Origin of the sequence: Brucella daejeonensis (genome assembly GCF_014199265.1) — a bacterium.
In the GTDB taxonomy this organism is placed as follows: domain Bacteria; phylum Pseudomonadota; class Alphaproteobacteria; order Rhizobiales; family Rhizobiaceae; genus Brucella; species Brucella daejeonensis.
Genome location: NZ_JACIJG010000019.1, coordinates 1 through 55597, shown reverse-complemented (window position 1 = coordinate 55597; position 55597 = coordinate 1). Strand labels below are relative to the sequence as shown.

Here is a 55597-nt window from a genome sequence, read left to right as displayed (position 1 = left end):
CCAGAATCGAAGCCGGATAGGGTTTCAACGCATAGGGACCGAACTCCGTCACCGTTTCGCCATCGGTCTTCAAAAGCGCGACATCGATATTTCCGTCCAGAACGGTTCCCGTCATCAAACCGACGGCCCAAATTGGCTGCATATCTTTCCTGCCTTCGAATGAACACCTGCTCCCGAAGGATACGATGCCCGCGCATAGTCTCGCTCTGGCATAAAGGAAATCGCGGTCCGAGATCAACCACGATTCACGTAATGAATCATCGAGCCAGTAGTGAAAAAACAACCGACGAGGTTTTTTGGGCATGGACCGAAGACAAGTCTTTCGTGCTGGCTTCGTCGTGATATATCTGCCCGCGAACCTACAGGTGCCGGAGTATCGCCGGTACAAGCTCATAAAGGCATACGTCATGACTTCGATGTCCTCTCCCCCGAAAATTGGAAACGAAGAACGGTTGCAGCGACTGGCGCTGCTACAGGACAAGCTGCGCGATCGGGGTATCGGCGGCCTGTTGATCGGCCCGACCGAAAGCCTTCGTTATTTCACGGGACTCGTCTGGCACATCAGCGAACGCTTTCTGGGCACGCTCGTCACACCGTCCAAAGTCATTTATATCGTTCCCGGCTTTGAACAGAGCCGCGTTGAAAGCCTGCCGCATCTGCCGGGAGAGATTTGCGCCTGGCAGGAAGAAGAAGACAGCGCATCTCTCGTCGCCTCGCTGCTTCCGGCGGGTGCCACGCTTGCCGTTGACGATGCCGTACCCCTGTTTGTCTATAACGCGCTTAAACAGGAAATCGCGCCGGAGCGCTTGCTCGACGGTGGGGCGCTGATCCGCGAACAGCGCATCCGCAAGTCCGTCAGCGAGATCGCCATCATTCAGTACGCCATGGATCTTACCCTGGAGGTGCATCGTCGCACCCATGCGATGATCAAGCCGGGCATTGCTGCAAGCGAGGTCGTGCACTTCATCGATGAACAGCATCGCGCCCTTGGCGCAGCGGGCGGTTCTAGCTTCTGCATCGTGTCTTTTGGAACCGCTACGTCACTCCCGCACGGTGCGGATGGAGAACAGTTCTATCAATCCGGCGACGTCATCCTCGTGGACACCGGTTGCCGCATCGACGGTTACCACTCCGATTTGACACGCACCTATATGCTGGACGAACCAACCGCCGAATTTTCCCGCATCTGGCAGATCGAACGCGAAGCGCAACAATCGGTCTTCGATGCCGCGAAAATCGGCGCGGCCTGTTCGACGCTGGACGATGCCGCCCGCGCGACGCTCGTCAGGCACGGTCTTGGGCCCGACTACGCCTTGCCGGGCCTTCCGCATCGCGCAGGCCACGGTCTGGGTCTCGAAATTCACGAAGCGCCCTACATCGTTCGCGGCAACTCGCTGCCGCTGACCGAAGGCATGTGCTTTTCCAACGAGCCAATGATCGTGGTTCCGGGTCAGTTCGGCATCCGTCTGGAAGACCATATCCATATGACCGCCGACGGGCCGAAGTGGTTCACGCAACCGGCAAAGAGTCCAACCGAGCCTTTTGCCTTAACATACGGTTAGCTTCAGCCGGTTCTGGCAATCCCCGCCCAACTTTCGGACTGCCTTGTGCCGATACCGATCAGGTCGATGGCTCTCGCTGCGATCTGACCGGCGACATCTTCGACCGTTTGCGGATTGAAATAAAATGCGGGAACGGGCGGCATCACGATGGCGCCCATTTCGGTCACGGTGCACATATTGCGCAAATGAACCAGATGGAGCGGCGTCTCGCGGGCAATCAGCACGAGCTTGCGCCGCTCTTTCAAATGAACGTCGGCTGCACGGGTCAGCAGATTGTCGCTGTAGCCGCTCGCAATCGCCGCAAGCGTACGCATCGAACATGGCGCAACGATCATGCCCGTTGTGGCAACCGATCCGCTGGCAATTGCTGCACCGATATCGCCCGCCGAATAATTGCATCGCGCGAAGCTGTGCAAAAGCGAGTAGCCGTCCGGCCCCAATTCATGGCGCAATGTCTGTTGCGCGGCATTGGATATGACGAGGTGGGTTTCGACCCCGTCCATGGAGGCAAGAAGCTCCAGCAATTTTAGTGAAATCAATGCGCCAGACGCGCCTGAAATGCCGACGACGACCCGCTTCATTACATTTTCTCCCGATCAAGCCCGAGTTCGTTCCAGATTGCGTCCACGCGCGCGACCACTTCATCGTTCATCTTCAAAACGGAGCCCCATTCCCGTTCGGTTTCGGCGTCGATCTTGTTGGTCGCATCGAGACCGAGTTTTCCACCCAGGCCGGAGCGTGGAGACGCGAAATCGAGATAATCCACCGGCGTGTCGGAAAGGACGACAATATCCCGGCTGGCATCGAAACGGGTCGAAAGCGCCCACAGGACATCGTCCCAGTTGCGTATGTTTATGTCGGGATCGACCGTGATAATGAGTTTGGTATAGCTGAACTGAGACAGGAAAGACCAAAGCCCCATCATCAGCCGCCGTGCCTGACCGGGATAGCGCTTGTCGATCGAAACCACCATTGCGCGATAGGAACATGCTGCTGGCGGCAGCCACAGATCGACGATTTCGGGAAACTGCTTGCGGACCACGGGCACGAACAGGTCGTTCATCACCTCACCCAGCCGGGACGGCTCGTCCGGCGGACGTCCTGTATAGGTCGAAAGATAAAGCGGTTTCCTGCGCATCGTGATCGCGGTCACATGCATGACCGGAAATTCCTCGACGCTGTTATAATAGCCGGTGTGGTCGCCATAGGGACCTTCGGGAGCCGTCTCCGAGACAGAAACATAGCCTTCAAGAACGATCTCCGCATTTGCAGGCACCGGCAAGGGCACCGTGCGTCCTGACGCAATGGACGGCCTGCGACCGGCAAGCAGGCCCGAAAAAGCCAGTTCGCTCATTCCTTCAGGCAACGGCATGACCGCAGCAAGAATTGTTGCCGGGTCGGCACCAATCGCAATCGCGACAGGCATATGCTCCCCTCGCTGCTGCCACATGCGGTGATGGCGTGCACCGCCGCGATGCGCCAGCCAGCGCATGATCAGCTTGTTACGTCCGAGCTTCTGCATTCGATAGATGCCGACATTGATATCCGACGGATCGTCCGGCGCCTGCGTGATGGCCAACGGCCAGGTGACAAGCGGCGCTGGCTCGCCCGGCCAACACCATTGAATCGGCAGGATATCGAGGTCGACTGCATCGCCTTCCAGAACGTTTTCATGCACCGAAGCCCGCCTGGTGCGGCGCAGGCGCATGTTCAACGCAGCCCTGGCCAGCGGCAGCTTGCTCCATATTTCCCCCGCCGACCGCGGAGGGTTTGGCGAGCGCAATTCCGCCAGCATTTCCGCCAAGTCCGCAATGCCTTCGGGTTCGCACCCCAAACCCCATGCGATCCGTCGCTTTGAGCCGAAGAGGTTGGCAAGAAGCGGAATGGAATGCACCCGACCGTTAGCATCGACAGGCCGCTTGAACAGCAGGGCCGGGCCGTCCTTCTCCAATACGCGTTTGTGAATTTCGGTTATCTCGTGAACAAGCGATACCGGACGCTCGATCCGAACGAGATCGTTGCGCCGTTCAAGCTCCGACGCAAAACTTTGCAGACAATCGTAATTCGCGAATAAAGAAGAGCCTGTTTTCATGCTCGACTTTTGGACGCTGAATTCTCTCGCCGTCTTTGATCTGAATCAAACTCTTCCTGCTATGAATCGCATAAATGTCCGGCACAACTTCTATAGCTCACCGGAGCTGAGTCATGATGAAAATACCTGGGGCTGTTGTTACGCCAGCCCGGCTCGTGCCGCCATTTCTGCTGGCCCCTTTCGTCTCGCGCATCTTCTTTCAGGTGATGCGCAGCCATCCGGGCCTTTTCGAGCGATTGGGCGATCATGCAAGGAAGCGCTTCCGGTTCCATCCTTCCGATCTTCCTTTCGCTTTTGTGGTTGAGCCCGACAAGCCGCGTATCAGGATCATGCGTGAGAGCGAAAACGCAGATGTCGATGCGGGAATCGAGGGACCTCTGGTCATGCTTCTCGCACTCCTTGAAGGCAGGCTTGATGGAGATGCGCTGTTCTTTTCCCGCGATATAACCGTAACCGGCGACATGGAGGCCATGCTCGCTTTGCGCAACGCGCTTGACGACTGCAATATCGATCTTCCGTCAGATCTCGGCGCCAGCGCAGGGCCGTTTTCCCCGATGGTTCGCGGCTTCGCAAGTTTCGTGCGCGAAAAGGCCATTGGCAAGGAGGCTGAAAGGTGGAACTGATCTGTCCTGCAGGTACGCCCTCGGCATTGCACGAAGCGGTAGCTGCGGGCGCGGACGCCGTCTATTGCGGGTTCCGCGACGAAACCAACGCACGCAATTTTCCTGGCCTCAATTTCAGCCGACAGGAATTGCGCGATGCGATCCAGTTTGCCCACGCACGCAAGACGCAGGTCTTCGTCGCCATCAATACCTTCATGCGCGCTGGCGATGAACAAATCTGGTATCAGGCCGTCGACGATGCCGCAGCCCTCGGCGCGGATGCCGTCATCCTGGCTGATTTCGGACTGATGGCCTATACGGCCGAGAAACATCCGGCACAACGGCTTCACGTGTCGGTTCAGGCGTCCGCATCCAATGCAGATGCGATCGGATTTCTTGTCGATGCATTCAATGCGAAGCGGGTCGTACTGCCCCGCGTCCTGACCATTCCCGATATTGCACGGCTTGGCCGCAAGATCGACTGCGAGATGGAAGTGTTCGTCTTCGGCGGATTATGCGTGATGGCGGAAGGCCGCTGTTCGCTGTCATCTTATGCCACAGGCCGTTCTCCCAATATGAACGGCGTCTGTTCCCCGGCAAGCCATGTCCGCTACAGGCAGGACGGCAGCGAACTGGTCTCCGAGCTTGGCGACTACACGATCAATCGCTTCCCCCATGGTGAGCCGGCGGGTTACCCTACCCTCTGCAAGGGCCGGTTCAATATTGGCAACGAGCAGGGATATGCTTTCGAGGACCCCATTTCACTCGATGTCATGGACCATATGGACGAGTTGCGAGCCGCCGGCGTTTCCGCGCTCAAGATCGAAGGTCGGCAACGCGGCAAGGCCTATGTCGGTGAAGTCGTTTCCACATTGCGCCAGACGCTGGCCGCCAGCCCCGAGAAGCGGGCCGCCCTGCTCTCCCGTCTCCGTTTGCTGAGCGAAGGCCAGCAGACGACTTCGGGTGCCTATGAAAAACGCTGGAGATAGATATGTCTGCTGCAAGCCTCAGCCTCGGTCCCCTTCTGTTTCTGTGGAATGGACCGAAATGGAGGGACTTTTATTTCCGTATCGCCGATGAAGCGCCGATCAGCCATGTGACCGTGGGCGAGATCGTCTGCTCCAAACGCTTCCATTTCATGGCGCCTTATATGGATGCGGTCATTGAGCGGCTCCAGCGCGCCGGAAAAGAGGTCAGCCTCGGTTCTTTGGCGCTTGTGATGCTGGAGCGGGAAGCAAAGCAGATTCGCCAGATGATCGAAAAGGCCACACTGCCGGTGGAAGCCAACGACCTGTCGGCGCTCGGGCTTTTGTCGGGTGTGCCGCATTCCGTTGGCCCGCTGGTCAATGTCTATAATGCAGCGACTGCCAAGGTTTTGTCTGCGCGAGGCGCGCACTCGATCTGCCTGCCGCCCGAACTTCCCGTCAGTTCGATCCATGAGATCGTCAAGGGGGCACCCGGCATCGCGTTCGAGGTCTTCACTTTCGGGCGTGTACCTCTGGCCATATCGGCGCGCTGCGCGCACGCACGCTCCAAGGGGCACATAAAGGATAACTGCCAGTTCGTTTGCGGTGAGGAACCAGATGGCCTGCCTGTCAGAACGCTGGACAGCCAGCCCTTTCTCGCATTGAACGGCGTGCAGACGCTGTCGCATACCTGCCAGTCACTGATAGAGGATATGCCGGACTTGCTACAGGCAGGGGTCAGGCGCTTCAGGCTCTCGCCGCAGGATTGCGATATGGTCGCGGTTGCCGGCGTTCATAAAGAGGTTCTGGACAACAAGATCGGTCCGGAAGAAGGTGCGGCCCGCTTACGCGAGCTTTATCCGAATGTGCCGCTTTCAAACGGCTTCCTACACGGAAATATCGGCGCGGCCTGGATCAGCAGGCAACGTTCCGCAACCGCGCATTGATATGATAAAGGCGACTTAACTCTCATCTTCGGCGATGATTTTCAGACGCCGGAGATCGCGTACAAGCAAGGTTTGCCTTCCGCCTTCCACCCAGCCTTTGCTCTGCCACTGGCTGACGATGCGCGATACCGTGTGGAGCGTCGTTCCGGTCAATTCCGCAATATCCTGTCTGGAGACGGGAAAGTCGATCCGCATCCCGCCGACATCCTCGACACCTGCTTCCCTGACCAGCCGCAAAACAGCGTGAGCGACACGCTGCTCGACCTCCTGGGTCGATATCTCGCGAATACGGCTGTGCGCGGCATCCAGGCGGCGTCCGATCATCTGCATGGCATTGACGGCAAAAGCCGGATTATGCGCCATGAACTCCGTCATCATCGACATCGGCCAGGCAAGAATCGCACTGTCTACGGCGGCAACCGGAGTCGCCGGATAGTCCCTGCGCCCCAAGGCCAGCGCAAACCCGAACAAATCACCCGGATTGACTACCCGCACGATGATTTGCTGGCCATCGGCGGTTACCTGCATGACCTTCAAACGCCCCTTGAGCAGCAGAAAAAAATGGTGCGCCTCTTCGCCCTGTTTGAAAACAGCGGAACCTTTCGGTACGGCACGATGGATCGCCTGTCCGAAAAGCTGGTCGAAGGCCGCTTCGTCCATCCCTGCAAACACCGGCAACAACCGGAGCTTTGTTTTATCGACGGCTGTACTCATCTTATCCTCGTCGCCACACCGCTTTTGCCAAGGCGTGATGGCTACGAGGTACCAGACTGAACCCGGAATTAAAACAGGAACGTGTTTCACGAAAGCCATCTTGCCGGGATAGAACCCGCAGCCGATTATCCGTTCTGCACCAACCTGAACCGTCCGGGGCTCTGGCCGATCCATTTCTGGAATGCACGATAAAAGGCGCTCGGCTCGCTGTAGCCCAGTTCCGCAGCCACTTCCGCGATGCTGTGTTTTTTATCCTGCAAGAGCCGCTGCGCGATGACAAAACGCAATTCGTCCCGGATCGCACCAAAACTCTGCCCTTCGGCCTTCAGCCTGCGGCGCAGGGTCGGCGCGGACATGCCGAGCCTTGCCGCCATATCCTCGAAGGACGGCCATTCCTGTGCGGACATCGCGCCCAGATGCGCGCGCACACGGGCGGAAATATCGTTGTCGTGGCGATAGCGGATCAGGATATTGGCGGGCGCTTCACGCAGAAAACTTTCCAGCGCCGCATCGGAGCGAATGATGGGCAGCGTCAGATAAGACGAGGCAAAAACCAGCTGCGTCTCCGGTTGGTCAAAATGAACCGGAGCGCCGAAGAATTGGCGATAATCCTGCCGGTGCACTGGCGCGGGACAGGCAAAATCGAGTGTGCGCAGCGGAATGCGCCGCCCCACAAGCCAGCAGGCGATCCCCATCAGGATCAGCCAATAGGCGCGATAGGCGAAGGCCGGACGCGGTGGTCCGGCGTCGCGGAGAACGACATGCGCCATGCCGTCACGAATGCGCAATTCGCCGCGCGGATCGTCCAATACGACATTGAGAAACTGCAAGGCGCGTCGCAGGGCGCGCTCAAGCGTGCCCGCATGTAGAACCGCATGGCACAGCAGATTGAAACTGCCGGGGCGCATGGGGCGCGCCGCAAGGCCGAAGAATTCATCCTCGATCGTCTCGGCAATCAGCCACCACAGATGACCATACTCAACATTGGTAACGGGTTCTGTGACCGTTTCCGGCAATCCGATAGCAGCCATCAGCGAAGCCGTGTCCATACCGCGCTGACGCACGCAATCCAATGCATCCTCTACGAAGCCAGGTGTGATATTATGGCGTTCCATGCGACCAACATATTGCAAAAACGATCACCGATTAATGCATCAAATGTCATTGTTTGCAATGATCGGGTGAATAACCTTATCCGAGCAGCCCTCAAGAGGAGCCGTCTGGTGTGGGGACTGCAATGGAAGCTCTGGGAGGAATGCCGGAATGACTGGAACAGCAGTTTCAGCGCTGCGTGTGCGCTATGATGACGCCGTGGCGCAGTTTCAAATCGAAAATGCCATTGCACTGCTTCAGGGAAATCCCGATACGGGCATCAACGCCTGCGTCGAATGCTGCGACCGTTATGTGGGCGAAAACCGTATTGCGCTGCGCACTATTTCCGCCAGCGGAAATTTGAGCGAATTCACCTTCGAGGACCTGCGCGACCTGTCCGCCCACGTCGGCAACGTCCTGAAGGACGCCGGTGTCGGCACGGGCGACGTGGTGGCTGGCCTTTTGCCGCGCACGGTGGATCTGATCGCCACCATTCTGGGCGCATGGCGTATCGGCGCTATCTACCAGCCGCTCTTCACCGCCTTTGGCCCCAAAGCCATCGAACAGCGCTTCGGCACCAGCGGCGCGAAGCTGGTCGTCACCAATATGACTAACCGCGCCAAGCTGACGGAAGTGGAAAACTGCCCCCGCGTTGCAACCATTCTCGCCCCCGGCGAGATATTGCCGGAAGGCGATATTGATTTCCGCGCAGCCATGGCGACGGCATCGACCGAGTGCGAACCTGTCCTGCGCAAGGGTGACGACCTCTTCATGATGATGTCCACCTCAGGCACCGCCGGTTTACCCAAAGGCGTTCCGGTGCCGTTGCGGGCGCTGATGGCCTTCGGGGCCTATATGCGTGAGGCGGTTGGCCTGCGCAGCAACGACATTTTCTGGAATATCGCCGATCCGGGCTGGGCCTATGGTCTTTACTACGCCGTGACGGGTCCGCTCCTTCTGGGTGCGGCGACCATTCTGAACGAGGGCGGTTTCACCGCTGAAAACACCTATGACATTATCGAACGCCTCGGCGTAACGAGCCTTGCCGGATCGCCAACCGCGTTCCGCCTGCTGATGGCGGCCGGACCGGAAGCTGCCGCCCGCGTCAAGGGCCGCCTGCGCGTGGTTTCCAGTGCCGGAGAACCGCTCAACCCGGAAGTGATCCGCTGGTTCGATGCCCATCTCTGCACGCCGATCCACGATCATTACGGCCAGACGGAACTGGGCATGGTCGTCAACAACCACCACGGCCTTGAACATCCGGTGCGGCAGGGTTCGGCAGGTTACGCCATGCCGGGCTACAGGGTTGCTGTTCTGGACGAAGCCGGAAACGAAGTCGGCCCCAACGAACCGGGCGTTCTGGCGGTCGATATCGACAATTCGCCGCTGCTGTGGTTCACCGGCTATTACAAGAAGGACACGCCCTCCATCGCCGGCGGCTATTATCGCACCGGCGATACGGTGGAATTCGAGCCGGACGGCTCGATCAGCTTCATCGGTCGTGCCGATGATGTCATCACCTCGTCGGGCTATCGCATCGGGCCATTTGACGTGGAAAGCGCACTTCTGGAACATCCCGCCGTCAACGAGGCTGCGGTGGTCGGCGTTCCCGACCCACAGCGCACCGAGATTGTGAAGGCATTCGTCATTCTCGCACCCAACTTCGAGGGTTCGGAGGAACTGGCTGAAGAACTGGCGCTTCACGTCAAGAAGCAGCTTTCCGCCCATGCCTATCCGCGCGAAATCGATTTCGTGGCAGAGCTTCCCAAGACGCCGAGCGGAAAAATACAGCGCTTCCTCCTGCGCAAGGCGGAAGTCGAAAAGCAACAGCAACAGAATTAGGATCCAAGGCAAATGCAGATAGAAAATCGCGTATTTCTGGTCACTGGCGCGGGCTCCGGTCTGGGCAATGCTGTTGCCGAAATGGTTGTTGGTGCAGGCGGCAAGGTTGTTCTCCTCGATGTGAACGCGCAGGCAGGCGAAGAAGCGGCAAAGAAATTTGGAACATCGGCTCTGTTCCAACGCACCGACGTCACCAGCGAGGACGACGGCAAAGCGGCGATTGCAGCCGCACTCAACGCCTTCGGGCGCATCGACGCTCTGGTCAACTGCGCCGGTATCGCGCCGGGCGAAAAAGTGCTGGGCCGTGATGGCGCGCACAAGCTCGACAGTTTCACCCGCGCCATTTCGATCAACCTGATCGGCACGTTCAACATGCTGCGACTGGCTGCCGAGGCCATTGCGAAGAACGAGCCGGGTGAAAGCGGCGAGCGCGGCGTTATCGTCAACACCGCATCGGTCGCCGCCTTCGACGGCCAGATCGGTCAGGCCGCCTATTCCGCTTCCAAGGGCGGCGTTGCGGCCATGACCCTGCCGGTCGCGCGTGAAATGGCGCGTCATGGCATTCGCGTCATCACGATCGCACCGGGAATTTTCGCGACGCCCATGATGGCGGGCATGCCGCAGGAAGTACAAGACGCGCTTGGCGCATCGGTGCCCTTCCCGTCGCGTCTCGGAAAGCCAGCGGAATATGCCGCGCTTGTGCGCCATATTGCTGAAAACCAGATGCTGAATGGTGAAGTCATTCGTCTCGATGGCGCTCTGCGCATGGCTGCTAAATAAAGTATGTCTCCCAAAAGTGGAAACCGGTTTTGGGATAAAGACATGCGTAAAGAAAATTAAGGAAGACAATGATGTCTAAAAGCGATCCTATTGTCATCGTCGGCGCATCGCGCACTCCCATGGGCGCATTTCAGGGCGACCTGACCGGCATTGCCTCCCCCGATCTGGGCGCTGCGGCCATCACCGGCGCATTGGCGGGTGCGGGTCTTGCGCCCGAAGCCGTTGAAGAAGTTATCATGGGCTGCGTGTTGCCTGCCGGTCTCGGACAGGCTCCGGCGCGTCAATCCGCGATCAAGGCCGGACTGCCGCTTGGCACTGGTGCCACCACCGTCAACAAGATGTGCGGCTCCGGCATGAAAGCTACCATGCTGGCGCACGATCTTCTGCTGGCCGGTTCTGCCGATGTGATCGTTTCGGGCGGCATGGAAAGCATGACCAATGCCCCTTACCTGCTGCCCAAGGCACGCGGCGGTTATCGCATGGGCCATGGCCAGGTCATCGACCATATGTTCCTCGACGGTCTGGAAGATGCTTATGACAAGGGCCGTCTGATGGGCACTTTTGCCGAGGATTGCGCGGAAGCCTATCAGTTCACGCGCGAGGCGCAGGACGCATTTGCCATTGCCTCGCTGACGCGCGCGCAAAAAGCCATCAAAGACGGTCTGTTCGCCGCCGAAATCACCCCCGTCACCGCCAAGGCCGGTCGCACGGAAGTGCAGGTTTCAATTGATGAACAGCCGGGCAAGGCCAAGCTCGACAAGATCCCGACGCTGCGCGCCGCCTTCCGCGACGGCGGCACGGTGACAGCAGCCAATTCCTCGTCCATCTCGGACGGTGCGGCAGCGCTCGTTCTCATGCGCGCATCGGAAGCCGAAAAGCGCGGCCTGCCCCCGCGTGCCGTGCTGGTCGGACATTCGACCCATGCCGACAAGCCGAACCTTTTCGCCACTGCGCCCATCGGCGCTCTGCGCAAACTGTCGGACAAGACCGGCTGGGATCTGAAAGACGTCGATCTTTTCGAGATCAACGAAGCTTTTGCCGTGGTGACCATGGCCGCCATGCGCGATCTCGACCTGCCACATGACAAGGTAAATATCCATGGCGGCGCTTGCGCGCTCGGTCATCCGATTGGTGCTTCCGGCGCGCGCATTCTGGTGACGCTGCTGGCCGCACTCGAAACCCACGGACTGAAACGCGGCATGGCGGGCATCTGCATCGGCGGCGGCGAAGCCACCGCAGTTGCCATCGAAAGGATCGTGTGATGCTCCTGACCGACACGCAGGAACAGATCCGCGACGCTGTCCGCGAATTCGCGCAGGAGCGCCTTGCGCCCGGCGCGGCGGAACGCGACCGCGAACATGCCTTTCCCCGTAGCGAGCTTTCCGAAATGGGCGAGCTTGGCTTCCTCGGCATGCTGGTGCCGGAAGAATGGGGCGGCTCGGATCTCGGCATGGTCGCCTATGCGTTGGCGCTGGAAGAAATCGCCGCTGGCGACGGTGCCTGCTCGACCATCGTTTCCGTGCATTCGTCGGTCGGTTGCGCGCCGATCCTGCGTTTCGGCACAGAGGAGCAAAAACGCCGCTTTCTGCCCAAAATGGCATCCGGCGAATGGATCGGCGGCTTTGCGCTGACCGAACCGCAGGCCGGTTCCGACGCGTCCGCGCTCAAAACGCGGGCGCGGCTGGACGGCGATCATTATGTGATCGACGGTTCCAAGCAGTTCATCACATCGGGCAAGAACGGCAATGTGGTGATCGTTTTTGCCGTTACCGATCCGGCAGCGGGCAAGAAGGGCATTTCGGCCTTCATCGTGCCGACCGATACGCCGGGCTATGAGGTCATGTCGGTCGAGCACAAGCTTGGTCAGCATTCCTCCGACACCTGCGCGCTTGCCTTCACCAATATGCGCGTGCCGGTGGAAAACCGGCTCGGCGCGGAAGGCGAAGGTTATAAGATCGCGCTCGCCAATCTTGAAGGCGGACGCATTGGTATTGCTTCACAAGCCGTCGGCATGGCACGCGCTGCTTTTGAAGCTGCACGCGATTATGCCCACGAACGCATCACCTTCGGCAAGCCGATTGCGGAACATCAGGCGGTAGCTTTCCGTCTGGCCGACATGGCAACGAAAATCGAAACGGCGCGCCAGATGGTGCTCCATGCCGCAGCGCTTCGCGAAGCGGGCAAGCCCTGCCTGACGGAAGCTTCCATGGCCAAGCTCGTGGCATCCGAAATGGCCGAACAGGTGGCCTCCGCCGCGATCCAGATCCATGGCGGCTATGGTTATCTCACCGATTATCCGGTCGAGCGCATCTATCGCGATGTGCGCGTCTGCCAGATCTATGAAGGCACCAGCGAAGTGCAGCGTCTCGTCATCGCGCGAGGGCTGTAACAATCGGTCGGAAACAATTGCATAACAGTGCAAATGGGGCCAAAGGTCATACGACCATATGACAGAAGAGGCCCCATGACCGTCCGTGAGATTGTCCGCTATCCCGATCCCAGACTGCGCGCTGTCGCCGAGCAGGTCAACCGGTTCGACGACGATCTCCAGAAGCTCGCCACCGATCTTCTGGAGACCATGCGCGCAGCGCCCGGCATAGGCATCACTGCCCCGCATATCGGCATTATGAAACGGGTAGTCGTTCTCGAACTATCGGCGGACGAAGGCCCGAAGACCTATGTGAATCCGGAGCTCGTCTGGGCATCCGAGGAAAAAACCCGCCATCAGGAAGGCAGTGTTTCGATGCCGGGCGTCGTGGACGAGGTCGAGCGTCCTGCGCGTGTCCGCATCCGTTATCAGGATTTGAGCGGTGGCGAGCAGATCGAAGAAGCAGACGGGCTGCTTGCCATATGCCATCAGCACGAAATCGATCAGCTCGATGGCATTTTCTGGATCCAGCGCCTTTCACGGCTGCGCAGGGAGCGCCTGATCAAACGTTTCGAGAAGCTGCAGCGCCAGAGATAAGTGGCGCCACAGCCCCTGTTATCAGTACAGCAGACGGGCGCGGATGGTGCCCGGAATTTCGCGGATCGCTTCCAGAACGGTTTCGCTTGCCTCGCCGACCCCATCCGCTTCCATCACCAGATAGCCGACCTCGCCATCGGTCTGGAGAAACTGACTTGCGATATTGATATTATATGTCGAGAAGACATTGACCAGGCTGTTGAGAATGCCGGGGCGGTTTTCATGCACATGCATGAAACGGGTGCCGGTCGGACGCGGCGGCAATTGCACCTGAGGAAAGTTGACGGCGCCAAGCGTCGAACCGACATCGGAATATTCAACCAGCTTTCGCGTCACTTCCGTGCCGATGCGTTCCTGCGCCTCTTCCGTGGAACCGCCGATATGCGGCGTTAGAATGACGTTTTCCAGTCCCTGAATCGGCGAAACGAACCTGTCGTTATTGGACGCCGGTTCAACCGGGAACACATCAATAGCAGCACCAGCAAGATGCCCCTCTTGCAGCACCTTGGCCAGCGCATCGAGATCGACGACGGAACCGCGCGCATTATTGATGAGGAAGGCGCCCTTCTTCATCTTGCGAAGCTTTGCTTCGGTAATCAGTTTGGACGTCGACTTGTTGGAAGGCACGTGCAGGCTGATGACGTCCGAGGTCTTAAGCAGTTCGTCGAGACTCGAAGCCGGTTTCACATTGCCATATTGCAGTTTGTCCGACGTATCGAAGTAACGCACGGTCATGCCGAGACTCTCAGCGAGATTACCCACCTGCGAACCGATATTGCCATAGCCGACGATACCGAGCGTCTTGCCGCGCACTTCGCGGCTTCCGATAGCTGTCTTGTCCCATCCACCGGCATGTGCTGAAACGGAGCGCGGGAAAATCTGGCGCATCAGCATGATGATTTCGCCGATCACCAGTTCCGCCACCGAACGCGTGTTGGAAAACGGCGCATTAAAAACCGGGATGCCGCGCTTGCGGGCGGCCTTGAGATCGACCTGGTTGGTTCCCACCGAAAAGCAGCCCACGGCAATCAGACGATTTGCAGCGGTAAAAATCTCTTCGGTCAATTGGCTGCGCGAGCGGATGCCAATGATGTGGGCCGACGAAATCGCTTTCATCAGATCGGCTTTATCAAGAGCCTTTGGGAGATGCGTGATATTGGTGTAACCGGCAGACTTGAAGTATTCGACAGCAGTCTGGCTGATGCCTTCAAGAAGAAGGACGTTGATACGATCACGAGCGAAGGAGAGGCGTTCAGTCATTTCGAAGAATTCCAGGCTGGAGCAGCAGATAGTCGGTTTACGACATGAATGAACCCAATGCCGTCGTCAATACGATATTCGGCACAAAACGGCCCTACCCGGCAAAAGAAGCGGAGTTTTTGGTCTGCGAGACAGGCGGACGCCGTCCAAGGCTCGGAAATCGCCCGAGTCTGCCTGATATTTCACCTGTACCCGGTGAAACAATCTACGTTATCTTTCCGTGAGGCGGCGTTCAGCGAATGCAACGCCTCATGTGTCTTGCAATTTGGCCCCTAACGATCGTGCGAACGGCAGGTAAAATGGTAAAAATCATAGGCATTTCCGGAAGTCTGCGTGCAGGCTCCTTCAACACAAATCTGCTGCGGCTTGCAGCGGAACTGATGCCGGATGGCTCGCAGATGATGGTGGAGACGCTGCATGGCATTCCTCTCTACGATGCAGACCTTGAAGCAAGTGAAGGCATTCCTGCACGCGTAACCCAACTGAAGGAAGCGGTGGCCGATGCCGACGGCCTGCTTCTTGCAACGCCGGAATATAACAATTCAATTCCGGGCGTTTTCAAAAACGGGATCGACTGGCTCTCCCGCCCGGCATCAGACATCGCGCATGTTTTCGGCGGCAAGCCGGTTGCCATCATCGGCGCGTCGCCCGGCGGTTTTGGCACGATCCTGAGCCAGAACGCCTGGTTGCCGGTGCTGCGCACCCTGCGCACCGAGCCGTGGTTTGCCGGAAGACTGCTGGTTTCTCACGCAGGTAACCTGTTCAACACCGAAGGAAAACTGACCGACGAAACCGTCACAGGACAGATTCAGTCCTTCGTTGCGGGTTTTGTGGCCTTTACCGAATCGATGCGAGAAAAAGCGGACTGATCAGGCCGTAGGGTCCTCTCCGGGCGGTACCGTCATCACGTCCGCCCATTCCGGGTGCCTGCGATATTGCGCCCGGACGTAGGGGCAAAGCGGTATGATCTTCACGCCGTTTTGCCGCACATCCTCGATCATGAAGCTTACGAGCGCCGCTGCCGAGCCGGTGCCTTTCATGCTATCTGGAGCACCGGTATGATCGGCGCTGATCAGATTGGCACCACGTCTGGTGAAAGTGATCTCGGTTTCGCCCTCGATACCGTCGATGCGGGCCACATACCGCCCTGTGCGGACACCTGTGTCTTCCTTGCCCATTCTCATGTCAACCATCCGAGCCGTCTCCGATTTTGAAGCATCACCCGACCGGTGCGAAACAAGAACCGACAGGATTATGCTCAGGATACAAGAAAGTAGAACGTCGAAGCGCCCTGCTCTTTCGTATAAATTATACGTGAAAACATCGTTCTGGCCACCACCTCCTCAAGGTCGGGAGTTTCGCCGCGTTTCGATCTGACTGAATGATATCAGCGCTCTAACCTATTCTATTTTAAGTATAATCTCATCAATCTTCGTTTCACCCCGGTCGGATCATGCTCTAACGGCAAAACACTGTTGCCCTCAAACATATGGACGGTCGGGGTGCGTGTCGTTAGCTTGACTTTATGTTGTTGCCGGAGACTGGACTGCGATGATCAAGGGTATAGCGCTGCTGTTATTGTTTCAGCTATTGGGTGAGAGCACGATTTTCCTGACCGGGCTTCCCATACCCGGCCCTGTGGTGGGACTCGTGCTTCTGTTCGTCGCCATGCAATTATGCAAGACGCTCCACTGGAACATCTTCGCCGAAGCAGAAACCGCAGCCGACGGATTTCTCGCCAATCTGGGCCTGTTATTCGTGCCGGCCGGTGTCGGGGTGATCACGATGTGGAGCCAGCTTCAGAACCAGGCTACGGCCATTCTGGCAATCGTGGTTATTTCAGCAATTCTCACGCTGGCAGTAACCGTCTGGACCTTCATCCTCGTGCAACGCTTTACCGGACGGAGCTAACCATATGAAACATCCGTTGGAACTCTGGGTCTATCTTTCGGCATCGCCCCTGCTGTGGTTGACACTGACATTGTGCATATGGATCGTGGCCTCGAATATTTCCGTCAGGCTCAAGCGTCATCCGCTGGCCAATCCCGTCCTGCTTTCAATCGTCCTGCTTTCCTGCCCGCTTCTCGTCTTCGATGTGCCCTACAGCCGCTTTTTCGAAGGAGCGCAGTTTATCCATTTCCTGCTCGGCCCAGCCACGGTCGCCATCGCCGTGCCGCTGTTTCGCCAATGGCATCAGGTGCGCAAGGCGCTTATTCCGATGGGTGCCGCCCTTGTCGTCGGCTCTTTCTTTGCAGTTCTGTCTATCGTCATTATGGGGAAATGGGCAGGACTGTCCCACGAAGTGCTGATTTCGTTTCTGCCAAAATCCGCAACGGCGGGGGTTGCGATGGCTATTTCGGCCACGCTTGGCGGCACGCCGTCGCTGACCGCCGTACTGGTGGTCCTGACTGGAATCATCGGTGCGCTTGTCGTGACACCGTTCATGAACGCGATGCGGATAAAGGATTACGCCGCGCGCGGATTTGCAGTCGGATTGACCTCCCACGGCATCGGAACCGCCCGCGCTTTCGATGTCGATAAGACGGCGGGGCTCTTTGCAGGCATCGCCATGGCCCTGAATGCCATCGCGACGTCGCTGATTGTGCCCCTGCTCGTCAAACTGATCCTGAACTGACAACCGGCCTCGGGCTTGCGGACAATCGAGGCCAGGAACGTCCGCCCTCAGATGTCGTTGCGTTCGTGATAGCTATGCAGGAATTGCTTCAGGCGCTGGTCCTTCGGCGTGCGGAAAATTTCCGATGGAGCACCGACGGCAACCATGCGCCCCGACACCATGAAACCCACCTGGTCGGCCACATGTGAGGCAAAACCCATCTCGTGCGTGACCACGACCATGGTCATCCCCTCAGCCGCCAACGTCTTCATCACCTGAAGCACCTCACCGACCAGTTCGGGGTCGAGAGCAGAGGTGGGCTCATCGAACAACATAAGTTGCGGCTGCATGGCGATGGCGCGTGCGATCGCAACCCGCTGCTGCTGCCCGCCCGACAGTCGGTTGGGATAGTTCGGCGCCTTTTCGGACAATCCAACCTTGGCCAAAGCCTCCGTGGCACGCTCGTCAGCCTCTTTTCTGGACAGACCGCGCACCTGCTGCAACGCTTCGGCCACGTTCTGGAGCGCGGTCATGTGCGGCCACAGGTTGAACTGCTGGAACACCATGCCGATCTTGCGGCGCATCCGGCGCAGTTTCGCCGGGGCCATGAGGCGCCCACCGGGACTTTCATAGCCGATCAACTCGCCATCGATACGCACCTCGCCGGAATCGTACTGTTCCAGAAAATTGATGCAGCGCAGCAATGTGGACTTACCGGAGCCGGACGGGCCGATCACGCAGGTCACCTTGCCCGGCGGCACGTGGAGCGAGGCGCCGTCCAGTGCCTTGAAGGTTCCGAAACTTTTGGAAACATTGATGAGGTCGGCTGAGGATTTTGACATGGCAGTGACCTCACTTCCTGAGATGATTGGTGACACGCGTCTCGAGCGCCCGGCCAAGATATGAGATCGCCTCGACGAAAACCCAGAAGAAGATGGCAAGGGCGAAAGTCGCTTCGACAAATGCGAAGGTTTCAGCCGACATGGTTTGCACCTCGAAAAGCAGTTCCGGTACGGTCACCACCGACAGAAGCACGGTCTCCTTGGTCAGGATGATGGCGAAATTGGTCAATGCCGGCAGGGTGGAAACCAGCAGGATGGGGATCATGATCCGTCTTACTATCGTAATCTCCTTAAACCCCATCGCACGCGCGGCCTCGACCTGCCCCGGCGGCACGGATTGGAAACCCGCGCGGAATATTTCCGCAAAATAGGGGCTTCCGTATATCACGAGACCCGTCAGCCCCGCCTCCAGGCTGCCAAGACGAATCCCCAGATGAGGGCCGCCATAGTAGAGCAGGAAAAGCTGAACGAGAAACGGGGTTCCCCGGATGACTTCGATATAGGCCTGCAGAACGGCACGAAGCGGGCGATTGCCGTAACGCTGTAGAAGGGCAATGAGAAAACCCAACGCAACCCCACCAATCGTACCGATGATCCAGCACAGCACTGTCATGCCAAAGCCCGACAGCAGCGCTGGGCCATATTGCAAGAAAAGCCCCAACTCCATCAGACGGCGCTCCTTCTCTCGAGATAACGCCCAAGCAGCGCCAGGCAGAGATTGATGGAGAGATAGACCACCGCAGCCATCGTGAAAATTTCCAGCGGCCGGTAAGTCGCAGAAGCCAAAGCCTGGCTTGTACGCGTCAATTCCGTGATACCTACAAGCGAAACCAGCGAGGATGCCTTAACAAGCAGGATGAGTTCGTTGACCAGCGAAGGCAGCGAGATGCGAACCGCCTGCGGGAGCAGAATTCGCGTCCAGATGCGATGTGGCGCGAAGCCCAGCGTAACGGCAGCTTCGAGCTGTCCCGGAGGGATCGCGTTGATCGCACCACGCAAATATTCGGCGACATAGGCTGCCGAGCAAAGCCCCACAGTGCCGACCGCAGCAACCATTGGGGGAACATTCAATCCGATCACGGGCAGCAGATAATAAAACAGCAGAAGCTGAACCAGAAGCGGCACGCCCCTGAAAAAACTGATGTAAACCGCGCTTGCAACCCGGACCGGCTTCAACGGCGACAGGCGTGCAGCGCAAACGAGAGCGCCCAGCGCAAGTCCGATCCCCACGCCCAGCACCGAAACCATGAAGGTAAGGCGCGCGGCCCAGAGAAGTTGCGGAAGATTGTCGTGGATGACCTGAAAGGAAAACACCATTCGCCCTCTGAGAGAACGGGCAGCTTCAAGCCGCCCGTTGCCCTGAACCGCTATTATTGCACAGTCGGCATTTCTTTCGGCAATTCGACGGTTTCACCGAACCACTTCTTCTGGATCGTGGCGAGACGGCCATCCTCTTGCAGCTTCACGAGGATCGAGTTGATTTCAGCGACCAGCTTTTCGCTCTCGGGCCCCTTGCGTGCAGCCCATGCGTAATAGGATTTTTCGCCGAAGGGCGGATTGACCGTGGAGAAAATTTCAGGCCGCTGGGTTGCCGCATAGGCGCCAAGCGGCGCGCCGTTGGCAACAACGTCGAGGCGTCCGGCAGCGAGGTCGGCATAAGCCTCTTCGGTTGAGGCGTATTCCTTGATCGTCACGTTGTCGAGTTTCGATGCAAATGCTTTCAGCGCGTCGAGTTCCGCCGACCCCTTCTGAGCCGCTGCCGTTTTACCAGCAATATCCTCCGGCTTCGAAATACTGTCGTCGTCCGTTCGTTTTACCAGCCCCATGGTCGCATCCGCTATCGGCAGGGTGAAGGTATAGCGCTCCATCCGTTCCTTGGTAATCGTGACGGGTGCATTGGTCATGTCGAATTTACCGACTTCCAGCCCCGGCAGGATCGAGGTCCACGGCAGGTCCTGATATTCGGGCTTCACGCCCAGCTCGGCAGTGACGATATCTGCAAGGTCCCGGCAATAACCCTGATACTCGCCATTCACCAGCATGTCGAAGGGGGGATAGAGCATCTCGGTGGCGAAATGAATGGAGCCATTCGACTTGATATCGGCAAGTTGATCGGCCTGAGCTACCGACAGGCTGAGTGTAGCGCTGGCCAAGCAGAAGCCTGCGACCTTCAGAAAGGATGAAAAGGACATGTGACTCTCCTTGTTGGCAGGGCAGAAATTCCGATCGCCTCGCACGCCCCGAACCGCGAAGCAGACCTCCCCTAGAATCCGTAGCCTTCGTTGTATCGATTTTTTTGCAAAACGGACAATTTTTATGACGTCGACAATGACGCAGTTCCTTAGCCCCAAAACTTGCCCGGCGCATCCAGCAAAACATATCGACCGCCGATGTCGTATACCATGTCGCGCAGGCCGAGATTGCCAACAATCAGTTTAGCGGTTGAAGCGCTCCCCATGATCGCCGTGGCACTCAATCGGGCCGGTCAGGAGGCAATCGGCCCGATGTTTTCTGCACTCACGATCTCAGGAAACGATCCGCAATATCGTAGAGAAACTGCGGCAGTACAGTAAAAGCGTAAGGAGCGTAAACCCGTTCCAGCCGCTGGTGATATTCACGGCCCCACGGGCCGATATTGACCACCGGATAGGACAGTGCTTTCGGATTGGCGCAATCGATGAATTGAGCGGCGGGGGTGTTGGCTGCAATCACTTCACTATCCATTGCGTCCGGCACATGACCGAAGAAGCTCATATCGGAAATTCCGGCGAAAATCTCACGATACCGGATCGTGGTATCGAAACGACGCTCTGCATCCAGCCGCGCTGTTTCCAGAGCTTCCGCAAAGCGACTTTCCTCGTCCGTTTCAGTCGCCATATGCACATGCGGATAGACCAGGCTACCGAAGCCGATAATCACCGTCGGGCCGGTGATGCGGGCTTCGGCAACCATGCGGTCGACCAGTTCGCGCGTGATGAGAAGCGGATTATCGCTGGCGGAAAGTTCCGTCTCCAGTGCCGCAATCCGCTCAAGCGCCGCGTTACCGCCTACCTTCCGGACCTCTTCACACAGTTCGGCGGTCGTCAGAATCCGTCCCTTGTGATTGGTGTCGTTCCTGTTGCCGGTAAGCTTGGCAAAACGGTCGGCCTCGACATTGAAATGGTTTATTGCTCGATCGAGCGCGTCGGTTGCAACTGCCTTGAACCGCTGGAACAGAGCATCCGGCGATATGGAGTGCGTCAGCCAGTTGAAAGCGATCCAGGTACGTTCCGGCGTCGTCACCTCGTAACCGCCCCGGAAATCCCGCGCTTCAAGGCAGATCGGCGGCGGCGAAACATCGCCTTCCCCCGTATCGCACAAGGCAGCATTGGCTTCCACGGCGCGCATGATTTCCGATGCGATGAGATGCGCGCTGACACCTTCGAATGGATAGCTTGCATGGGATGGCTGCCCCACCACAAAGGCGAAGGGAAGCTGCTTGCCAATAGTGCCCCGATAGATAGCGCGACCTTCCGCACCGTCGCCCTGGTCGCTCGTTGCATCCAGATTGATACCGGCAACGATATCGAGCCCCCAGCGTTCGGCAAGTTCCGGCAATGCATCGCGCAGGCTGCGCATTCCTCGCGAACCGCGTTCCTCGTCCGGCGTCGCAAAGAGGATAAGATTTCCTTCGCGATCCGGCTGCTGCGAGAAATATTCCAGCGTCGCGATACCGGCAGCGACACCGCTTTTCATATCGAGCATACCGCGTCCGGGAATATAATTCCCGCTCTGGAAATCAGCGAGCGCCTTTTCCTCATTCGGAGCAAGAGGACGGCTCGTAAGATCGGCCAGAAGAGCTTCGAGCAACCCGTCAGGCTCGAAAGCAAGATGTTTCAGATCGCGATAATTGGCAGTTTCGACCACATCGAAATGGCCCGCGAGCGCCAGTGCCCGCCGCCCAGTACCGCGAACGACCGCAATGACATTCTTTGTCATCGGCGAACCGTGGCTGTCGATGACGGCAATATCGTCAGGATTTTTCTGGAAATAGGGAATCTCGCGCAGAAGTTCTACAAGTTTCGGACCGAACGACGCTTCGTCGGGAGTTCCAGTCTCACTCGCCCATCGTACCATGCGATAGGAGAGTTCTCGCACCCGCGCTGTCGGGTTCCATTCATTATGGGATGTCACGGTCTTTCCTCACTCAATAGCTCCCCGCTTCCACGCCCCGAGGGAGACACAGACGGGATTTCAGGTTTGTTCTGGCGACAATTACTGATTGAGATGTTTTCTCAGAAACGCTCTCGTTCTTTCATTTTCGGGATTGCTGAAGATCACTTCCGGTTTGCCTTCCTCAACCACGACGCCCTTGTCCATGAAGAGCACCTTGTCGGAAACTTCTGCTGCAAAACGCATTTCGTGGGTGACGATCAGCATGGTCATGTGTTCCTGCGCTAGCTGCTTCATGACCTGATTGACCTCCTCGACCAGTTCCGGGTCGAGCGCCGAGGTGGCTTCATCGAACAGCATGACTTTCGGCTGCATGGCGAGCGCGCGGGCGATTGCCACGCGCTGCTTCTGTCCTCCCGACAGGCGTGACGGATACATGGCGGCCTTATCGGCAAGCCCTACCTTGTTGAGAAGCGAAACCGCCAGTTCCTGCGCTTCCTGCTTGCTCCATCCCTTCAGCTTGATTGGACCGAGCGTTATATTCTCCATCACGGTGAGATGCGGAAACAGATTGAAGTGCTGGAAAACCATACCCATCTGCTGACGCACCGCGTTGATGTGGCGCTCGAAGGCGCGACCGGTCAAAGGCTGGTTGACCTGCACGCCGTCGAGCAGGATCTGGCCGGAATTCACATTCTCCAGATGATTGATCGAGCGCGGAAGCGTGCTCTTGCCGGAGCCGGAAGGACCGATGATGGCAATGATTTGTCCGCGTTCAACCGACAAATCTATGCCTTTGAGAACTTCAAGCGCGCCAAAAGCCTTGTGGACGTCGCGCACTTCCACCATGGGTTTGCTGTTGCTCATCGGTACGCCTCGACTTTCTTTTCCATCCAGTGCAACCCGGCTTCCAGGATGAGATTGAGTAGGTAGAAGATCACTGCGGCAGTGATGTAAAATTCAAAGGGGCTATATGTTTCGCTGATCGCCTGCTGCGAGGCGTGCACCAGTTCGGTGATGCCGATTACCGACACGAGTGCGGTGTCTTTCAGGAGGGCGATCAGATTGTTGCCTACCTGTGGCAGAGCATTGCGGACCGCTTGCGGCACGATGATATAGCGCAGCGTCTGACCGCTGCCGAAGCCCAGAGAACGGGCACCTTCGTTCTGTCCCGGATCGACGGTCAGGATCGCGGTGCGGAAGAGATCGGAATTATAGACCGCAAAATGCAGGCCAAGCCCGACGATTCCCGTCCATACGGCAGGAATGTTGATGCCGATCTGCGAGAGGCCATAATAGAGCAGGAACAGTTGCAAAAGCAGCGGCGTGCCCATGAACAGCCAGATGAAGAAGCGGACAGGATAGCGAACCAGCCAGTGCCCGTAGAGCACAAGCAAAGCGAAAGCGATGCCGCCGAAGAAACTGACGATGGACGAGGACACCGCGATGATGAGCGTCCACCAGATGCCGGTCATCAGGAGTTCGGTATAGGGCGGAACGATAGAGAAATCGAGTTGCATGGGGTCTCCGCCTATTTGAGCGCGTAGCGGGCTTCGAGAAAATCCACGAAGCGTGCAACGACATAGATAAGCACCATATAGATCGCCGCAGCGACGCCGAAGATTTCAAAGGGCTTGTAGGTCGAACCGATGAAGCGCTGGGCCGTATAGGTAAGCTCCACCACCGATATTGCCGAGACGAGGGCCGAGCCCTTGACCAGCATGACCGTATTGACGCCGAGCGAGCGGATCATAAGGCGGGCGGCTTGCGGCAGCACCACGAAACGCATCGACTGGCTGCCGCTGAAGCCGATGGAACGGGCCGCCTCGTTCTGGCCTGTATCGACCGTCAGGATCGCTCCACGCATGGCTTCCGCATAATAGGCACCGATGTTCAGACCCAGGCCGATAGCGCCAGCCGCGAACGGTTCCAGATTGATGCCGATCTGCGGCCCGCCAAAATAGAGAACAAAGAGCTGAAGGAGGCACGGCGTGCCGCGAAACACGCTGACATAAGCCGTTCCAACAAAGCGCAGCGGCCAGAAACGTGACAGTTTCGCGGCAGTGGCAAGCGCGCCGACCGTCAGGCCAATCAGAATGGCCAGAGCCGAAATCTCGACTGTAACCAGAGCGGCCTCCAGGAAATACGGGAGGACTTCCGCCATCAAAGAGAAATTCATTGTCTCCCCTTCCCTGTCTGGAGAACCAAGCCGGAAAGATAAGCCGCCGGGACATTCGTTTGCGCAATTATCCCGGCATGGGGTTGCAGGCGATTAGCGGATGTCGCGGCCGATCCACTTCATGGAGATTTTCTCGTAGGTGCCATCAGCTTTCATATCGTCCAGCGCCTTGTTGATCGCCGCCTTCAATTCGGAATTACCCTTGCGCAAAGCGATCCCGACATTGTCGGTGCCCTGAAGTTCAGGCGTGTCGAGCTGGCGAACCTTTTCGCCACTTTCCTTGATGGCGATCAGGATCGGAATGTCATCCGAAGCGATAGCGTCCACGCGCCCCGAACGCAGTTCGAGCAGCAGTTCAGGGATGCCCTTATAGGTGCGCACGGTCCAGCCACCCTGCTCACGCGCCCACTTGTCGCTGGTTTCGCCGAGCGTAACGGCAATGGTCTTGCCCTGCTTCAACTCGTCCATGGACTTGATAGGCGAAGCTTCCGCTACGAAGATCCCCCGACCGCCGCGGTAGTAAGGGCCTGCGAAATCCACCGCCTTTTCCCGCTCCGGCGTAATGCTCATGCTCCCGACCACAACATCGAACTTGCCTGCGCGCAATCCCGCAATGATGCCATCGAATGCTGTGGTTACGACGACGGGCTTCACATCGATCCGCCTGGCGATCTCGGTGCCTATATCGACATCGAAACCGACGACCTTGTTCTCGCCATCGACAAAGCTGAACGGTGGGAACACGCCGCTCATACCGATGCGAAGTTCACCACTCTGCTTGACCTTTTCAAGGTCATCCGCATGTGCGGGAGCAAGCAGCATCAGCGCGCCGATACCAGCAGCCATGAGGGAAGACAGAAGAGCTTTCATTTCATTTTCTCCTAAAACGCATCCCGAAAAAGATGCGCAGTTCAAAAACTGATGTCTGAAACGCGGACAACCGGATCGAAACGCACACCAGATGCTCGCATCGCAATCACAGGTCGCATCCGTTCCGAGCGCTCGAGCGGGCGCATCTTTCCGGGTCGCCGGTCCTTGCCGACGGCAGAAAAATTCTCGGGAAAATCATATTCGGAACGGAAAAGATTACCGCACCCCGGTTTGCCAGGCGCAGGAGAAGAGAACGCTCCATCAGTCCACCTCCGAAAATCCCCTTGCCGGTTGCTTCTTTGCTTATCCGGCTTGTTTGTTTCCAGACACGCTAACGGAGCGATGGATCAACGAAAACGCCATATACGTATAGAAATCCGCAACAATCTGCTATAAACGCAATAAGATTGACGAAATCGGCAAGAATGACAATCTATCGATGGATGATCTGGACCAGCGATTAATCTCGGAGTTGCGTATCAATGCGCGCGCCTCCATCCCGACGCTCGCAAGCATCCTCGGTGTCGCGCGGGGAACCGTGCAAAGCCGTATGGAGCGCCTGATCGCATCCGGCGTGATCGCAGGCTTTACCGTCCGGCTGAAAGATCATGGTTCCACCGACATGATCCGCGGCATCATGATGGTCGAACTGACCGGACGGAACATCAAAAGCGTGATCGCGACCTTGCGTAAAAATCCCGGCTTTTCCGCCGTGAACACCACCAACGGAACATGGGACCTGATCGCTGAAATCGAGGTTCCCAATATGAACGAATTTCATCGGCTGGTAACCGGTATCCGCGCCATGGACGGGATCGCGAAGTCCGAGACGCATATTTTCCTCGGACCCGCGTGAACGAGAATTCGGCTAGCCGGCAGCTTCCCTCCGATAGCCGAATTGCATGATAGCGTCAGGTGCGGCGACGTCCGGCAGAACCCGCCCATCGTCCACCGGTGACCCCAGTTGTGTCGTCATTGGAATGACACCCGCCCAGATCGGCAAGGCATAATCGGCATCGTCATCTTTCGGCGGGCCGGAGCGGACTTTCGCCGAAGCTTCATTCAGTTCCATCTCCAGAAGCATGGTCGCCTTGAGTTCCTTGGCCATCATGGGGCGCAACCCTTCCCATCGTCCGGGGAAAAGCCCGTTCACGAAACTGCGCAAATGGTGTTCCTTGGCCGCCACGTCCTTCACCTTGCGTGCCGTGCCGAACGCCATCACCGAACGATAGTTGCATGAATGATGAAATGCTGACCGCGCAAGGACCAGGCCATCGAGCAGCGTGAAGCTCACACAAACCTCCGCCTCGTCGCAGCTTTCCAGCATCCGGCTTGCTGACGACCCGTGCCAGTAAATGAAATTGCCTTCTCGCCAGACGAGCGTGGGCGTGACATAAGGCATCCCACGGAAGATATAAGCGACATGCGCCAGGGGTTGAGCGTCGATGATTGCGTGAACCGTCGCCGCGTCATAGGCAGCGCGTTCATGCAGCCGTTTTACGCGGGTTCGTTCGGAAGGGGCTGTCGTCATGGCCGAAAATTCTCCTTTATTTCCAGCCAGACTGCGCAGATATTGGCCTTAAGAAAATAGCCACTTTAAACGAATAACGCCATGCCACTTTCCAGCGCATTTCCAGAACTCGGCATCGATCGTTTTAGCGATGCGCCCCTCGGCGCTCAGCTTGTCGAGCAGATCAGGCAGGCGGTATTGACCGGTCGTTTGAAGCCCAATGTCAAACTTCCATCCACCAGAACCCTGGCGCTGGAGCTTGGGTTATCCCGGGCGACCGTGCTGGCTGCATTCGAACAATTGATCGCGGAAGGTTATCTCGAAGGGCGGCATGGTTCCGGCACAAGGGTCGCGGCGGAACTTCCCGACACCAGCCTGACCGTTGGCGAACCGCTTCCACGCGGTATATCGGCGCCTGCGCACCAGCCACAACAGGAACCAAAACCGTTTCAGCTCGGCATATTCGACAGCGATCATTTTCCGCATGACGCATGGGGGAAACTGCTCGGCCGTATCTGGCGGCGCCCGCCCCCGTATCTCCTGAACAGCGACGATCCGTTTGGCTTTTATCCCTTGCGATCGGCACTTGCATGTCATCTCCACGAATGGCGCGGCATGGTCGCATCGCCGGAACAGATCGTCATCACCAGCGGTAGTGCGGATACCTTTTCCCTTATAAGGGAAGCCCTGTTCCTTCCGGGCGACCGACTCTGGATGGAAGAGCCGGGTTATCCTCCTGCCCGGAAGATTCTTGGCGTCAATGGTCTGGATATTGTTCCGATCCCTGTTGACGGCAGCGGTCTCGATGTTTCAGCCGGGCGGGAGAACGCCGCGTCTGCTCGCGGGGCATTCGTTACGCCTGCACGGCACCACCCTACGGGCGTGACAATGACGCTGGGACGTCGGCTCGAACTCATAGCCTGGGCAAAGGAGCACAACGCCGTCATTCTCGAAGACGACTATGACAGCGAGCATCGCTATGTGGGACGGCCATTGCCATCGCTGATGTCGCTCGCCCCTGATCGGATTCTCTATATGGGAAGCTTTTCCAAGGTCTTCTCGCCGCTTTTGAGACTGAGCTTCCTGATCGTGCCGCTGCGCTTGACCGACCGGTTCCGAACACTGCGCCAGACCTTGCTGCCCGCTCCTTCACTTCTGGCTCAGCCGGCACTTGCAAGCTTTATCGAAACCGGAGCCTTCGCACAGCATATCAGACGGATGCGCCGCATCCATGCCCAGCGGCGGCGCAAGCTTATCGCCGCCCTCACTCCGGGGGAACCGGATCTCTTTCGGATCGAAGCACCACCTGCCGGGCTATCGCTGCTGCTGGCGCTCCCCCCTGGACAAAATGATGTACTCGTTGCGGCCAGTCTCGCCAAGGCTGGCATCGAGACACAGCCACTTTCTTCATTATATACAAAACTGAAGCCACGTCAGGGACTTATCCTCGGTTTCTCAGGCTTCGAAGAAGACACGCTGGAATGTTCTGCAACAGCGCTGATAAAAATTCTCGAACGATCGAATTAACAGTCCTTCGTTAGTGATTTCGTAAACTTTGGATTCAGCATTTGCCGGTAAGGTTTGCTTAGCAATCAGCTCGGGACGAGCGTTGCAGCCCATTTGTTTTGCGTTACGGGTGCCCATGCGTTCTTCGGTCGTATCAGCCATTGCCTTAGTCTGCACCGCTTTGACGGGTTGTACGTCGAGTTCCGGCATCGACAGCATCATGCTTCAGCCGAAAACGTCAGCGGAAACCACGAGTTCCGTCGTGCGTCCCGTGCCGCCAGCACCGCTGAGCGAAATGGCAGCTGCTTCCCAGCCGATACCCGCCCCTCGTCAGGAAGAAGTTCTGGCATGGACTGGACCGATTCCCGATGCAGGCCCGTTCAAGGCAGAACCTCCAGCCTCCATCGCGCCACAACCTCAGGAGCGACCGCAGGCGCGTATTTCAGTTCCCAAACCGGAAATCGCCGCCTATCCGTCCGTGCGGCTTGCACCGCGGAAGCGCTCGAAAGTTTACAGCCACCGTTTCCGTGATGCGAAACCCGTCAATTTCGGGCGGGCATCGCCGAAAAAGCTCGCCGTCCATGGTGTGGACGTGTCGCGCTGGCAGGGAGACATCGATTGGGTTAAACTGCGAACCCAAGGGGCAAACTTTGCTTATATCAAGGCTACTGATGGCGGCGACCATCTAGACCCCATGTTCCGCAAGAACTGGCGTGCGGCAAAAGCTGCTGGCATCAAGCGCGGTGCGTATCACTTTTTCTACTGGTGCCGCGTCGCAAGCCAGCAGGCCGACTGGTTCATCCGCAACATTCCAAAGGAAGCGGACGCCTTGCCTCCCGTCATCGACGTGGAGTGGAACGGAGATTCGTCCTGCAAACGGCGACCGTCACCAGCACAGGTGCGTGAAAAGATGCAGGTCTTCATGGACAAGCTCGAGCGCCATTACGGCAAGCGGCCGATCATCTATACTGCGCCCGACTTCTATGAAGATAATCTTAAAGGGGCCTTCACCAACTATCCGTTCTGGCTGCGTGCCGTCGCCCAGCATCCATCGAAGGTCTATCCGGGCCGTCCGTGGACCTTCTGGCAATATTCGGGGTCAGGCCTGTCTCAAGGTGTGAATGGCAGGATCGACCTCAACGTCTTCCACGGCTCCGAAGAAAACTGGCACAAGTGGCTGGCACGCGCCGCCAGCTAGCCACCACAGGCTTGCCCGACGCACCTGTTCAACAGGGACTTACGCGCCGCTTTTTTCGTTCTTCTTCTTGTCTTGATCGTAGTGCCACTTGATGGCGAAGAACCCGCAAATGCCCAACACCAGAAGCTTGAACACTATGAAGGCGATAGGAATCCATTCCATCTTTTGAAATTTCCATGCTGCTATCAATTGCGAAGGGTGATATCTTAAAACTGCCGCAGCAGCATCTCAATTTTTGGTGTGATGGCAAGGTTCCTGACGCACCAAGCCAAATATTGAAGCGCCGCAATCCAATCTGTCCGCTTCTTGAGGCTCTAAGCGAGAAAACAGCATCAACGCCGCTGCCCGCCAACTTTGCATGGCTAGGAAATCCCCTCCAGAAATCCTAAAGTCTAATGAAGAACATGCGATGCAATCAACCCGACTGTGGCAGCATTAATAACTAATATAACAAATATTGCTCCGATAAGCCAATATTTAAAGTCTTGTCGCATTTCGCGAATTTCATTCTTTATATCATACGCCTCCGTCTTAACAGCAGTCAGTACGGCTGTTTCTGTTTTCTTAGAAGAAGAGGTCATTTTGACTTACCTATTACACCTACCATGAATGGACTATCAATCGCCTATACAGATTTGACAGCTTTACATAATATTGCAGCGGCTAATACTGATTTTTTATCGCAATAGGTAGAGCCATTTCAGCACAACAGCTATGCGCTTTCGTGAATTTGAGAACGTCAATTTTGCAGCCGTGACAGCCGAAGAGCAGCTTAATGTCAGCCCAAATCCTTCCGGTTCGATGGCAAGAAGCCGTACGCCATCGTATGCACTTCATGATCGCCATTGGCTTGAGCGATGTTGTTTACGCAGTACTGTTTCATGATTCCTCCCGTCCCAAAACGATGCAATCATGTGGAGAGGATTAATGTATATCAACCACCTTTAAGGGGGAAAGACGATCTTCTGATGCTTCACCTCGACCGCAAATTATGCTTCCATGCCTGCCTATATGGGGGCAGAGCATGGCAGACTTATCAAATCCAGCAGTTCATACACGTCCAAAACGCGTCATCGTCTTTGATACTGAAACAACGGGCATTTTGCCCTATGACCGCATCATTACACTGGGCGCGGTGAAAATCGAAGGTGATCAGCTTCAAAAGCAGTCCCTCTATCTGATTTTCGATCCGCGCAAAGATAGTTCACCACAGGCCGAAGCTGTCCATGGTTTCGACAACTGGATGACGCGCTATCAGGATCTCTTTGTCGATCTTGCTGCACCAATCCGAAAATGGTTTTCCTGGGCCGATGAGATTGCCGCCCATAACGCAGAATTCGACATGCGATACATTCAGCGCGAGTTTCGCAAGGCAGAAGTCGATCAACTCGACCAACCAATATATTGCACGATGGATAGCGCCAGACGCCTATGGAGAGGCAATTCCGCGAAATTAGATCACTGTCTGGCAAGGATCGGGATGTCGCGCGTTGGAAGCCGCCATGGGGCATTGGAGGACGCCTATCTCACAGCTGGCCTGTACTTGCATCAGCAAGGCGTTAAAAAAACCTTCCCGAAAATGAGTTCATGGCATCCTCCCAAAAACCTAAAGCCCCACCCGCCAAAACCGGATGGTGAATTACCGCGGCGTACACCCAAACGAAAGAAGGGCGGCAACATCTAGAGCTTGCGTTTTTAAACTGGCGAGGAATTTTCGTCCCGTGCGCAGCTTTGCAGCCGCGACCGCATTCTGTCGCGCGTAGCCTGCCCCTACCTGGTCAGAAGATTACGCTGCATCAGCTCCACCCTTTCATATAGCGGTATCAAGTGAGCTTCCGTTTTCCAGATATGCGTAAAGTTGCGCACATCCACCAAAACACGAGGAGAGCTCGTTTTACCCTCTTAGACAAGACGGACGGATAAAATCGCTATAACCGTATAGCGAGCGGATAAGGCCACCTTCGGGTCGTAAACCTGTGCCTCAGTGCCTCGTCGGCACCGCTTCAATTGCATTGCGGAATCGAAACACTAAGACCTAATTGTTCATCCAAACAGCGCTTCAAGCGTAGGGAAGGAAAAAGGGAAGAGATTATCGCGAAATCAATTTTCGCTAAACAAGACAACCACTTACAAGAAGTAGATGGCTCCCCGGGCCGGATTCGAACCAGCGACCAACCGGTTAACAGCCGGTTGCTCTACCGCTGAGCTACCGGGGAACAGGTGCTCGTTGTGTCAGCGAGGTGGCGTATAGCAAAAGGTTTCCGCGTTTGCAAAGGGCTAAATTCATTTTTTTGATCTTTTTGCAAAATGCCCCGGAAACCCTATATTCTGTGGGAGCTTTCAATCTGTAAATTACAACACCCGAGCCCAAGAGAAGTCTCAGTGAGCGATGAACCTAACGAATCTGCCGGAAAAAAAACGATTCTGATTCTTGGCCGGCGAATCCCCATGCCTCAATCCGTCACGATGCGGCGCGTGCTCGGCGGTTCATTGGCTGTCGGAGGTTTTCTCGGCTTTCTTCCCGTTCTCGGATTCTGGATGTTGCCGCTCGGCCTCATCGTGCTCTCGCATGATTCCCATCGTGTCCGGCGCTGGCGCCGACGCAGCGAAGTGCACATCTGGAGAAAATGGCTGAAACGCCGCTCTATATCGACCAATTAGCTCCATTTGCCCGCTGGAAGCGTTTCCAGCGTGTTGAGGGCAATCCGCATTAAGAATACCGCTCAGCCCTGAGCTACCTGTCTAATGATCCGCATATCTTCGGCGGCGTAATTCTCCGGGGGTGAGGTTGCGATGTTTTTGAAGCGCGGTGGTCAGGTGGCTTTGGCTCGAGAAACTCAGGCTCGCCGCGACCTCGCCAATTGTCATATCAGTATGGCGCAAACGTCTTTCCGCCTCATCCAAACGCAACGCCATCACATATTGATGGGGCGTCCGCCCGAAACTACGCCGAAAACAGGTGGTAAAATGTCCGGACGAAATCCCAAGCAGTTCAGCCATATCGGGAACTGAAACAGGTTTGGCAAAATTTTCACTCAGATAGACTTCGATTTTACGACAAGCCTGCGCGCTCAACCCCACGTAATCGCGCTGTGGCCGATCATAAGAAGCCCCATGGGACAACAGTCTGGCAAAAGCCGCGAGGAGAGCGTCAAGATAATGCGTATCTGTTTCGGTTTCGCTGTCCACCGCTTCCCGGATTAACCGCCCTACCTGCAGACATTGCTTGTTCAGGAATCTGATTATGCTGTTCTGTTTGTCAGAGGGATCATAAGCGCCATTAACGGTATTTATCTCAATAAGGCCGGATAGAATAGCGACCGCCTTCGGCCAGCAGATGGACAATCTAACGCCTGCCGATACGACAAAAACAGTCCCCGACGAACAACTGGTCTTTCTTTGTTCCCTACCCTTTACAAACCACCTTAGGTTGCGGCAATTTTCCAGAGCGACGATGACAAACGTTGTGTGTGCTTCATAGTCGGCCCAGCCCGGTTGCGTGACCTGATATCTTAACGAACTGGTTCGACTAGCTACTGAACTTTCCTTGTTCGCGTCACTTCCCCGCCCATTTTCACGCAAAAAACGCGTACTTTCCTTCGTAACGGCCCCCATTATCACCTCGACTATCAACCCAAAATCTGGAAATAATGCCCTGCTGGTGACCCTCCATCGCACCAAGACCGAAATCATGGTCCTCAGCCCTTTAGCGCTGCGACAAGAATCTCACAGCCGGGAGAATACATCAATTCTGGCCTATTGCAATTTATACGTGTATTTATTTTAGACGCTTCCATTGGAAGCCGTCTCACGCATCCAAGGATAATGACAATTGCGAACAGGGAATCGCAAAACGGCTCGAATGCGGGAACGACTAAAGCGTGTTGCATTCAATCGTATTCAGGCAACACGCTTTAAGCTTTTGTTTTTACGCATGTCTTTGCCCCAAAACCGGTTCCCACTTTTGGGAGACATGCTTTAGAAAACAAAAACAGCCGACCATATGGATGGCCGGCCGGTTAAGAAACAACGCAATATCAAGACAACGCAAACCGTAAAGGCCGATTGTCTGAAAACCGCTTCACCCTTTTAGGGATGCGTTTTAAAGCGGGCGTGGGTACTGGCGGTAGACTTTCCCGATATCAGACAAAACATCATCCGAAAGCTTGACCTGATATGCTGAAATATCGGTCTTCAACTGGTCGACGGTTGTCGCACCGATGATTGCCGACGTCATGAACGGGCGCGTCAGCGTGAATGCGATAGCCATCTGCGCTATATCGAGATCGTGTTTCTTCGCAACGTCGATATAGGCCCGCACCGCCTTCTCGGAATGAACATTGTTGCGCCAGATTCCGCCCTCGGAAACTGCGGCACGCGAACCGGCGGGCAGCTTTCCATCCAGATATTTTCCCGTCAAAACACCTGCCGCGAGCGTCGAATAAGCAAGCAGGCCAACGTCTTCGCAAAGCGCCAGTTCCGCCAGATCGAAATCGAATTGGCGTTGTAGCAGCCCATACTCATTTTGAATTGAAGCGACGCGCGGCAGGCTGTGCTGCTCCGCGAGGCGAAGCCATTGCATTGTTCCCCAGGCCGTTTCGTTGGAAAGACCGATATGCCTGATCTTGCCGTCCTGAACCATGTCTTCAAGCCCGAGCAGAACGTCATGCATCTGCTGAACTTCCGCCTTTCCATCGGTATTCGATGGATCGAAACTCCAGCCTTGGCCAAAATGATAATGCGCCCTCATCGGCCAATGAATCTGATAGAGATCAATATAGTCCGTCTGAAGCCGTTTCAGGCTACCTTCAACCGCCTCGCGAACACTCGCTCGGCTTGGCTTGGCGCCTCCACGAATCCATTCCTGTCTGCCGCCGCCAGCAATCTTGCTCGCAAGCACAACCTTGTCGCGCTTTCCCGACTGCTTGAACCAATTGCCGATATAGGTTTCCGTTTTGCCGTAGCTTTCCGGGCTCATCGGAATCGCATAACCCTCGGCTGTATCAATGAAATTAATACCCGCATCAAGAGCGATATCGAGCTGTTCATGCGCATCGGCTTCGCTATTCTGTACGCCCCAGGTCATGGTGCCAAGGCAAATTTCGGTGACAGTAAGGCCTGTACGGCCCAAAGGCTTCTTCTTCACAGGGATTTTCCGGATCTGTTATTCGCGAAAGCGCGATTGAGGGTGAGAGCTAATTGATAGTCCCCCTTTGCAGCTCCTGACAAGCCCGTCACAAATATTTAGTTCGAACTATAAAAATCGTTGCGCCGAATAAGGCTTCGGATCGGTGAAGGGCGCTTCCCCCACCAGAAGCTCGGCGAGCAGACGCCCCGAGGCGGGTCCGAGCGTCAAACCGTGATGCGCATGACCGAAATTGAACCATATCCCCTTGTGTTTCGGTGCAGCCCCGATAACGGGACGCATATCTGGCAGGCATGGGCGCAATCCGAGCCAGGGCGTGGCTTCGATGGGGACGCCCAACTGCGGCACAAGCCGACGCGCAATTTTCTCGTCCTTTTTGAGTTGAATGCGGTTTGCGGGCGCGTCTGGTGAAGCAAACTCGATACCGGTCGACAGCCGCACCCCTTGCATCATCGGCGCAAGAACATACCCCGCCTCTTCATCGACCACCGTGTGACCGAGCCTTGAGCCGTCTTTCATGTTGAAATGCAGATGGTGACCACGCTTGATTCCAAGCGGAATCGGATAACCCAGCTTTCTGAGGACCAAGCCCGATTGCGGACCGAGAGCGACCACCACGTCGCGCGCCTCGATCACGCCCTCGTTGGTTGTCACCTGCCAGCCCGCTCCGTTCTGGGTCAAGGTCGCAGCGTCACCATGGACAAAGCCTCCTCCATTCTCGCGAAACAACTCGGCATAAGCTTTGACCAGACCGCCCGGATTTACGACTGTCTTGGGATCGAGCCAGTGAATACCGCCCGCCACTTCTCCAAGCGCTGTCTCGCGCTGCCTCAGTGCGTTTGCATCGAGAATATCATAAGATAGTTCGAAGCGAGCCAGATTGGGCAATCGACGCACAGCGGCATCGAAGGCGGAAGGCGTTCTGAAAACCTCGATCCACCCTTGCGAACGGACAAGCCGCTCGCTACCGGATTGGCCTACCAGCGCATCATGTTCGCGAATACTGGCTTCGATCAGAGGCAGCATCGCAGCCGTAGCAACCTTCAGGCGCTCTGGCGAAGATTCCCGCCAGTAGCGAAACAGCCACCGCGCCATTCTGGGAATATAGAACGGATCATAGCGAACGTCGGAGCGACGATTCATCCCGTAGCGCACAAGCGTCCAGAAGCCTTGCGGAAAAGAATATGGAATGACACTCGAACGTTCGATAAGCCCGGCGTTTCCATAACTCGTTCCGTCCCCCGGTTCGCCCTTGTCGACCAAAGCGACCGAGCGACCCCGTGCCTGTAAATGCAGCGCCGTGGATACACCTACAATACCCGCACCCAGAACGATGACATCTTGCTGCTCAATCGGCATTCTCAACATCCATGGAAAAAGAATAAACGCGCCGATTAGAACCGGCGCGTTGTTGCTTACAGCAAAGAGCTACGATCTTTACAAGCAATCAATAGATATCGAAGTCGAAATATTTCTTCACGATCGTGGCATAGGTTCCATCGTCGCGAATTTTCTTGATCGCCGCGTTGAATTGTTGGCGCAGATCGTCATCGCCCTGGCGCAGCGCAATACCGGTGTCGGTCTGCGTATCTGGAATGTCCCCAATCAGTTTGCAGCAATCAGCGCCATCGCCCTTGATCCAGTCGGAAATCGGGAACTTGTCGGAGACAACGGCGTCCAGACGGCCGTTTTTCAGATCCGCGTTGGCTTCATCGGCCGTTGGGTAAAGCTTAACGTCAGCACCCGCCTTGCCATAGACATCTTCCGCATAGTTGCCCTGCGTCGTCGATCCCTGAGCGCCAATCGTCTTTCCCTTGAACGCTTCAGCATTGAGGGCGGTAATGGGGCTGTCTTTCGGCACTGCGACGGAAAGCGGCGTGGAGTAATATTTATCGGTAAAGGCCACTTCCTTCTTGCGTTCCTCGGTGATGCTCATCGAGGCAACAACCGCATCGAACTTGTTCGATTTCAGCCCCGGGATCATGCCGTCCCAATCATTGGCAACAATCGTGCACTTGGCTTCCATCACCTTGCACAGCGCGTTGGCAATATCGACATCCAGCCCCTGAAGCGAACCGTCGGCGGCGACAAAATTGAAAGGCGGATAAGCGCCTTCTGTCGCAATGCGGATTTCCTTCCATTCCTTGGCCTGCGCCGGCATGGCGGCAATTACAGATGCAACACCTGCAAACAGGATGGCTTTTATCATTGTTCTTCCCCTTACTGCTTTATGGTCGTCATTTTGCGGAAATTCCCGCTAACGGCCGCGCCCCATTTATGCGCTTGCCGTCACTGAAGCACCGGCGTCTCTGACTGCAAGCAGCTTTTAGGGACGCCCGGAGCGAATTTTCGTCACATCAATAGATGTCGAAATCGAAGTATTTCTTGCGAATTGTTTCGTAAGTTCCGTTCTCGCGGATCTTCTTGATGGCGGCATTGAACTGCGCGCGCAGATCGTCGTCACCCTGGCGAAGCGCAACGGCAATCTTCGTTTCCGAACCCGGAATATCGCCGAGGAACTTGCAGCATTCCGCGCCCTGCTTCTTCAGCCAGTCGGCTGCAAGGAACTTGTCGGCCGCAATTGCATCGAGACGCCCACTTTCGAGATCGGCATTGGCTTCGTCGGCCGTCGGATAAAGCTTCACATCGGCTCCGGCCTTGCCGTAGACGTCGTCGGCATAATTGCCCTGGGTGGTGCCGGCCTGTGCGCCCACCGTCTTTCCATCAAATGCGGAGGGATCGAGCGAAGAGATATCCGAATCCTTCGGCACGACGACCGCGAGCGGCGTCGTGTAATAGCGCTCGGAGAATGCAATCTGCTTTTCGCGCTCTTCAGTGATGGCCATCGACGCAATGACAGCATCGAACTTGTTGGCCTGCAAACCCGGAATCATGCCATCCCAGTCATTGGCGACGATCGTGCACTTTGCTTCCATTGCCTCGCAAAGAGCATTGGCGATATCGAGATCGAAGCCTTCGAGCTTGCCGTCCGGAGACATGTAATTGAAGGGGGGATATGCTCCTTCGCTGGCAATGCGAATTTCTTTCCATTCCTTTGCCTGTGCCGGCAATGCGAAAAAGACAGAGGCCAGACCGGCCAGCAAAACTGATTTCAGCATGTGTTTCCTATTCGTTTGGAGCGGCTAACCGGCCGCCGGTTTGGATCGGCAATGCGCCTAAACCCGATCCTGTTCAATTGCGACTTTGGTAGGGCGCCATATCCCTGAACACCAAAACACAAAAGAGACCAGTTGCACGCAAATGCAACAGGTCCCTCCTTCATGCGGTGACGGCTATCAGGCAACCAGACGTGCGCAATGATCTTCCTGTGCGTAGGCCTTGCCGAAGCGGTTCGCAAGGAAAGATTCAAGCGTAATGTCTTCCTGACGAATGAACCCCTGCTGCGGGAGATTGCCCTTGGCAAGCATATCGAGCACCGCACAGATTGCCGAAGCCGTCGTGATCTGGATACCTGAACGAACGATCTTGCCGACCTGAGCGGCATAGACCTTGTTCGCATAGGTTTCCTGAACCAGGCGACCGTTCTTCGTGCCGGAAACGGTTACGAAAATCACCACCACGTCCTGAAGGGTCGTCGGCAGAGCGTTCTCAAAGATATCCTTGAGCACTTCACGGCGGTGACGCAGGCCGAGATCGTTAAGCAGGGCCTTCATCAGTGCAACGTGGCCCGGATAGCGGATGGTGCGATAGTTGAGTGTGCGTACCTTGCCTTCGAGGGTTTCGCAAAGCGTGCCAAGACCGCCAGAAGTGTTGAAGGCTTCGTAGGTCACGCCATCAAGCGAGAACTCCTCACGTTCCTCAAGAGCGGGAACTTCGGTCAATTCGCCGTTCACAATGGCTTCGCACGGCTCGATATATTCGTTGATGACGCCGTCCGTGCTCCAGGTCAGGTTATAGTTCAGAGCATTCGAGGGATATTGTGGAAGGGCACCGACGCGCATGCGAACGCTGTCCAGGGTGTCGAAACGCTTCGCCAGATCGTAAGCGACGATCGAAATAAATCCCGGAGCAAGGCCACACTGTGGAATGAACGCGGTTTTCGCGTCTTTCGCCAGCTCCTTGACGCGGCGGGTACTGGCAACATCTTCGGTCAGGTCGAGATAGTGAACGCCTGCCTTGGCGGCAGCTTCGGCGATACGCGTGGTCAGGTGGAACGGAGCAGCGCTGAGCACGGCAAACTTACCTGCAAGAGCGGCTTCCAGCGCCTTCGCATCTTCAATGTCGAGTGCCTGCGTCTTGACTGTCGCACCCGATTCCAGCGCATCGAGCTGTGTCTGGGAGCGATCAACGACGGTGACGGCATACTCGCCCGTGGAAGCGAGAAGATCGGCAATGGTGGCGCCGATTTTTCCTGCGCCGACAACAACGATCTCTTTCATGTATTTTCCCCTTGGAATGCAATTCGGATATACAAAAATCGCATAGTTTCATGCAAAAAGAAGCATATAAACTGACGATATGACGTTGTTTGTTTGAACAAATTGACGTATTCAATATGCATTATGACGACAGAAGCCGATCTCACACTCATCGCCCTGCTCCGTGAAAACGCGCGTGCCTCGACCGCAGAGCTTGCAAGGCGGCTCGGTGTTTCCCGCACCACGGTTCAAAGCCGGATCGAGAAGCTGGAAAAGCGTGGAGTTATCGAAGGTTACACGGTGCGAATCGCGCCGGAATTCGAGCGTGATCTGGTGCGCGCGCACGTTCTGGTAACGGCACTGCCCAAGCTTGCGTCCAAGGTCGAAACCGCGCTTCGCGGCATTATGGCCGTGCGATCGCTTCATTCGGTGAGCGGGCATTTCGACATGATTGTCGTCGTTGAAGCGCCGTCAATCCAGGAGCTGGATGCCATACTGGATCGCATCGGCGCCCTGGAGGGCGTCGAGCGCACGATGTCGTCCATCATCCTTTCGACGCGGATCGATCGTTAACGACCAAGTGAACCGGCAAGGTCAGCCTATATCAGTTACCGACAAACTCGAACTTGTCGACATCGACCAGACCGCGGTCGGTGATCTTGAGATGCGGGATCACCGGAAGAGCGATAAAGGCCAATTGCAGGAAGGGCTCCTCCAGAACGGAACCCAGCTCCTCGGCTGCATGACGCAGAACGCGCAGTTGGTCGCGGACGGTTTCATAAGATTCCGAACTCATCAAACCCGCTATGGGAAGAGGCATCTCCGCCAACACTTTCCCGTCTCTCACGACGACAAACCCGCCTTCGATTTCGCCAAGCCGGTTCGCAGCCGCTGCGATATCCTCATCGGATGTTCCCACGACACAGATATTGTGGCTGTCGTGACTGACGGTCGAAGCTATCGCTCCGGCCTTCAAACCGAAACCGTGCACGAAGCCGGTCGCTATATTGCCGTTCTTGCCGTGGCGCTCGACAACCGCAATCTTCACGACGTCCTTCTCGAAATCCGGTTCGACGCCGTTCGGCCCGACCTTCAGTTCAAATTCGAGACTTTCGGTAATGATCTTGCCGGGAACGATACCGATAGCACGTGTCTTGCCGCTGTTGGAATGTGACCGGAAGCTGGAGGCGCTGACGCGAGGCGCCTTGACACTGTTGCGTCCGACTGGCGCCACCGTCTTGCGCGTGGAGAACAGTTGATCGGAAACCACCCTGCCCCCGGAAAGAACGATTTCGGCGTGACAATCTTCGAGGCTATCCACCACAACCAGATCGGCCCGCTGACCGGGCGCCACCAGACCACGGTCGAAGAGGCCGAAAGCGCGTGCTGCGGAAACGCTTGCCGCACGATAGATGGCGATAGGCGCGACTCCACCGGCAATCGCCGTGCGGATGAGATAATCCAGATGCCCCTGATCGGCGATATCAAGTGGGTTCCGGTCATCCGTGCACAATGCCAGAAACTGCGCATGACGCTCGGTGATGATGGGCATCAAAGCCTTCAGGTCCTTGGAGACGGACCCCTCTCGCACCAGCACATACATGCCCTTGCGCATTTTCTCCAACGCTTCTTCGGCGCTCGTCGCCTCATGCTCGGTGCGAATGCCTGCCGAAATGTAACCGTTGAGATCAAGACCGCGCAGAAGCGGAGCATGACCGTCGATATGCCGGCCCTGGAACGCCTTCAGCTTTGCCATGCATTCAGGGTCCTTGGAGAGAATGCCGGGAAAATTCATGAACTCGGCGAGACCGATCACCTTCGGGTGCCCGGCAAAGGGCAGCAGGTCATCGATCAGAAGTTCAGCGCCCGCCGTTTCCATATGCGTCGCCGGTACACAACTCGAGAGCTGCACGCGGATATCCATGACGGTTTCCATAGCGCTATCGAGGAAGAATTTTATCCCTTCGACACCCAGAACATTTGCAATCTCGTGCGGATCGCAGATGACTGTCGTAACACCTTGCGGCAATACGCAACGGTCGAATTCATGCGGTGTCACATGCGAGGATTCGATGTGAAGATGCGTATCGATGAATCCCGGCACAATTATCCGCCCGGAAACATCGATTTCCCGCTTCCCCCGATAGCTGCCGAATGTTCCGACAATTCGGTCTTCGCAAATCGCAATATCGCTTTCGACAAGCTCGCCTGTCACGAGGTCGAAGAAACGTCCGCCTTTCAGAACGATGTCGGCCGGCTCACGCCCTGCACCCTGATCGATCATCCGCTCCAGCATCACGTCACCTCATATTCCCGGAATCAATTTCAGAAAACTAACACAATGCAATATGCGGCGGTAAGGTTGCCCTTCCGCCGCATATTGCACTCCGAATATTCCAAGCTAGCGAACGTATTCGATCATCCTGCTGCGACTAAGAACCAGTTCGACGCGGTTATCGTTCAATCGATGCAGACAGACCCGTTTCGTCCACGGGCCATCATGCAGCGTGAACAAAGCCCGGCCATGGCCCAGATCTTCCATCGGCATTGCACGACGCGTCGGCCCGACGCCCATAATGACATGGCCATCCGTGATGTCGAAAACAGCACCGCCGTGCGGCGCCTGCCAGCGGCCGTCGAATTCCCGCCCGGCCGGTTTCGGTGTCACCGGTTTCAGACGTCGCTCTACATAACCAATTTCGCCTTCCAGTTCTGCCCCGGTCCAGCGCAGCTTGACCGGGGACGACGGTGACATGGAAGAAGACCAGCCATCGCCAATATCGTAAAGCGTATCCTCGGAATCGAGCCAGTTGGCGATCCCGTCGCGCATTTCCAGCCAGAACGGTCCAGTATCAGTAACGTAAAGCCCGTTAGGAATCGCGCAGTTGGTTTCCGGAAGCGGCAGGCCATTCAGGGCAACCATGCAGTCCCGGGCCATCTTGTAGGTGTTGGCATCTTCACGATTCGAAACCACGATCATGCCGGTCCTGGCGATTGGATCGAGCAAAAAATAGCTCTTGTAACCGGGATGCGATCCGCCATGTCCCACAAAACGCTTGCCGCCCACTTCATTCCAGCGCAGCCCCAGACCGTAGCCCGTCGGTCTTCCATCGGACAGGAAACGTGCTGCGGACAATTTATCGAGAATGCCTTCAAACACGCCTTCGCCGTTGACGAGGGCCTGCGCCCATTTCGTCAGAGCCATACCGCTGCCGGTCAAGCTGCCGGACGCCGAAATATGCAAGCCTGCGGAGCTAAGCTGCCACTTGTCGCCCGATTTCCAATAACCGGGAACAAGGCCCGCAACCGGGTCGTTCCAGACATCGGGTGCCTCCATGAAAATATCGAGAAGTCCGGCAATGTCCGACTTCACGAAATCGTTGAAACGCAATCCCTTCCGTTCAAGCGCAGCCTCGACCAGCCGATAACCGGTATTGGAATAGGAAATCTCCGAGCCCGCTTCGAAATTGAGCCGGGAAAGAGACGCCAGATATTCCAGAAGCTGGCTGGCTTCCGTTTCTGTATAAACGGATAATCCCAGAAGCGTGAGACATTCTCTCGTGTCGGGAAGGCCGCCCGTCATGTCGAGCGCGCGGCCCACCGTAACGTCTGCAAGTGGGCTCTGAAGTTCAGGCAAATGATCGCCGAGCCTGTCGTCCAGACGGATGAGATCGCGATGCTTGAGGACCATCGCGCAAAATGCGTGTTTGGTGACCGATGCATACCGGACGACGGAACTGGCCGTGAACGGTATACCGGTGGAAAGGCTCTCAAGCCCTCCCGCATAGGCAAATTTCACGCCGCCGGGATCGAAGCCGATAATGACACCACCCGGTTCGCCTTTGGCCCAGCTTCTCGAAAAGACCTTCGCGGCGAACGACGCCGCATTCCAGTCCGTATGCATTGACATGAAAACTCCGTCAGGCAGGTTCTTCCAGATTGACGCTCAAGGCGCGCAATTCTGTGGTATGCGGATGCTTGGTTCGCCCCGCCCGCAAATCATCGGCGCTGAGCTGCTCCACCATCTCGCCGTGCTGCATCACACCCACTTGCGGGCACAAATGTGCAATTACCGCGAGATTGTGGCTCACCAACACATAGGTAAGATTCTTCTCGGAACGCAAGTCCGCGAGAAGATTGAGAATTTCCGCCTGCACCGAGACATCGAGCGCCGATGTCGGTTCGTCCAGCAGCAACACTTCCGGTTCCGCAATCAGCGCGCGGGCAATTGCAACACGCTGACGCTGACCACCGGAAAGCTGATGAGGGAAACGAAACCGCGCGGCTTTTGGCAACGCCACCTCGTCAAGCGCCTTTTCGATACGCTTATCTATGTCGCCTATGCCGTGAACGAGCAGCAATTCGCTCAGGATTCGATCGATGGTCTGCCGCGGGTGCAGCGAACCGAACGGATCCTGAAATACCATCTGTACCTGACGAAAGAATGCTGGCGTGCGCTTCCTGGCGACTTCCTTGCCGTCGAATACAATACGCCCGCTCCATTGCTCGTTGAGTCCAGCCATGGCGCGCAGGATTGTGGATTTGCCGGAACCGCTTTCACCGACAATGCCGAAGCTGCCGCCCTTCTCCACATGGAAAGAAACGCCTTTGACAACTTCACGTTCGCTGAAACTGATGCGGAGTTGATCGATATCTATCATGAATTCAGCCAGCTTGCGTCACGATTGAGGACAGGCAACCGGTCGCGGGGATGGGTCAGCGACGGAATGCAGTTGAGGAGTCCCTTCGTATAGGGGTGCTCGGCACGGACCAGTTCAGACGCCTTCAGTTCTTCCATCACGCGGCCCATATACATGACGATCACGCGGTCGCAGAAATGCGAAACGAGCGGGAGATCATGGCTGATGAGCAGAAGCCCCATGCCTCGTTTCGACACGAGATCGTCGATAAGGCGAAGGATTTCGGCCTGCACTGTGGCGTCGAGCGCTGACGTCGGTTCGTCGGCGATAAGCAGTTCGGGATCGGGCGCGAGCATCATGGCTATCATGACGCGCTGCCCCATGCCGCCCGAAACTTCATGCGGATAGAGCTTCGCCACCTCCCCCGGATTGCGGATCATGACCTGATCGAGCAGATCGACGGCTGCATCCATCGCCTGACGCCTGCTGCCTCCCTTATGTGTGCGCCATGCTTCGGCAACCTGCGCGCCAATCGTCTTGACTGGATTGAGCGAATATTTCGGGTCCTGAAGGATGAATCCTGCCCGCTTGCCGCGTAACTGGCGCATACCGCGTTCGCTCGCCGACAGAATGTCGATGCCATCGAACGAAAGCTTGTCCGCCTTCACCTCGGCGATTGGCGGGAGCAGTTTCATCAAGGCACGGGCGGTCAGGCTTTTGCCCGAACCGCTTTCACCAACAATGCCCAGTTTTTCACGATCAAGCTGAAGCGAAAGCCCGCGCACGGCATCGAAACGGCTGGTGCGGGTTTCAAAACTGATCTGCAGATTCTTGATATCAACCAGCATCTGTTTCCTCAATTCTGCTTCGGATCGAGCACGTCGCGCAGACCGTCGCCAAGGAAATTGAAGGCGAGCGATACAAGAAAGATCGCGATGCCGGGGATCGTGGCAACCCACCATTGCTCAAAGATGAAGCGCTTGGCGGTAGCAATCATCGCGCCCCACTCCGGCGAAGGCGGTTGCGCACCCATACCGAGAAAGCCGAGACTTGCGGCGGTAATGATGATGGAACTCATATCGAGAGTAATGCGGACGATCACGCTCGGTACGCACAACGGCATGATGTGGCGCAGAATGATGCGGAAAGGCAAGGCGCCCGTCAGTTTGGCGGCTGCGATGAAATCACTCTTACGCAATGTCATCGTCTCGGCACGCGCGAGGCGTGCATAAGGTGGCCACGCGGTCAGCGCAATTGCCAGCACGGCGCTTTCAACGCCGGGTTTCAGCGCGGCCACGAAGGCCAGCGCGAGGATGAGGCGGGGAAAAGCAAGAAAAACGTCCGTGATGCGCATCAATGCCGTGTCGACGATACCGCCGAAATATCCGGCGATACAGCCGATGAAAAGACCTATCGGAGCCACGAGAACGACGACCGCGATCACCATTCCGAGCGTCACGCGTCCTCCGTAGAGGATGCGTGAGAGAATATCGCGGCCAAGCTCGTCCGTCCCGAACCAGTGTTCGGCAGTGGGTGATGAAAGACGATTGCCCAGATTCTGAATGCCTGGATCGTAAGGCGCAAGCAATGGAGCTGCCAGCGACAGGGTGACGAAAGCGATGATGATGAAAAGGCCGATCATCGCCAGCGGATTGGCCTTCAGGTTCACCCAGATGCGGTAGCGCCTGCCCCAATTTGCCTGAGAGCGGGACGAAGGCGATTCATCCAGCGCCCAGTTATGGAAATTTCTGAACATCATCGGACACGCGGATCCAGAACTTTATAGAGAATATCGGCCAGCAGATTGAGCCCTACATAGATGACGCCGATGAGCAGCGTCGCTCCCACGACCGGGTTCATATCGGCATTCATTAGCGATACCGTCAGATACTGACCGAGACCCGGCCAGCTAAACACCGTTTCCGTCACCACCGCACCTTCGAGCAAGCCCGCATAGGTGAGTGCCAGAACCGTCACGAGTTGCACGGCCACGGTCGGAAACGCATGTTTCCAGATAACGGAGGTCAGCGACAAACCTTTCGCGCGTGCCGTAATCACGAACTCGCCCTTCAGCGCGTCAAGCATGAAAGCGCGGGTCATTCGGGTGATATAGGCCATGCTGAAATAGGCAAGGATCAGAACCGGTTGGATCATGTGATAGACGGCATCCCGGAATGCATCCCAATCGCCCTCGATCAGCGTATCGACGGTAAGGAGGCCGGTCACATGCGGGATCATGCCCTCATAGATGATATCCTGTCTTCCCGGCCCCGGCGCGATATCAAGCGTCGCATAGAAAACCAGAAGCGAAATCAGAGCCAGCATGAAAACCGGGACCGAATGCCCGGCCAGACAGATTACGCGGATCGTCTGATCGATGAAAGAACCCTGCCGCGCCGCAGCCCAGACGCCAAGCGGAATACCGATCACCGCAGCCACGATCAGTGCGGCGGTTGCCAGTTCCAGCGTTGCGGGGAAATAACGGGAAATGTCCTGCGTAACCGGGTTTCGGGTCAGAATGGAATTGCCAAAATCACCGTGCAGCACCTGTCCGATATAATGGACGAACTGGAGAACGAGCGGCTGGTCGAGGCCCATTTCCGCGCGCACACGCTGAATAACAGCCTCGGGCGCGTTATCGCCCACAGCGGCAATAACCGGATCGACCGGCATGACGCGACCGATCATGAATGTAATGACCATAAGCCCGAACAGCGTGATCAACACGCTGCCCAAGATGCCGGTCAGATTCTTGAGGCTTTTCTTCACGCCTTGGCGATCCCTGCATAGGAATGGGAATCCGACAGAACACCGAGACGCATTCCGGTAACGTCCTTGCGGCAGGCAGCCGTCGTAACGGTCTGAAGCATGACGATAAATGGACTCTCGTTCATGAATTCGCGCTGCAGATTCTCATAAAGCTCGATGCGCTTTGCCGGATCGCGCTCGTCGCGGGCCGCGATCGACTTATTTGCAAATTCCTCGCTCTGATAAGACGAGCGCCAGGCAAAAGGCTTGGTCGCCGCATTATCAGAATTGTCCGGATTGTTGCAGAAGACGTCGGCATTGGTGTTCGGATCGAAGTAATCAGAGCCCCAGGCCGTCAGTGCAATTTCGTGATCGCGGGCGCGCATCTTGGTGAGGACCTGACGGTTCTCAGCGGCCAGAAGTTCAACTTTGATGCCGATTTCGGCAAGGTTCGCCTGAATGGCCTGCGCGATATCCGGCCAGGGCTGAGCGGAATAATGATCCATCTTGACGGTAAAGCCATCGGCAAGACCGGCTTCCTGCATCATGTCCTTTGCCTTTTCCAGATCTTTCTGGAACGGGGTTTCATTAACCGCACCGGGGAAACCTTCTGGAATGATGGTCTGGTGCACCTTGTGCGTCAGCGGAACGATGTTTTTCTGGATGCCCTGATAGTCGATGGCCCACTTGACGGCCTGCCAGAGCTTCGGGTTGGTGAGCTTTTCAACCTTCTGGTTGAGCGACATCAGGCCAATGCCGGCGATTGCCTTGGTGACGAGTTCGAAGTCGCCATTGCCCTGAAGGGCACGCAATTGCTCGGACGTCAGATTGCGGGCAATATCGACATCGCCCTTCTGAAGCATGAGAAGCTGCGAGGACGGATCGGCAACATGACGCAGCAGGATGCGCTTCACATTTCCCTTATAGCCACCGTTTGAATTGACGTTGAGAATGATGCTTTCGCTCGGCTTCCAGGAAGCCAGAACCCACTCGCCCGAGCCTGCGCTGTTCTTCTGAAGCCAGCCATTGCCAAGGTCGTCTCCGGCCGCGTTTTCAAGAACGAGCTTCTTCTCGACAATGCTGGCGACACTGGCCGACAGGCAATACAGCAGGAACGGAAGCGATGTCGATTGTTCAAGCGTCAGGGTGAGCGTCGACGGGTCAGTGGCAACGATGCTCTTTTCCACGTTCTCAGGCGTGAAACCGAATTGACCAATGATGAAAGCCGGGCCCTTGTTCATCCTGATCGCGCGTTGCAGCGAGAAAGCCGCATCTTCGGCGGTGATCTGAGCACCGCTTGCGAATTTTGCGTTCGGATCGATCTTGAAAGTGAAAACCTTCCCGCTGGCATCCGCTTCCCAGGAAACCGCTACACCGCCTTCAACCTGGTCAGGATTTGCGAGGCTCGGATGTACCAGGCGCTGATAGATATTGTTGCAGACTTCGCTGCCGACGGCCTCGAAGCTCTCATGCGGATCAAGGCTGGTCATGTTGTCGAGCTGTTGCGCAACAACCAGAATGTCCTGACGACCGGCTCCAATGGCAGGCAGGATGCTTGCATAGGAAAGAAAAGGAACGGCAGTTGCGCCTGCCAGAAAACCGCGTCTTGAAATCATCGAGAACTCCTATTGCGGCGCGTTCGGGTAGCCCCTGCAAGACGGGAGCATAATCGGCAGCGCTCTACCTCCGGATATTTTTCCAGCTTTTTCGCTATCACGTCCCTTAAGGGCGGGGCCAATGCAGAATTTTGCATTCCTTATGCATTGTTTGCATGAGATGAACCTTAAACACGCTCGCTCTGGATGAAACTACGTCATGCAGGACTGACATACCCGATGACCGAATTGGCATTTGCATTTTACACCTTACGGGTCCATCACCCTTGTCCTGAATTATCCTTTTGATTTGAGAAGGCTCCGTGATGGCGACAGAACAGAAGATTCCGGTTTTTGACGGTCACAACGACGTGTTGCTACGTCTATGGTCATCGAAAGAACCCGCTCCTGAAAAGCGCTTTGTCAAAGGAGAAAGTGTCGGACATATCGACCTGCCGCGCGCGCAAAAAGGCGGTCTTGGCGGTGGTCTCTGCGCTGTATATGTCCCCTCGCCTTCCCGTGAACTCGATGCGAGCGGCAATCTGCAAACGCCGAACCAGACGGATGCGATGGAAGCCACCCTCGCCATGTCGGCGATCCTTCAGAAAATCGAACTGGAATCGGAAGGTAAGGTTCGCATCTGCCGCACCGCTGCAGATATTCGCGATGCCTTTGCCAACGGAATCTTCGCTTCGGTCTATCATATCGAAGGCGTGGAAGCCTTCAGCGAAAATCTGGACGCACTCTACGTCCTGCACGCCGCAGGCCTCCGGACGCTTGGCCCGGTCTGGAGCCGTCCGAATATCTTTGCCCATGGCGTTCCTTTCCGGTTCCCGGCATCGCCCGACATCGGCCCCGGCCTGACCGATCACGGCAAGGCACTCGTTCGCGCCTGTAATGAATTGAAGGTCATGGTGGATCTTTCTCACATGAACGAGAAAGGTTTCTGGGATATAGCGGCAATCTCCGATGCTCCGCTTGTCGCGTCGCACTCGAATGTTCATGCGCTCTGCCAGCAAAGCCGCAACCTGACTGACAAACAGTTGGACGCCATTCGGGATACCGGCGGCCTCGTAGGTCTCAATTTCGGCGTATCGTTCCTGCGCGAAGACGGCAAACGCGAACCGAATACCGACCTGAATGAACTCGTCCGTCATGCCGACTATATCGTTGAGCGGATCGGTATCGATCATCTCGCGCTCGGCTCGGACTTCGACGGCACGACGATTTCTTCCACGCTTCGCGATGTCGCCGATCTCCAGCTCGTGATCGAAACATTCCGCAAGCATGGCTACGATGACGCATCACTGGCGAAGCTCGCACATGGAAACTGGATTGACGTACTTGAACGTACTTGGGGCGAGTAATCCGCTGAGCCAAACGACGCCGCGATCCCTTATGGCTGCGGCGTCATGGCTCGGCAATGCTCCCTGTCGCCACCCGTCCGGATGTCATCGTGCTTGATCAAGCAGCGATCTCACCCCTCAAGGGCGAGGTCGAATATGTGGTGATGTATATGCCCGTCGAACATTTCGAGGAGGCCCTTGGTGGCCTCCCGGCTTTCATAGCGGACCGGAGAAGCGAGTGCTTCCGCCAAGGCTTCCCTGCTCTCATACATTGTCCAGAGCACCATTGGATAGGATGGCGCTCCGTTATCGCGTTCCACTGCGTATAGAACACGAACTTCCTTGATACCCGGAAATTCGAGCCACATCGGCATGAGGGTTTCTGCAACATAGGCCTTGAACGCGTCCTCGCGTCCGGCATGGATGCTGCCTTCGAAAAATGCCTGTCTGACGATCATCGGTAGACTCAATTTACTCTGGTGGGCGGAACGGCGCCCGAAAAATATGCTGCGAGATTGGCGAGTACGAGCTCGCCCATCCCGATCCGGGTTTCGACGGTCGCACTACCCTGATGTGGCATCAGCACCGTATTCGGGGCGTTCATGAACCCCTCACGAATGGCCGGTTCGTTGACAAAAACGTCGAGTCCGGCGCCAGCGATGGTTCCATCATTCAGCGCGGCCAGAAGCGCATCCTCGTCAACCACGCTGCCGCGGGCGACATTGACCAGATATCCTCTGTTTCCAAGCGCAGCCAGAACGTCCGCATTGACGATATTCACCGTGGATGAATTGGCTGCAATACAAACCGCCAGAACATCGCTGTGTTCCGCAAGCTCGACCGGGGTTGCGTGTGCAATCCACTTCGTATCTGGAACGGGAGAGCGGTTCCAGTAATGCACTTCCATCCCGAACGCTTCGGCGCGCCGCGCGAAGGACTTGCCAATCTGGCCGAGGCCGAGAACGCCCACACGCTTGCCTTTTGGACTGGTTCCAAGAGGAAAAGCCTTCCGGTGCGCCCAATCGCCTTCTCGCACAAACCTGTCTCCGACAGCGACATGGCGCATTACGGCCAGCATCAACGCAATGCCTGTATCCGCAACGTCATCGGTAAGAACGCCCGGAGTCGTGCTGACGTGCACGTTGCGGTCACGCGCAAAGGCAACATCGACTTTATCCGTACCGACGCCGTTGATGGCGATGAGACCCAGTTGCGGCAAGCGTTCGATCCACTCATTGGAAAGTCCCGTGCCCCCACCTGTCACCACGGCGCGGATCGTCCCGAGCGCAGCATCGATCGCAGCTCCGTCTTCAGCTTTGTAAAGACGAAGAACGGTATAAGCTGCATCGAGACGCTCTTCGATCAACGGCATCATCGGTTCGATGAGCAGAATTTCGTTCGCCAATTCAAACTCCCATCAGCAGAGCATCTCCAGAAAAAACACAAAGTGCTTTCTCCGAAAACAACAAATAAAAACATATAGATAGAACGGTTTCCGTGATTTCACTTCAACCGCAACGGTCCTTATCCGTGAATGGATCAGGAAATCTGGCCGATGAAGGCCTTCGTCCGCTCATGTTTCGGATTGCCGAAAAACTCTTCAGGCTCCGCCATTTCCAGAATCTGCCCTTGGTCCATGAAAATGACGCGGTCGGCGACCTGACGCGCGAACCCCATTTCGTGGGTGACGCAGAGCATGGTCATGCCTTCCTTCGCAAGATCGATCATGGTGTCCAGGACTTCCTTCACCATTTCAGGATCAAGCGCCGAGGTCGGTTCATCGAAAAGCATGATCTTCGGGTTCATGCAAAGCGCCCGGGCAATAGCCACACGTTGCTGCTGTCCGCCGGAAAGCTGGGCTGGGTATTTTTCCGCCTGTTCGGGAATACGAACACGCTCGAGATATTTGCGCGCAGTCTTTTCAGCCTCGGTCTTCGAAATGCCGCGAACCTTCATCGGAGCCAGCGTACAATTTTCGAGAACCGTCATATGCGGGAATAGGTTGAACTGCTGGAACACCATGCCGGTTTCCTGGCGTACGATATCGACGTTCTTGCCACCCGCCGTCAGGTCATGACCATCGACGGTGATCCGACCCTCCTGAATGGTTTCAAGCTGGTTGATGCATCGTATGAGTGTTGACTTTCCCGAACCGGATGGGCCGCAAATAACGATACGCTCGCCGCGAGCAACGGCAAGATTCACATCCCTGAGGGCATGATACGTGCCGTACCATTTGTTTACACCCTCCATGAGAACTGCGGCCCCGGCAGCATCCTGCGATATCCGGTTCGCTTTTCCCTGAGCCATCTGGTTCATGTCGAGAAACTCGCTTTCGTGAACTTGACTGCCTCGCAAGGCATTATACGCCATGCCCGCAAACGATCCGGGCATGGCGATAGTCGTGGACTTACTTTGCCTGAGAAACGAAATCCGGCAGCGGAGAGCCGAGCCATTTTTCGTGAATCTTGCTCAATTCACCGTCGCTCTTCACCTTCTCGACGAACTTGTTGACGAAATCGAGCATTTCCGCCGAACCTTTGCGAACCGCGATCCCCTGCACCTGCTGGCTCAATTGAATCTTCTGTTCGTACCGACCGGGAGCCGCCTTTTCGATCTCGGCAGCCACAACGTTGGAGAGGCCGATCAACTGAACCTGGCTCGAAAGGAGAGCCTGAACAGCGCTGGCATCGTCATCGAAACGGCGGATATTCGTATCCTGCGGAGCGATCTTCGTCACAGCCGTGTCCTGCGTAGATGCGCGGGCAACGCCGATCGTCTTGCCGGAAAGGTCTTCAGCCTTGGTGACAGCAATATCCTTCGGTCCGAAAACGCCGATGGAAATACCAGCGTAAGGCTGAGAGAAATCGACGCTCTTGGCGCGTTCCTCGGTTATGCCGAGAGAAGCCACCAAAACGTCAACCTGTCCGCTCTGCAGGTAAGGGATGCGGTTCGGACCCGTTACCGGCACGATCTGCACCTTCACGCCCAGTTCCTTGGCCAGCAGTTTCGCCACATCCGCGTCGTAGCCGTCCGGCTCGTTGCTGGTGTTCATGATGCCGAAAGGCGGAAAATCGACCAGCATACCGATCTTGATGGTACCGGCAGACTTGATGCCCTCGACAGTCTGCGCGAAGGCACCGGGCACAAATGCTGTGGCAAGCGCGCCCGCTCCGATCAAGGCCATTGCCGCACGTCTGGTTATATTCATTTTCTTTCCTTCCCTTTATGGACCGGTCTCCTCACCGGCACCGTTTTGCTATTTTAATACATTCGCCGAGGGCGCTTTTTTGCGCCCAACGGAAATGCCTGCTGTCTCCCCAAGCCCCAATCACCGAGCGGTTGCGCGAGAAAACCTCGTTTCCATGCGGCGCGCGAGAATGGAAAGCGGCCAGCACAGGACAAAATAGACAGCCGCCACGGTACCAAACACCATGAACGGGCTGAACGTTGCATTGTTGATGATCTGTCCCTGCCGGGTCAGTTCGGTGAAACCGATGATCGCGGCAAGCGACGTTCCCTTGATGAGCTGCACAAGAAAGCCCACGGTCGGCGCTACCGAGATACGCGCTGCCTGAGGCAGGATGATATAGCGCATACGGTTGTAATAACGCAGTCCAAGCGCTGTCGCAGCTTCGCCTTGCCCCGGCGGCACTGCGTCGATGGAGCCGCGCCATATTTCGCCCAGAAAGGCGCTTGCATGGAGCGTAAGGGCAATTGTTGCAGCAACCCACGGATTGATGCCCAGACCGAAAATATTCAAGCCGAAGAACACCAGAAAAAGCTGCATCAGAAGCGGCGTCCCCTGGAACAGGCGTATGAAACCAAGCGCAATGTAGCGCAGCGCACGAACACCGGAGACGCGCATCAAGGCAATGATCAATCCTCCGATACCACCACCAACAAAGGCGATGGCGGAGAGCGCGATGGTCCATTGTGCTGCATAAACGATGATGAGAAATTCATTCCAGCCGAAAGGTCTGATCATGGCCTGCTCCTATCGGCTCAATGGATATTTGAATGCCATCTTTTCGATCATCGCGAAAATCGCGGAAAACCCGATGGACATGATGAGATACATGAGCGTAATGACGATATAGACTTCGAAACTGGCGAAAGTTGCCGATTGAAGATCATTACCGGCGGCTGCAAGCTCATTCGCCGAGATTACCGAAACGACGCTCGATGTCAGCATCAGATAGATGAACTGGCTGGTCAGCGAGGGATAGACCGTGCGCAGCGCCGGCTTCATGATCACATAGCGAAAGACCTGAAGCCTTGAGAGACCGAGCGCTATCCCTGCCTCGACCTGCCCCTTGTGAATGGATTCGATGCCAGCACGAATGATTTCAGTACCATAGGCGCCGAAGTTCACCACAAGCGCGAGAAGCGCCGCACTGTTGGGTGACAGACGCAAGCCTGCCGAGGGCAGTCCGAAGAAGATGAAGAAAATCTGCACCAGAAACGGCGTATTACGGATAACTTCAATGTAAACGTCAATAACGAAACGGACCTGCTTCGGTCCGGACGTTTTGCCCCACGCGCAGGCAATCGAAACGATCAGGCCAAGCACCATGGCCGCGCAGGACAACTCTATCGTCTGCCATGCGCCGACAAGAAGCTTGTCCATCGACGCGAACACAGGCGCGAAGTTGAAATTATACAAAATTGAACCTCCCGGTACGCGTATTGCCGAATTTCACTCTTCTCGACAATAATTTTAGATCGATCTAAATATGTTTTATCCCCGCGTCAATCGGTAATTGGGATTAGTGCCTGAACCCTAAACGACAAGTATCTTCACTGGTCCACAGGACTGGCGAACGTGCAAATGGGTCTCACTGACGATCCGTTGCGCAGGCTTATCCGGGTCCGCCAGACGTGCCAGAAGCAGTCTAGCAGCATTCTGACCAACTGTAACAGGCCGCGTCGACACCGAACTCAACCGCGGGCGGGTCGCCTCGGCATCATTGACGTCATCGAAGCCGATCAGGGAAAAATCCTCACCGACCTTCTTGCCATGATCATACAGTCCTGCCGACAACCCCAACGCAACCACATCGTTGAAACAGATGGCGGCGGTAGGTTTTCTACCTCCTTCAAAAAGCAGGGGAGCCGCCTTCGCCACTTCGGGCATAGTTTGCGGCAATTGAACGATCATGTCCGGATCGAGCCCCTGTTGCAACATCACATCGCGGAAACCTTCGATACGTTCCAGATAAGCGGAGTGAACCGGACCATGTACAGCAAAGGCAATCGCTCTGTGTCCGAGTGAAATCAGGTGATTAACCGCCTGGCGCATCCCCCCGGCGTAATCGACACCGGCATAGTCGATCCGGTCCGTCACATGACGCAGAACCTGGACAACCGGCAAACCCCAATCCGCAATCCGCTCGATAAAATCCGCAGGCGTCCCGGCGGTCAGCGAAATGATCACGCCATCCACGCCATGTTCCCGCATCCGCTGCATGAGGGTGCTCTGGTTCGAGAAGTTTTCATGGCTATTCGCCAGCAAAACGACCATTCCCGCTTCTCCAACCACGCTGTCGATGCCCGACAACAGCTCGCCGTAAAACGGGTTGCCCAGCGTGGGCACGATAACGCCGACGGTATTCGATCTCTCCACGCGCAGGCTGGCCGCACCCATATTGTAGACATAGCCCAGTTCCTGCAGGGCTCTTTCAACTTTTTCGCGTGTCGCAGCTCCGACCAGAGGGCTTTTGCGAATGACGAGAGAAGCGGTCGCGCGCGAAACATTGGCGTGGCGCGCCACATCCAGAAGCGTCACACGGCTCTTCTTGCGGTCCTCACTCGCCATCAAATTCACCTGTCAGCATGTTGGGCGGCTCCAGTCCGATGAACGTCACAATCTTCGGAACCCTTCCCCAGAATCGGAAGCGCATATAATCCTGTCGCACTGGCGATTTGGTCAATCCGCCGGACCGGAAAAACAGTCCTAGTGGATTGAATTTGACGTTTGGATCCCGACTGAATGAGATGCTGTTTCAAACGTCAAATTCGAAAAATCCACTAGATACATAAACTTACTAG

59 protein-coding genes and 1 tRNA gene (1 of these 60 cut by a window edge) are annotated in these 55597 nt (G+C 56.4%); 20 read left to right on the top strand and 40 right to left on the bottom strand.

Annotated features, from left to right (window positions below):
• On the bottom strand, positions 1–142 hold the 5' end (the start) of the coding sequence (locus tag FHS76_RS18635; RefSeq protein WP_183656403.1) for an anhydro-N-acetylmuramic acid kinase. 983 nt of this gene lie to the left of the window's left edge; only the first 142 of its 1125 coding nucleotides appear in the window; its start codon is at positions 140–142; the stop codon falls past the left edge of the window.
• Positions 143–407: 265 nt separating this feature from the next.
• On the opposite strand from FHS76_RS18635, the gene FHS76_RS18630 reads away from it, so the two are divergent.
• Positions 408–1562: a M24 family metallopeptidase gene (locus FHS76_RS18630; RefSeq protein WP_183656400.1), complete on the top strand. Its 1155-nt coding sequence runs from the start codon at positions 408–410 to the stop codon at positions 1560–1562.
• A gap of 2 nt (positions 1563–1564) precedes the next feature.
• Here FHS76_RS18630 and FHS76_RS18625 read toward each other — a convergent pair whose 3' ends face one another.
• Positions 1565–2143, bottom strand: a complete 579-nt coding sequence (locus tag FHS76_RS18625) for a UbiX family flavin prenyltransferase (RefSeq protein ID WP_183656397.1) — start codon at positions 2141–2143, stop codon at positions 1565–1567.
• Positions 2143–3654: a UbiD family decarboxylase gene (locus FHS76_RS18620; protein WP_183656394.1), complete on the bottom strand. Its 1512-nt coding sequence runs from the start codon at positions 3652–3654 to the stop codon at positions 2143–2145. Before FHS76_RS18620 ends, FHS76_RS18625 begins: the two co-directional genes overlap by 1 nt.
• Positions 3655–3767: 113 nt before the next feature.
• Here FHS76_RS18620 and ubiT point away from each other — a divergent pair, with 113 nt between their 5' ends.
• The 3 genes from ubiT to FHS76_RS18605 are packed head-to-tail and all read left to right on the top strand — an operon-like array spanning position 3768 to position 6168.
• On the top strand, positions 3768–4277 hold the full coding sequence (ubiT, locus tag FHS76_RS18615; protein ID WP_183656391.1) for a ubiquinone anaerobic biosynthesis accessory factor UbiT: 510 nt from the start codon (positions 3768–3770) through the stop codon (positions 4275–4277).
• On the top strand, positions 4268–5245 hold the full coding sequence (gene ubiU, locus FHS76_RS18610; RefSeq protein ID WP_183656387.1) for a ubiquinone anaerobic biosynthesis protein UbiU: 978 nt from the start codon (positions 4268–4270) through the stop codon (positions 5243–5245). Before ubiT ends, ubiU begins: the two co-directional genes overlap by 10 nt.
• 2 nt (positions 5246–5247) lie before the next feature.
• Positions 5248–6168 carry a U32 family peptidase gene (locus tag FHS76_RS18605; protein WP_183656384.1) on the top strand — a complete coding sequence of 307 codons (921 nt, stop codon included), beginning with the start codon at positions 5248–5250 and terminating at the stop codon, positions 6166–6168.
• Positions 6169–6183: 15 nt separating this feature from the next.
• On the opposite strand, the gene FHS76_RS18600 is transcribed toward FHS76_RS18605, so the two are convergent.
• Both FHS76_RS18600 and FHS76_RS18595 read right to left on the bottom strand, forming a co-directional pair.
• Positions 6184–6882, bottom strand: coding sequence for a Crp/Fnr family transcriptional regulator (locus FHS76_RS18600; RefSeq protein WP_183656423.1), 699 nt, complete (start codon positions 6880–6882; stop codon positions 6184–6186).
• A 125-nt stretch (positions 6883–7007) separates the two neighbouring features.
• Positions 7008–7997: an AraC family transcriptional regulator gene (locus tag FHS76_RS18595; RefSeq protein WP_183656381.1), complete on the bottom strand. Its 990-nt coding sequence runs from the start codon at positions 7995–7997 to the stop codon at positions 7008–7010.
• 148 nt (positions 7998–8145) lie between these two features.
• Here FHS76_RS18595 and FHS76_RS18590 point away from each other — a divergent pair, with 148 nt between their 5' ends.
• From FHS76_RS18590 to FHS76_RS18570, 5 genes are all read left to right on the top strand, one after another.
• Positions 8146–9816 (top strand): acyl-CoA synthetase, encoded by a 1671-nt coding sequence (locus FHS76_RS18590; protein WP_183656378.1) that lies wholly within the window; start codon positions 8146–8148, stop codon positions 9814–9816.
• 12 nt (positions 9817–9828) lie between these two features.
• Positions 9829–10596, top strand: coding sequence for a 3-hydroxyacyl-CoA dehydrogenase (locus FHS76_RS18585; RefSeq protein ID WP_183656375.1), 768 nt, complete (start codon positions 9829–9831; stop codon positions 10594–10596).
• Positions 10597–10667: 71 nt separating this feature from the next.
• On the top strand, positions 10668–11858 hold the full coding sequence (locus tag FHS76_RS18580) for an acetyl-CoA C-acyltransferase (protein ID WP_183656372.1): 1191 nt from the start codon (positions 10668–10670) through the stop codon (positions 11856–11858).
• Positions 11858–12985: an acyl-CoA dehydrogenase family protein gene (locus FHS76_RS18575; protein WP_183656369.1), complete on the top strand. Its 1128-nt coding sequence runs from the start codon at positions 11858–11860 to the stop codon at positions 12983–12985. The genes FHS76_RS18580 and FHS76_RS18575 overlap by 1 nt, the downstream gene beginning before the upstream one ends.
• Before the next feature lie 75 nt (positions 12986–13060).
• Complete coding sequence (locus tag FHS76_RS18570) at positions 13061–13561, top strand: peptide deformylase (RefSeq protein WP_183656367.1); 501 nt, start codon at positions 13061–13063, stop codon at positions 13559–13561.
• A gap of 21 nt (positions 13562–13582) precedes the next feature.
• On the opposite strand, the gene serA is transcribed toward FHS76_RS18570, so the two are convergent.
• Positions 13583–14821, bottom strand: a complete 1239-nt coding sequence (serA, locus tag FHS76_RS18565) for a phosphoglycerate dehydrogenase (RefSeq protein WP_183656363.1) — start codon at positions 14819–14821, stop codon at positions 13583–13585.
• 299 nt (positions 14822–15120) lie between these two features.
• Here serA and FHS76_RS18560 point away from each other — a divergent pair, with 299 nt between their 5' ends.
• A complete protein-coding gene (locus FHS76_RS18560; protein WP_183656362.1) occupies positions 15121–15690 on the top strand; it encodes an NADPH-dependent FMN reductase in 570 nt (189 codons plus the stop codon).
• On the opposite strand, the gene FHS76_RS18555 is transcribed toward FHS76_RS18560, so the two are convergent.
• Positions 15691–16014, bottom strand: coding sequence for a GNAT family N-acetyltransferase (locus FHS76_RS18555; RefSeq protein ID WP_183656359.1), 324 nt, complete (start codon positions 16012–16014; stop codon positions 15691–15693).
• 358 nt (positions 16015–16372) lie between these two features.
• Between FHS76_RS18555 and FHS76_RS18550 the strand changes: the two genes are divergently transcribed.
• Both FHS76_RS18550 and FHS76_RS18545 read left to right on the top strand, forming a co-directional pair.
• Positions 16373–16732 (top strand): CidA/LrgA family protein, encoded by a 360-nt coding sequence (locus tag FHS76_RS18550; RefSeq protein WP_183656356.1) that lies wholly within the window; start codon positions 16373–16375, stop codon positions 16730–16732.
• A 4-nt stretch (positions 16733–16736) separates the two neighbouring features.
• Positions 16737–17456, top strand: a complete 720-nt coding sequence (locus FHS76_RS18545) for an LrgB family protein (protein WP_183656353.1) — start codon at positions 16737–16739, stop codon at positions 17454–17456.
• A gap of 47 nt (positions 17457–17503) precedes the next feature.
• Here FHS76_RS18545 and FHS76_RS18540 read toward each other — a convergent pair whose 3' ends face one another.
• The 9 genes from FHS76_RS18540 to FHS76_RS18500 all read right to left on the bottom strand — a co-directional run bounded on the left by FHS76_RS18540 (position 17504) and on the right by FHS76_RS18500 (position 25478).
• Entirely contained in the window at positions 17504–18277 is a 774-nt protein-coding gene (locus tag FHS76_RS18540; protein ID WP_183656349.1) for an amino acid ABC transporter ATP-binding protein, read from the bottom strand.
• 10 nt (positions 18278–18287) lie between these two features.
• A complete protein-coding gene (locus FHS76_RS18535) occupies positions 18288–18944 on the bottom strand; it encodes an amino acid ABC transporter permease (RefSeq protein WP_183656346.1) in 657 nt (218 codons plus the stop codon).
• Positions 18944–19594 carry an amino acid ABC transporter permease gene (locus tag FHS76_RS18530; protein ID WP_183656343.1) on the bottom strand — a complete coding sequence of 217 codons (651 nt, stop codon included), beginning with the start codon at positions 19592–19594 and terminating at the stop codon, positions 18944–18946. The genes FHS76_RS18535 and FHS76_RS18530 overlap by 1 nt, the downstream gene beginning before the upstream one ends.
• Positions 19595–19647: 53 nt before the next feature.
• A complete protein-coding gene (locus tag FHS76_RS18525) occupies positions 19648–20469 on the bottom strand; it encodes a transporter substrate-binding domain-containing protein (protein WP_183656341.1) in 822 nt (273 codons plus the stop codon).
• 325 nt (positions 20470–20794) lie between these two features.
• Complete coding sequence (locus tag FHS76_RS18520; RefSeq protein ID WP_210306172.1) at positions 20795–22393, bottom strand: M20/M25/M40 family metallo-hydrolase; 1599 nt, start codon at positions 22391–22393, stop codon at positions 20795–20797.
• Positions 22394–22531: 138 nt separating this feature from the next.
• Positions 22532–23296: an amino acid ABC transporter ATP-binding protein gene (locus FHS76_RS18515; RefSeq protein ID WP_328700528.1), complete on the bottom strand. Its 765-nt coding sequence runs from the start codon at positions 23294–23296 to the stop codon at positions 22532–22534.
• Positions 23293–23949 (bottom strand): amino acid ABC transporter permease, encoded by a 657-nt coding sequence (locus tag FHS76_RS18510; protein ID WP_183656335.1) that lies wholly within the window; start codon positions 23947–23949, stop codon positions 23293–23295. Before FHS76_RS18510 ends, FHS76_RS18515 begins: the two co-directional genes overlap by 4 nt.
• A gap of 11 nt (positions 23950–23960) precedes the next feature.
• On the bottom strand, positions 23961–24608 hold the full coding sequence (locus FHS76_RS18505) for an amino acid ABC transporter permease (protein ID WP_183656332.1): 648 nt from the start codon (positions 24606–24608) through the stop codon (positions 23961–23963).
• Between the two features lie 93 nt (positions 24609–24701).
• On the bottom strand, positions 24702–25478 hold the full coding sequence (locus tag FHS76_RS18500) for a transporter substrate-binding domain-containing protein (protein WP_183656329.1): 777 nt from the start codon (positions 25476–25478) through the stop codon (positions 24702–24704).
• 439 nt (positions 25479–25917) lie between these two features.
• Between FHS76_RS18500 and FHS76_RS18495 the strand changes: the two genes are divergently transcribed.
• The gene (locus FHS76_RS18495; RefSeq protein ID WP_183656326.1) at positions 25918–26334 is read left to right on the top strand and encodes an Lrp/AsnC family transcriptional regulator; all 417 of its coding nucleotides are present in this window, start codon (positions 25918–25920) and stop codon (positions 26332–26334) included.
• A 12-nt stretch (positions 26335–26346) separates the two neighbouring features.
• Here the strand turns inward: FHS76_RS18495 and FHS76_RS18490 are convergent, their stop codons facing one another.
• On the bottom strand, positions 26347–27009 hold the full coding sequence (locus FHS76_RS18490; protein WP_183656324.1) for a pyridoxamine 5'-phosphate oxidase family protein: 663 nt from the start codon (positions 27007–27009) through the stop codon (positions 26347–26349).
• An 81-nt stretch (positions 27010–27090) separates the two neighbouring features.
• On the opposite strand from FHS76_RS18490, the gene pdxR reads away from it, so the two are divergent.
• Both pdxR and FHS76_RS18480 read left to right on the top strand, forming a co-directional pair.
• Positions 27091–28515, top strand: coding sequence for a MocR-like pyridoxine biosynthesis transcription factor PdxR (gene pdxR, locus FHS76_RS18485; RefSeq protein ID WP_183656321.1), 1425 nt, complete (start codon positions 27091–27093; stop codon positions 28513–28515).
• A gap of 115 nt (positions 28516–28630) precedes the next feature.
• Positions 28631–29692 carry a glycoside hydrolase family 25 protein gene (locus tag FHS76_RS18480; protein WP_183656319.1) on the top strand — a complete coding sequence of 354 codons (1062 nt, stop codon included), beginning with the start codon at positions 28631–28633 and terminating at the stop codon, positions 29690–29692.
• A gap of 39 nt (positions 29693–29731) precedes the next feature.
• On the opposite strand, the gene FHS76_RS22745 is transcribed toward FHS76_RS18480, so the two are convergent.
• A complete protein-coding gene (locus FHS76_RS22745; protein ID WP_268902778.1) occupies positions 29732–29854 on the bottom strand; it encodes a hypothetical protein in 123 nt (40 codons plus the stop codon).
• Between the two features lie 14 nt (positions 29855–29868).
• On the opposite strand from FHS76_RS22745, the gene FHS76_RS18475 reads away from it, so the two are divergent.
• The gene (locus FHS76_RS18475) at positions 29869–30081 is read left to right on the top strand and encodes a hypothetical protein (RefSeq protein ID WP_183656317.1); all 213 of its coding nucleotides are present in this window, start codon (positions 29869–29871) and stop codon (positions 30079–30081) included.
• 3 nt (positions 30082–30084) lie between these two features.
• On the opposite strand, the gene FHS76_RS18470 is transcribed toward FHS76_RS18475, so the two are convergent.
• The gene (locus FHS76_RS18470; RefSeq protein ID WP_183656315.1) at positions 30085–30273 is read right to left on the bottom strand and encodes a hypothetical protein; all 189 of its coding nucleotides are present in this window, start codon (positions 30271–30273) and stop codon (positions 30085–30087) included.
• A gap of 443 nt (positions 30274–30716) precedes the next feature.
• On the opposite strand from FHS76_RS18470, the gene FHS76_RS18465 reads away from it, so the two are divergent.
• On the top strand, positions 30717–31376 hold the full coding sequence (locus tag FHS76_RS18465; protein ID WP_374828593.1) for a 3'-5' exonuclease: 660 nt from the start codon (positions 30717–30719) through the stop codon (positions 31374–31376).
• Between the two features lie 457 nt (positions 31377–31833).
• Here the strand turns inward: FHS76_RS18465 and FHS76_RS18460 are convergent.
• Positions 31834–31908: transfer RNA gene (locus tag FHS76_RS18460), tRNA-Asn, on the bottom strand.
• Between the two features lie 232 nt (positions 31909–32140).
• Between FHS76_RS18460 and FHS76_RS22630 the strand changes: the two genes are divergently transcribed.
• Positions 32141–32353, top strand: a complete 213-nt coding sequence (locus FHS76_RS22630) for a hypothetical protein (RefSeq protein WP_235992762.1) — start codon at positions 32141–32143, stop codon at positions 32351–32353.
• Positions 32354–32434: 81 nt separating this feature from the next.
• Here FHS76_RS22630 and FHS76_RS18450 read toward each other — a convergent pair whose 3' ends face one another.
• From FHS76_RS18450 to FHS76_RS18425, 6 genes are all read right to left on the bottom strand, one after another.
• Positions 32435–33307 carry a helix-turn-helix domain-containing protein gene (locus tag FHS76_RS18450; protein WP_183656307.1) on the bottom strand — a complete coding sequence of 291 codons (873 nt, stop codon included), beginning with the start codon at positions 33305–33307 and terminating at the stop codon, positions 32435–32437.
• 487 nt (positions 33308–33794) lie between these two features.
• Entirely contained in the window at positions 33795–34838 is a 1044-nt protein-coding gene (locus FHS76_RS18445) for an aldo/keto reductase (protein ID WP_183656306.1), read from the bottom strand.
• A gap of 108 nt (positions 34839–34946) precedes the next feature.
• Positions 34947–36197, bottom strand: a complete 1251-nt coding sequence (locus FHS76_RS18440; RefSeq protein ID WP_183656304.1) for an NAD(P)/FAD-dependent oxidoreductase — start codon at positions 36195–36197, stop codon at positions 34947–34949.
• Between the two features lie 88 nt (positions 36198–36285).
• Positions 36286–37047: an ABC transporter substrate-binding protein gene (locus FHS76_RS18435; RefSeq protein ID WP_183656302.1), complete on the bottom strand. Its 762-nt coding sequence runs from the start codon at positions 37045–37047 to the stop codon at positions 36286–36288.
• Positions 37048–37195: 148 nt separating this feature from the next.
• Positions 37196–37957: an ABC transporter substrate-binding protein gene (locus FHS76_RS18430; RefSeq protein ID WP_183656299.1), complete on the bottom strand. Its 762-nt coding sequence runs from the start codon at positions 37955–37957 to the stop codon at positions 37196–37198.
• 177 nt (positions 37958–38134) lie between these two features.
• Positions 38135–39238, bottom strand: a complete 1104-nt coding sequence (locus FHS76_RS18425) for a saccharopine dehydrogenase family protein (protein WP_183656296.1) — start codon at positions 39236–39238, stop codon at positions 38135–38137.
• Positions 39239–39361: 123 nt separating this feature from the next.
• Here FHS76_RS18425 and FHS76_RS18420 point away from each other — a divergent pair, with 123 nt between their 5' ends.
• Positions 39362–39790, top strand: coding sequence for an Lrp/AsnC family transcriptional regulator (locus tag FHS76_RS18420; RefSeq protein WP_183656294.1), 429 nt, complete (start codon positions 39362–39364; stop codon positions 39788–39790).
• Positions 39791–39821: 31 nt separating this feature from the next.
• Here the strand turns inward: FHS76_RS18420 and ade are convergent, their stop codons facing one another.
• From ade to FHS76_RS18385, 7 genes are all read right to left on the bottom strand, one after another.
• A complete protein-coding gene (gene ade / locus FHS76_RS18415; RefSeq protein WP_183656292.1) occupies positions 39822–41513 on the bottom strand; it encodes an adenine deaminase in 1692 nt (563 codons plus the stop codon).
• Between the two features lie 105 nt (positions 41514–41618).
• A complete protein-coding gene (locus FHS76_RS18410) occupies positions 41619–43127 on the bottom strand; it encodes a serine hydrolase domain-containing protein (protein WP_183656290.1) in 1509 nt (502 codons plus the stop codon).
• A gap of 10 nt (positions 43128–43137) precedes the next feature.
• Entirely contained in the window at positions 43138–43878 is a 741-nt protein-coding gene (locus tag FHS76_RS18405; protein WP_183656288.1) for an ABC transporter ATP-binding protein, read from the bottom strand.
• Entirely contained in the window at positions 43875–44705 is an 831-nt protein-coding gene (locus tag FHS76_RS18400; RefSeq protein ID WP_183656286.1) for an ABC transporter ATP-binding protein, read from the bottom strand. The genes FHS76_RS18405 and FHS76_RS18400 overlap by 4 nt, the downstream gene beginning before the upstream one ends.
• Before the next feature lie 8 nt (positions 44706–44713).
• Complete coding sequence (gene nikC / locus FHS76_RS18395; protein ID WP_183656284.1) at positions 44714–45616, bottom strand: nickel transporter permease; 903 nt, start codon at positions 45614–45616, stop codon at positions 44714–44716.
• Entirely contained in the window at positions 45613–46626 is a 1014-nt protein-coding gene (locus tag FHS76_RS18390; RefSeq protein WP_183656282.1) for an ABC transporter permease, read from the bottom strand. The genes nikC and FHS76_RS18390 overlap by 4 nt, the downstream gene beginning before the upstream one ends.
• Positions 46623–48221 (bottom strand): ABC transporter substrate-binding protein, encoded by a 1599-nt coding sequence (locus FHS76_RS18385; protein WP_183656279.1) that lies wholly within the window; start codon positions 48219–48221, stop codon positions 46623–46625. Before FHS76_RS18385 ends, FHS76_RS18390 begins: the two co-directional genes overlap by 4 nt.
• Positions 48222–48526: 305 nt before the next feature.
• On the opposite strand from FHS76_RS18385, the gene FHS76_RS18380 reads away from it, so the two are divergent.
• Positions 48527–49567 (top strand): dipeptidase, encoded by a 1041-nt coding sequence (locus tag FHS76_RS18380; protein WP_183656276.1) that lies wholly within the window; start codon positions 48527–48529, stop codon positions 49565–49567.
• A gap of 110 nt (positions 49568–49677) precedes the next feature.
• Here FHS76_RS18380 and FHS76_RS18375 read toward each other — a convergent pair whose 3' ends face one another.
• The 7 genes from FHS76_RS18375 to FHS76_RS18345 all read right to left on the bottom strand — a co-directional run bounded on the left by FHS76_RS18375 (position 49678) and on the right by FHS76_RS18345 (position 55364).
• The gene (locus FHS76_RS18375; RefSeq protein ID WP_183656273.1) at positions 49678–50004 is read right to left on the bottom strand and encodes a hypothetical protein; all 327 of its coding nucleotides are present in this window, start codon (positions 50002–50004) and stop codon (positions 49678–49680) included.
• Between the two features lie 8 nt (positions 50005–50012).
• Positions 50013–50921, bottom strand: a complete 909-nt coding sequence (locus tag FHS76_RS18370) for a 2-hydroxyacid dehydrogenase (protein WP_183656418.1) — start codon at positions 50919–50921, stop codon at positions 50013–50015.
• Positions 50922–51085: 164 nt separating this feature from the next.
• Complete coding sequence (locus FHS76_RS18365) at positions 51086–51865, bottom strand: amino acid ABC transporter ATP-binding protein (RefSeq protein ID WP_210306168.1); 780 nt, start codon at positions 51863–51865, stop codon at positions 51086–51088.
• Positions 51866–51956: 91 nt separating this feature from the next.
• Positions 51957–52757 carry a transporter substrate-binding domain-containing protein gene (locus FHS76_RS18360; protein ID WP_183656270.1) on the bottom strand — a complete coding sequence of 267 codons (801 nt, stop codon included), beginning with the start codon at positions 52755–52757 and terminating at the stop codon, positions 51957–51959.
• A 120-nt stretch (positions 52758–52877) separates the two neighbouring features.
• Positions 52878–53534, bottom strand: a complete 657-nt coding sequence (locus FHS76_RS18355; protein WP_183656267.1) for an amino acid ABC transporter permease — start codon at positions 53532–53534, stop codon at positions 52878–52880.
• 9 nt (positions 53535–53543) lie between these two features.
• Complete coding sequence (locus FHS76_RS18350; protein ID WP_183656264.1) at positions 53544–54212, bottom strand: amino acid ABC transporter permease; 669 nt, start codon at positions 54210–54212, stop codon at positions 53544–53546.
• Between the two features lie 117 nt (positions 54213–54329).
• Complete coding sequence (locus tag FHS76_RS18345; protein ID WP_183656261.1) at positions 54330–55364, bottom strand: LacI family DNA-binding transcriptional regulator; 1035 nt, start codon at positions 55362–55364, stop codon at positions 54330–54332.
• Positions 55365–55597: the final 233 nt, after the last annotated feature.

Excerpts from the sequence above, each read along its gene's own strand:
- ade (WP_183656292.1), bottom strand. The coding sequence starts at position 41,513 with ATGCTGGAGCGGATGATCGATCAGGGTGCAGGGCGTGAGCCGGCCGAC.
- FHS76_RS18385 (WP_183656279.1), bottom strand. The coding sequence starts at position 48,221 with ATGATTTCAAGACGCGGTTTTCTGGCAGGCGCAACTGCCGTTCCTTTT.
- FHS76_RS18420 (WP_183656294.1), top strand. The coding sequence starts at position 39,362 with ATGACGACAGAAGCCGATCTCACACTCATCGCCCTGCTCCGTGAAAAC.
- nikC (WP_183656284.1), bottom strand. The coding sequence starts at position 45,616 with ATGATGTTCAGAAATTTCCATAACTGGGCGCTGGATGAATCGCCTTCG.
- FHS76_RS18535 (WP_183656346.1), bottom strand. The coding sequence starts at position 18,944 with ATGGAGTTGGGGCTTTTCTTGCAATATGGCCCAGCGCTGCTGTCGGGC.
- FHS76_RS18505 (WP_183656332.1), bottom strand. The coding sequence starts at position 24,608 with ATGAATTTCTCTTTGATGGCGGAAGTCCTCCCGTATTTCCTGGAGGCC.
- FHS76_RS18570 (WP_183656367.1), top strand. The coding sequence starts at position 13,061 with ATGACCGTCCGTGAGATTGTCCGCTATCCCGATCCCAGACTGCGCGCT.
- FHS76_RS18405 (WP_183656288.1), bottom strand. The coding sequence starts at position 43,878 with ATGATAGATATCGATCAACTCCGCATCAGTTTCAGCGAACGTGAAGTT.
- FHS76_RS18370 (WP_183656418.1), bottom strand. The coding sequence starts at position 50,921 with ATGATGCCGTTGATCGAAGAGCGTCTCGATGCAGCTTATACCGTTCTT.
- FHS76_RS18400 (WP_183656286.1), bottom strand. The coding sequence starts at position 44,705 with ATGCTGGTTGATATCAAGAATCTGCAGATCAGTTTTGAAACCCGCACC.
- FHS76_RS18520 (WP_210306172.1), bottom strand. The coding sequence starts at position 22,393 with ATGGTACGATGGGCGAGTGAGACTGGAACTCCCGACGAAGCGTCGTTC.
- FHS76_RS18560 (WP_183656362.1), top strand. The coding sequence starts at position 15,121 with ATGGTAAAAATCATAGGCATTTCCGGAAGTCTGCGTGCAGGCTCCTTC.
- FHS76_RS18490 (WP_183656324.1), bottom strand. The coding sequence starts at position 27,009 with ATGACGACAGCCCCTTCCGAACGAACCCGCGTAAAACGGCTGCATGAA.
- FHS76_RS18500 (WP_183656329.1), bottom strand. The coding sequence starts at position 25,478 with ATGAAAGCTCTTCTGTCTTCCCTCATGGCTGCTGGTATCGGCGCGCTG.
- FHS76_RS18510 (WP_183656335.1), bottom strand. The coding sequence starts at position 23,949 with ATGCAACTCGATTTCTCTATCGTTCCGCCCTATACCGAACTCCTGATG.
- ubiT (WP_183656391.1), top strand. The coding sequence starts at position 3,768 with ATGATGAAAATACCTGGGGCTGTTGTTACGCCAGCCCGGCTCGTGCCG.
- FHS76_RS18360 (WP_183656270.1), bottom strand. The coding sequence starts at position 52,757 with ATGAATATAACCAGACGTGCGGCAATGGCCTTGATCGGAGCGGGCGCG.
- FHS76_RS18430 (WP_183656299.1), bottom strand. The coding sequence starts at position 37,957 with ATGCTGAAATCAGTTTTGCTGGCCGGTCTGGCCTCTGTCTTTTTCGCA.
- FHS76_RS18465 (WP_374828593.1), top strand. The coding sequence starts at position 30,717 with ATGGCAGACTTATCAAATCCAGCAGTTCATACACGTCCAAAACGCGTC.
- FHS76_RS18540 (WP_183656349.1), bottom strand. The coding sequence starts at position 18,277 with ATGTCAAAATCCTCAGCCGACCTCATCAATGTTTCCAAAAGTTTCGGA.
- FHS76_RS18550 (WP_183656356.1), top strand. The coding sequence starts at position 16,373 with ATGATCAAGGGTATAGCGCTGCTGTTATTGTTTCAGCTATTGGGTGAG.
- FHS76_RS18515 (WP_328700528.1), bottom strand. The coding sequence starts at position 23,296 with ATGAGCAACAGCAAACCCATGGTGGAAGTGCGCGACGTCCACAAGGCT.
- FHS76_RS22745 (WP_268902778.1), bottom strand. The coding sequence starts at position 29,854 with ATGGAATGGATTCCTATCGCCTTCATAGTGTTCAAGCTTCTGGTGTTG.
- pdxR (WP_183656321.1), top strand. The coding sequence starts at position 27,091 with ATGCCACTTTCCAGCGCATTTCCAGAACTCGGCATCGATCGTTTTAGC.
- FHS76_RS18575 (WP_183656369.1), top strand. The coding sequence starts at position 11,858 with ATGCTCCTGACCGACACGCAGGAACAGATCCGCGACGCTGTCCGCGAA.
- FHS76_RS18470 (WP_183656315.1), bottom strand. The coding sequence starts at position 30,273 with ATGACCTCTTCTTCTAAGAAAACAGAAACAGCCGTACTGACTGCTGTT.
- FHS76_RS18450 (WP_183656307.1), bottom strand. The coding sequence starts at position 33,307 with ATGGGGGCCGTTACGAAGGAAAGTACGCGTTTTTTGCGTGAAAATGGG.
- FHS76_RS18585 (WP_183656375.1), top strand. The coding sequence starts at position 9,829 with ATGCAGATAGAAAATCGCGTATTTCTGGTCACTGGCGCGGGCTCCGGT.
- FHS76_RS18355 (WP_183656267.1), bottom strand. The coding sequence starts at position 53,534 with ATGATCAGACCTTTCGGCTGGAATGAATTTCTCATCATCGTTTATGCA.
- FHS76_RS18480 (WP_183656319.1), top strand. The coding sequence starts at position 28,631 with ATGCGTTCTTCGGTCGTATCAGCCATTGCCTTAGTCTGCACCGCTTTG.
- FHS76_RS18590 (WP_183656378.1), top strand. The coding sequence starts at position 8,146 with ATGACTGGAACAGCAGTTTCAGCGCTGCGTGTGCGCTATGATGACGCC.
- FHS76_RS18630 (WP_183656400.1), top strand. The coding sequence starts at position 408 with ATGACTTCGATGTCCTCTCCCCCGAAAATTGGAAACGAAGAACGGTTG.
- FHS76_RS18425 (WP_183656296.1), bottom strand. The coding sequence starts at position 39,238 with ATGAAAGAGATCGTTGTTGTCGGCGCAGGAAAAATCGGCGCCACCATT.
- FHS76_RS18435 (WP_183656302.1), bottom strand. The coding sequence starts at position 37,047 with ATGATAAAAGCCATCCTGTTTGCAGGTGTTGCATCTGTAATTGCCGCC.
- serA (WP_183656363.1), bottom strand. The coding sequence starts at position 14,821 with ATGACTGAACGCCTCTCCTTCGCTCGTGATCGTATCAACGTCCTTCTT.
- FHS76_RS18600 (WP_183656423.1), bottom strand. The coding sequence starts at position 6,882 with ATGAGTACAGCCGTCGATAAAACAAAGCTCCGGTTGTTGCCGGTGTTT.
- FHS76_RS18545 (WP_183656353.1), top strand. The coding sequence starts at position 16,737 with ATGAAACATCCGTTGGAACTCTGGGTCTATCTTTCGGCATCGCCCCTG.
- FHS76_RS18495 (WP_183656326.1), top strand. The coding sequence starts at position 25,918 with ATGGATGATCTGGACCAGCGATTAATCTCGGAGTTGCGTATCAATGCG.
- FHS76_RS18380 (WP_183656276.1), top strand. The coding sequence starts at position 48,527 with ATGGCGACAGAACAGAAGATTCCGGTTTTTGACGGTCACAACGACGTG.
- FHS76_RS18620 (WP_183656394.1), bottom strand. The coding sequence starts at position 3,654 with ATGAAAACAGGCTCTTCTTTATTCGCGAATTACGATTGTCTGCAAAGT.
- FHS76_RS18475 (WP_183656317.1), top strand. The coding sequence starts at position 29,869 with ATGCTGCTATCAATTGCGAAGGGTGATATCTTAAAACTGCCGCAGCAG.
- FHS76_RS18625 (WP_183656397.1), bottom strand. The coding sequence starts at position 2,143 with ATGAAGCGGGTCGTCGTCGGCATTTCAGGCGCGTCTGGCGCATTGATT.
- FHS76_RS18595 (WP_183656381.1), bottom strand. The coding sequence starts at position 7,997 with ATGGAACGCCATAATATCACACCTGGCTTCGTAGAGGATGCATTGGAT.
- FHS76_RS18525 (WP_183656341.1), bottom strand. The coding sequence starts at position 20,469 with ATGTCCTTTTCATCCTTTCTGAAGGTCGCAGGCTTCTGCTTGGCCAGC.
- FHS76_RS18375 (WP_183656273.1), bottom strand. The coding sequence starts at position 50,004 with ATGATCGTCAGACAGGCATTTTTCGAAGGCAGCATCCATGCCGGACGC.
- FHS76_RS18530 (WP_183656343.1), bottom strand. The coding sequence starts at position 19,594 with ATGGTGTTTTCCTTTCAGGTCATCCACGACAATCTTCCGCAACTTCTC.
- FHS76_RS18345 (WP_183656261.1), bottom strand. The coding sequence starts at position 55,364 with ATGGCGAGTGAGGACCGCAAGAAGAGCCGTGTGACGCTTCTGGATGTG.
- FHS76_RS18580 (WP_183656372.1), top strand. The coding sequence starts at position 10,668 with ATGTCTAAAAGCGATCCTATTGTCATCGTCGGCGCATCGCGCACTCCC.
- FHS76_RS18410 (WP_183656290.1), bottom strand. The coding sequence starts at position 43,127 with ATGTCAATGCATACGGACTGGAATGCGGCGTCGTTCGCCGCGAAGGTC.
- FHS76_RS22630 (WP_235992762.1), top strand. The coding sequence starts at position 32,141 with ATGCCTCAATCCGTCACGATGCGGCGCGTGCTCGGCGGTTCATTGGCT.
- FHS76_RS18365 (WP_210306168.1), bottom strand. The coding sequence starts at position 51,865 with ATGAACCAGATGGCTCAGGGAAAAGCGAACCGGATATCGCAGGATGCT.
- FHS76_RS18605 (WP_183656384.1), top strand. The coding sequence starts at position 5,248 with ATGTCTGCTGCAAGCCTCAGCCTCGGTCCCCTTCTGTTTCTGTGGAAT.
- FHS76_RS18555 (WP_183656359.1), bottom strand. The coding sequence starts at position 16,014 with ATGGTTGACATGAGAATGGGCAAGGAAGACACAGGTGTCCGCACAGGG.
- FHS76_RS18440 (WP_183656304.1), bottom strand. The coding sequence starts at position 36,197 with ATGCCGATTGAGCAGCAAGATGTCATCGTTCTGGGTGCGGGTATTGTA.